The sequence below is a fragment of the Cellvibrio sp. OA-2007 genome (assembly GCF_000953825.1).
Lineage (GTDB): Bacteria > Pseudomonadota > Gammaproteobacteria > Pseudomonadales > Cellvibrionaceae > Cellvibrio.
Genome location: NZ_BBUL01000083.1, coordinates 57,672 through 104,061, shown reverse-complemented (window position 1 = coordinate 104,061; position 46,390 = coordinate 57,672). Strand labels below are relative to the sequence as shown.

The window sequence follows — 46,390 nt, the reverse complement described above, 5'->3', positions numbered from 1 at the left end:
TTTGTTCGTTTGCGTGGATTGTTTCTTGCTCATGGATCACCTCTGGAGTAAGTTTACTCAGTTTCTAAGGTGTCCGATATTCGCGGTAGGGATCATTCTACATTGACTGTAATTACAAATCCCTCCAAGTACAGCAAGCGCATTTTGACTCAATACTGAACATTTTTGAAAATCAAGGTAATAAAGATCATGCGGAGCACTCACGAAATCGGCAGCTATTCTAATTAAGAAGCGGTCACCGGCAAGATCATCACGAATAGCGGGCAATACGATGCTTTTTGCTTCCAAAAAAACTCCTTGAATTGAATTAATATAGATCTCGAAAACCCTCCAAAACATACTTGGAGCGGGTAAATCAAAGCCATATTGACTGTAAAAATTAACAAGATAGATTCTTACAGTGATTGTAGCTTGAGGGATTGACTAGAACCAAGCTGGCTGGACATCTAGAACTATTGAGGAAAAAGAAACCAATACAATATCGAAATACAAATCTGGACTTAATATGGACTTAAATCACAGATACAAAAAAGCCCGCTCGAAAGCAGGCCTTTTAAGTCGTTGATTTACAACGTATTTTTGGTGGAGCTTAGCGGGATCGAACCGCTGACCTCAACACTGCCAGTGTTGCGCTCTCCCAGCTGAGCTAAAGCCCCAGATTCATTGACATCCTGTCTCTGAGTGGCGCGCATTTTATGCAGCTGACTCCGGAGTGTCAAGCAAAAGTTTCCCGCTTGTACTCCGGGTTTTTATCGATAAATCAAGTGGTTAACTATTGGCCGCTGGCTCTTCGGCCACTACGCCCAACTTATCAAACACCTTTTCCAGATCCTTTTGTTTGTTTTTACCAAAGCCGCCCAAGGCATTGATGGCGTGGCGGATGCGGGCGCGGCTCATGTCGGGGCCGATGATTTGCATGGAGTCCACTACCGGGAAGGATGCGGTGGAACCGGCGATGGCAACAAACACGGGCGCTATGGCGTCTTTAATCTTCAAGCCCATTTGGTCGGCGAGCAGTTTGAGTTCCGCAAACAGATTGTCGCGCTCCCAGGTGCGCAGGGCTTCCAAGCGCCAGAGGGCGAACTGCAGATATTCTTTTTGCTTCTCCACATCCAGTTTATTACCGGCAAAACTCGCTTCGGTCACCGGCATCATGCCGCTGACGAGGAAGCCTGCTAGCGGTGCGAAATCGCTCAGGGTGGTCATGCGCGATTGGGCGTGTGGCAGCGCTTGCAGCAGCGTGTCTTTATTGAGCGCCCAACCGTACAGGCGATCGGCTAGCTGTTCGATGCTGAAGTTTTCGCGAATCCACAGGCTGCTGAGCCAGTTGAGTTTTTCTACATCGAAAATCGGACCGCCCAACGACACGCGCAGCAGATCAAAGTGTTCCTGCATTTCGGCGAGAGTGAATTTCTCGCGCTCATCCGGCATAGACCAGCCCATGCGGCCAAGATAGTTGAGCATAGCCTCGGGCAAGTAACCCATACGCTTGTAATACAGAATACTGGTGGGGTTTTTGCGTTTGCTGAGTTTGGATTTATCCGGGTTACGCAGCAGCGGCAAGTGGCAGAGTACGGGCGCTTGCCAGCCGAAGTATTCGTAAAGTTTCAAATGCTTGGGCGCAGAGTTGATCCACTCTTCACCGCGAATCACGTGGGTGATTTGCATCAGGTGATCGTCCACCACGTTAGCGAGGTGATAGGTGGGCATGCCGTCGCCTTTGAGCAGCACTTGCATATCCACCTGCGACCACTCGATTTCGATCTTGCCGCGCAGCATATCGTCGATTTCACACACACCCGTTTCCGGGATTTTCATGCGGATTACGTAGGGCTCGCCCGCATTTAATTTCGCTTGCACTTCTTCTTGCGACAGCAATAAACCGCGACCGTCGTACTTGGGTGTTTCACCGCGCGCTTGCTGTTCGCGGCGCATTTCATCCAACTCTTCTGCGGTGGCAAAACAATAGAACGCATGGCCTTTTTCAACCAGCTCCATGGCGTACTTGCCATAGATATCCATCCGCTCGCTTTGGCGATAAGGGCCGTGGGGGCCGCCTACGTCCGGGCCTTCGTCCCAATCCAAGCCCAACCAGCGCAGGCTGTCCAGAATCGCCTGTTCAGATTCGGGGGTACTGCGGGTTTGGTCCGTATCTTCAATGCGCAACAGGAATTTGCCGCCGTGCTGACGGGCAAAACACATATTGAACAGGGCGATGTAAGCGGTACCTACGTGGGGGTCGCCAGTGGGCGATGGGGCAATACGGGTGCGAACTTCAGACATGAAACGGCCTTTTGTGCGAATCGATAAATTGAAGATAGGAAAAGGCGCGCATTATACGCTTGAAACAGCCAGTGGGAGAAACGGGGATTTAGCGATTAGCTCGCTTGCGCACCCAGCAAGGGCAAATGCTTGAGGCGGTGATACTGCAAGGATAAGGCGATACAGTGTTTTAGTTGTTTAACAGGAACTAGTTCAAGGCGTGCAAAAATGATCGCCCTATTCCCTTCATAACAAAACAGATTGCCGTAAAGCGCCTCAAAGGTTTCGACCAGTGTGGTTTTGCAATTGAAATAAAGCGCATAGTGCTCAGGATCGCGCGGTTTCCAATCCATACGAATGGTACTGCCCTGTTTGACAATATAACTGGGCTCGCCCCACTTCAGCGTTTCCTCTACTTCGCCAACATCCAAATCAGCAGCAGCTTCAAAAATTAATGCGCGCAAGAATAATAACTTTTTGCGCATCTCAGACGGGTAATTGTTAAAGACGTCGGCAACGGCGGGACTGTGGATCGCTTGCATCGCTTAACTCCCCAATTTAACTTGACCAATTTAGCCTACCCCTGTTGGACGCCAAAATTAGTCAGGATGCTGATTACAGCACTAACACTATTTTTTTTATCCCGCGAATCCTTTTTGCTATTTGCCAGCACTAGTCAATGCGACAACCGCACTTATCCACTATCGATTGAGAACATTAGAGATGAGCAAATTGCAGACTGGCGACCAACTTCAACCCCAACAATGGCGCGACGCACACCGCAAGCCGGTGAATGTCCCCCACGCAAACCGTTGGACTCATATTCAGTTCCGCCGCTATTCTGGCTGTGCGGTGTGTAATTTGCACCTGCACAGTTTTATTACACGGCAGCAAGAACTGGAGTCTGCAGGCATTCAGGAAATAGTAGTATTTAACTCTACGCGGGAGCGAATCCTGGCTGACCTACCGACCAGCCCCTTTTATTTAATTGCCGATCCGCACAACGACTTATATCAACAGTTCGGAGTAGCTAAGTCGCTACTGGCGGTGTTTAATCCTGCTGTCTGGCTTTTCGCTCTGCGCGGGGCATTACAATTTGGCGTGCAATTACCACGCGATAACGAAACATCGTTCGGGTTGCCCGCCGATTTTCTCGTGGACGCTCAGGGTAAACTGGCCGCTGTGCATTACGGCACCCATGCCAATGATCAATGGAGCCTTGATGATGTTTTATTTAGGGTTAGGGAATTGAACAGATGACTCATCGACAACAATTGCACCAACTGACACAAGCGGCACAATTGGGTGACCCTATTGCACTCGAAAGTTTATTGAACTTTTGGTATCCGGATTTACGTCGCTATGCGCAGCGGCACTGCCACGCCGATTACGCCGAGGATGCAGTGCAGGAAACCCTGTTGGTCATGACACGTAATTTGCACAGCCTGCGCCAACTAACCTCGCTATCGGCCTGGTTGATTACCATTTTAAAACGTTATTGCTATTCCCTGTTTCGCACCATCAATATTCCTGTGCATGTCGATGATGAACAATGGGCGGCATTTATTGATACTAAACCGCCTGCCGAGTTGCGGCTGGATTTGGTCGCTGCATTGGAATCACTGCCAGAACACTATTTACACATTATTTTACTGCGCGATTTTGAGGAATTAACCATCGCTGAAATTGCGCAACGTTTAAATGAAAATATTCCCGCCGTAAAAAGCCGCTTGCATCGCGCAAGAACTTTGGTGCGGGAATATTTACTCGAAAAATAAATTAAATCGATTAATGCCCTGCCGCAGGTGCTAAGGACTCATCCCAAAACGCCGCTTCAATTTTGTGACCATCCAAATCGCGAACGAAACATCCGTAATAGGCATCGCTGTATTCCGGGCGCGGGCCGGGTGGGCCGTCGCAAGTTGCACCAGCAGCGATGGCGGCATCGTAAAACGCATGTACTTGTTCTTTGTTGTTGGCGATAAACGCAAAGTGAGTACCATTACCTTGGGCTGCAGGTTTTCCATCAATTGGCGTTTGCACCCAAAATTCAGGATACATGCGACCAAAGGCAGTCGCGCCGGGGAAATCCATTAGAATTTGAATATCAAGTGCGGCGAGTACTTGCTGATAAAAAACACGCGCTCTTTCAAAATCATTTGTACCAATCGATACGTGCGAAATAATGCTGGGGTTTTGGGTGCTCATAAACATCTCCTTTTGGTTGATGAAAAATACAGTTCTATTAGCCTAGTCTGATTGCTGACCAAATGCTGTCAGGAGAAATTTGCACAAAAAAAATACAATAAAAAGCCCCGGCAAAAGCCGGGGCAAAGACTACTACTTATTACCGAGGGGAAATTAAAGCGATTCGAGGAAGCGCAACACATCTTGTTTGGATGATGCAGGCAATGCTTGATAAGCATTTTTAGACGCTTGACCTTCACCGCCGTGCCACAGGATTGCTTCTTCAATTGAACGCGCGCGGCCATCGTGCAAATAGCTGTGCACAGGAGTACACACTTGTGCACCTTGGCCAGCATTAGTCACACCACCGGTTACGCAAGCTGACAGACCAAGCCCCCACAAAGGTGCAGTGCGCCATTCAGCACCACTGGCTTGGCCTTCACCTAAATTGTCCGCCATGTCAGGACCCATATCGTGTAACAACAAATCGGTATAGGGTTTGATGGTTTGGCTACGCAATTCACCGAGCGGATGGAATTGGCTTGTCACATGACTCGGGGTATGACAATCAACACAACCAATCGCTGCAAATTGGGTTTCGCCGCGCTGTACCGCTGCATCATTTAGATTGCGTTGTGGGCGCACTCCGAGAGTTGAAATATATTTCACCAAATTATTCAGATGTGTATCCGACAACTCGGAACCACTGTTGCCACAATCGTTTTGGCTGGAACCGCAATCTGGATTAGGCAGCAAACTGGTCATCACCCCCATGTCGGAATTAAATGCCGCAGCGACTTGATGCTTCACGCTGGTAGTACCGGCCTTGTAACCAAAACGACCCAAGCGGGTTTGACCGGTAGCAGGATCAGTGATGCGGTTAGCGCGGCCGGAAATGCCGTCGCCATTCGAATCATTAATATCTTCTTTCGCCAAAATGGTCGCTTCAGGAATCGCTTCCAGCAAGCCCATACCAACTAATTGTGGTGCAACACGCGCAGAAAAACGCGCGGGTGTTACGCCACTGAATTGATAGTTGGGTTTACGCAGGCCATTCGATTCAGTCCAGAAAGCGATAGACACCTGCCCTTCACTCGCTGCACCGCCGGTAGATTTTGGTTGCAATGCACGGCCAAGATTTGGGTGTGGATTGCCGTTAATGTCCGCCACTTTAAATACCCATTTTTCGAGTGGCTGACCGACAGGTGCGGGTGCCGCGCGACCATTGCGCACATGGCATCCGGCGCAGCGATCATTTACATAATGTGGCCCTGCTTTGCCCACCGTATCGGCGAAGGTGCCATTATCAGCTACGTGTTCATCATGGGAGCCGTCAATAAATGACGCATGATGTACGCGGCGACCCAATACAAATGGCTGACCGTTTTGTGATGCCAAGTTGGTCGCCATTTGGATGAAATGATTATCCGGCTCATTTGAATGGTTATACGGCAGCGTTGTTTTTCCGCCGAGCCAGGCTTTCTCTGGAATTTTTACCGAGTCTTTTCTGCCACCGAGGGTGCCAAATGAACCAGTGATATCCCACGGTACTAAACCTTCGCCGACGATGTACAAGTATGTTGTGCCGTAATAAGCCGAGCGGCCATGGGGGACACTGTGATCGAGGAATTGACTCAATTCAAATTCGAGTTTATCGCCAATTCGAATGTTGCGACCTTCGCGCGCGTTGTAGCTACGCTCTTTGTAGTAGTGCAAATCATCGATCACGTTCATGGTGCCGTTATCGTGGTATTCCGCCACTGTGCCTACACCGCGATAGAACCAGCGATTTTCTGCTTCGGTATCGTTCAACTTAAACTGTGAAACCACATTCATCCGTACGGTGTTACCACCCTTGGCGACGTAGTCAACAATTTCAATTGTTGCAGTGCGATGCTCCCAATAAAAACTGAGGAAGTGATCGTAGGCTTGGAACTGATCTTCTTTTGCATGGCGGTCGCGACCACGGTCGGCAATGCGCGTAACTAATGCATCGCCGCGATCAAATTGAATCGCACCTTCAAGTGGGGTCGATGAATTATATAAAGGCACAATATTGCCGAGGCTTGCAGCGGATGAACTCGAGGGTGCAACGGATGCAGGCGTTGAGCTGCGCGATGAGCTGGACAGCGGTGTACTGGATGGCGCTACCGAGCTGCGCGATGAACTTGACAGCGCAACGCTGGAGACAGGCGCGTTAACGGAATAATTCTGCCAAGGCGTATCCTGCCCCGCACCGTTTTTAATAATGGTGAAGTTGATACTCACCACACTGCTCGAATTTAAATTGGGAATGTCATAGGTCCACACGCCACCGGCGACATTCATGCGCACATTTTGTTGCGCGCCGTTATTGATGCGGTAATGAATATCAACGATATCGGCTTGCGTAACAGTCGCGCGCAAGGTAGTGCTATTGAGCGTGGTCACACAGCCGAGATTACAATTACCCGCCGCCACACTCGATGCCGCAACCGATGACGCTGCAGGCACTGCACCGAACACATCCATTTCAAAAATCGAATAACCCCAGTTATTGCCTGCACTGCGTGTTAACGCATTCATGCGCACATAGCGATAAGTACCAGCCAAAGGCACGGTGTCGGTGCGATTGCCAAAGGTGCCGCCAGTGCGCAGGTTTAATTGCGTCCAGCTGGAATTATTGTTGGAGCCCAGAATTTCGTAGCTCGCCGCATTGGCGGCCTCCCACAAAATCACCACTTGATTGAGCGCGTAAGGCTGCCCTAAATCGAGCGTGAGTGAACTGGGTGAAACACCGTGATTGGATTCCCAGCGAGTATTACCAATGTTATCTATAGCAAAACTTGCCGGTTGTAGATTAGTGCTGCCAGTGGCAGAGACGGGATTGATATTGATAATTTGCGCATTAGCGGCGTGAACATAAAAAGCGCTACTGACCAGCGTCAGCAATGCACAAACAACGCGGCGCCCGAGTACACGGCGCCCAATTTGGGGGATTCGCATGTGATTTTGCCTCTTGTTGAATATTATTGTTTTTTTGAAACAGTGAGTTGTGGAAGGTTGAGTTGCCCGACTAACGACTGGGATTTTAGGCAGATGGAAATTCTGTGTCGTCCCACTATGGAACTGGCGTGAAGTGAGCATCACAAATGCGAACTGATGAAACTATTCGTGAATATAAGAAACAGGATTGGCAAATACAGTGCGACTTTCTTCACAATTGATTACAGAATTAAATCGTATCTTTGGGCGTGCCACTAAGCAAAACCTGCAGGTGGGACGCCCCCACAACCTCCACTACAAAAATCAAACATATAAACGCCTAAAAAAACGCCAGCGCATTTACGCTGGCGTTTTGTGCTGCCCGAATACGCAAGAGCGACCTGCCCGCTTTATGCCATCGCCAAATCTGTTTGCTCCTGACTGGATGAAAACCGAATCCGTTGCGCTGCACGAATCAAGTTGCGGCTATTGGTGCCCGACTTGGGATATTCACTAAAACCAAAACTCCATTTACACGGCGTAAGTTTGCCGCTAATCGCCACCGAGTTTTCAAATGCCCGAGTCATCTTCTGTACCAGCGCATTGAGTGCTGTGGGATCGCGGAAAGGAATTATCACCATAAAACTATTGCCCCCATAACGCGCAATCAATTCGGCGCTCGGTAAACTCCCCTCCAACTCGGCGACAAAATATTTAATCAAGGCCTGAGTAAATGCTTCGCCATGGCGCTGGGTCAGATCGCGGTAGTCACTCAACTCAAAATAGGCGAGAGTAAATGCGGCGGGAACACTATTACCTTCACTCACCGTGAGCTTTTCCAATACTCGCGCCTCCAAGAAACTGCGGTTGGCCAATCCGGTGAGCGAATCGTAAAACGCCGCCTGACGCGCAGCGGCGTTTCTATTTTTTTCTTCCTGACGCGCCCGTTCCATCGCTCGAAAATCGGTATAGGCAGAATAGAGGGCGAGCAGTAATAGAATGCTGGCGGCAATTGCTGTAGGGATTCCCATCCAATCGCCACGCAGTAAATTATCAGGATGACTCTGCGCCCCCATCGGATAACTGGCCGCCGCCATTCCGGTGTAGTGCATACCGCAGATGGCCACCCCCATGACCAATGAGGCCAGCACCTTAAAGGCCAAGGTAAACTGCGGCGGAACATCGCGCACTTTGCGGCAAATCACCAGCGCCGCGCCTGACGCTACAACTGCGATCACCCCCGAGAGAATCACCAGCAGCGTGTCGTACTCAATGCCAGGGTGCATTTGCATCGCGTACATTCCACCGTAATGCATCGCAAAAATACCTGCGCCCATGATGAACGCACTGGCGGCGATAGTTTTTACGGAGACTTTTGGCAGAGTGATTACATAAAGCGCCAGCGCTGATGCAAACACGGCGGGCACCCAGGAGAGCAAGGTGAGTGGGGCATTGAAGCTCATGTGCATATGCATCGGCATGGTGTAGGCACTCATGCCCACGAAATGCATGGACCAGATTCCACTACCAAGGCTGAGCGCACCTGCCGCCAGCCAGAAACGGCGTGACGCTCCGTGTAAATTAAAAACTCGCGTACCGAAGTAAATTGCCGTGTAAGAGGCGATTACTGCCACGCAATAGGATGCAAATACCAGTAACCAGTTGTAGGAACCTTCCATTAGAGCCACCTTGTTAATAATCGAAGGTAGCTTTACGCGCCAAGCCATTTCCCGGATCACCACTCTCATGCGGCTTTACAACTCCTTACCCACACCTATTGCGTCAGTAGGTGCAAAGTCATTGCCCGATTAAATTCCTCATATATCCCCGAAATATTAGCATCTATTAAATTAGATATTGCTAAATTATTAAATACTAATATACTTATGAAAACCCAGCAGGAAATCGCCATGACAACATCAATGAACGATATGCAAATACATGCTCAAGCAGCCGCCAGCCTGTTAAAGGCGCTGGCCAATGAAAATCGGCTGATGATCTTGTGCACCCTGATCACTGGCGAGATGTCGGTGGGGGAATTAAATGAGCAGGTGCCACTGAGTCAGTCCGCCCTTTCGCAACATTTAGCCAGTTTGCGTGAAGCAGGATTGGTGAACACACGCAAAGAGGCGCAGACCGTTTACTACTCATTACAGGGCGATGAAGCACAAAAAATTATCGCTGTACTGCAGTCCATCTATTGTCCGACCGAACCACACAACTGAATAGCCGAGGTTATCCATGAGCCACAAACAAATACATCCGCAGGAATTAATCACCAATAAAACAGCCGATATGTGCATTTTGGATGTGCGTACCGCCGCTGAAATAAAAGCCGCCCACCTGCCCGGCTGTCTGCACATTCCGCTACACGAATTAACCGCTGAGCGCCTGCAAGATGAAATTGCCAAGAGCGGCAAAAACGGCAGCTGCGTGTATTTACTCTGCCAAGGCGGCAAGCGCGCACAAATGGCTGCCGATCAGCTGCATGGAAAAATCGATGCCGAGCTGGTGGTGATTGAAGGCGGTATCAATGGGGTTAAAGCCGCGAATATCCCACTGAATGAAGGTAATGGAGTGATGTCGCTAGAGCGACAAGTGCGCATCGCAGCGGGCTTTTTAGCCTTGATTGGCGTAGTGCTTGGCTTTCAGGTCGATACAAATTTCTTTTTATTGTCAGGCTTTGTGGGCGCTGGCCTGATGTTCGCCGGCATTACCGACACCTGCATGATGGGCATGTTGATCGCGCGCATGCCATGGAATCGCTAAATCCTGAGGGCGCTATATGTTGTTGCTCATTGGCATGATTATCGGCTTGGTGCTGGGGTTAACCGGCGCTGGCGGTTCAGTGTTTGCGGTGCCCTTATTAATGTTGATGGCAGGAATGCCGATGACCGATGCAGTCGGAATTTCGCTAGGTGCAGTGGCCGCCAGCACGCTTTACGGCAGCCTGCGCAATCTGCTGCAGAAAAATGCCGCACCGGTGCTCTGGAAGCCGGGAATTATTCTGGCAAGCGCTGGAGCAGTGAGCGCTCCCATCGGAAAATGGCTGGGGTTACAACTTAATGAGCTTTGGCTGCTAACCGGGTTCACACTGCTCGCTGGCGTAATCGCGCTGCGCATGTGGATCAGTGCGAACAAAAATCCTGCGGCGGCAAGTGTGGTTCGCGCCGGTAACTTTGCCGATACCCCATCGCCCGGGCTGATCTGTCGCATGAGTCAAACGGGTCAATTTGAACTGCGCCCGCGCTGCGTCAGCGGCTTATTGATTGGCGGATTGTTTGTGGGTCTGTTGTCAGGGCTATTTGGTGTAGGCGGCGGCTTTTTGATTGTCCCGCTGCTACTGGCATTAAGTGCCGTCAGCATGAGCCAAGCGGTCAGCACCTCACTCATGATGATTGCGCTGATAAGTAGCTCCGGATTTATCAGCCATTTGTTACTCGGTACCAGCCATGAGCTAACCGCCAGCAGTCACTGGGTAACCCTTGGTTTAGTTGCGATCGGTGGCGTTGCAGGCATGGTTATCGGCCAAGCGGTGAGTCACAAAATTGCCAACGCACTGCTGCAAAAAATCTTTGCTGCCAGCTTGATTATCGTTTGTATCATCACTTTAGTGAGGAGCTTTTTATGATTTTCCGTCAACTGTTTGAACGTGAATCGTCTACTTATACCTACCTGATTGGCTGCGAACACAGTCAGCAAGCGGTGCTGATTGATACAGTCAAAAGCGAAGTGCCCAAATACCTGCAACTGCTGCAAGAGCTGGGGCTGAAACTAGCCTATGCGCTGGATACCCACACTCACGCCGACCATATTACCGGCGCTGGCGCCCTGCGCGATGCCACTGGCTGTACCACGCTGCTGGGTGAAGAGGCAGGCTCTAGTTGTGTATCACAAGGGCTCCAAGATGGTGATGTGATTAGCATTGGCCAACTTCAACTCAAAGCAATCTATACCCCTGGCCACACCGATGACTCCTATTCCTACCTGCTGGATGATGCAGGCCAGACTTATCTATTCAGTGGCGATACATTGCTAATTCGCGGCACTGGCCGCACCGATTTCCAAAATGGCAATGCGCGCGACCAATATCACAGCCTGTTTAACAAACTACTCGCCCTGCCCGATCAGACCCTGGTCTACCCAGGTCACGACTATAAAGGCTGGACACTGAGCAGCATCGGCGAAGAAAAAGCCCATAATCCGCGTTTGCAAGCGAAAGACATCAACGCTTATGTAGAACTTATGAGCAATCTCAAATTGCCGAACCCGCAAATGATGGACATTGCAGTACCGGCGAATCGAGCGTGTGGGAAGGACTAATCCATTCGCTAGATGCCCACTGATTTGTTAGAATCGCCGCCACAAAAAAATCCCTGAGAGCCTGACTATGCTGATTGAAGCCCCTATTTCCCTTGGCGAACTGATCGATAAAATCACCATTCTAGAAATCAAAGCCGTCAACATTGGCGATGAGGCCAAACTCAAGAATGTGACTCACGAGCTGAACATACTCAATGCCAAGGTGACACAATTGCTCGACGCCGCAGGCCAAGCCAAACTGGCACCACTTAAACAAGCCTTGAAAGACATCAATCAGGAATTGTGGATTATTGAAGACGATATTCGCGACTGCGAATTGGCTAAAGATTTCAGCGATAAATTTATCCAACTCGCACGCGCGGTCTATTTCACTAACGACAAACGCGCCGCTGTGAAAAAAGATATCAATCTCGCCTTTGGCTCGGAATTGATCGAAGAAAAGTCATACAAGAATTATCAATAATTCCATTTGCCGCCAGACTTAACGAAGATTTCGCCCATGCGCATCCTGCTTGTCAAAATGTCCTCCATGGGCGATATATTCCACACCTTCCCTGCGATCAGCGATATCAAAAAAAAATTCCCTGACGCAGAAATTGATTGGGTAGTGGAAGACAGCTTTAAAGAAATTGTGGCCTGGCATCCGGGCGTGAACAAAGTAATCCCCATCCAATTGCGCCTCTGGGCAAAAGAGCGCAGCAAAAAAAATTGGCAAGAATTTAAACGCTGGCGTCAGGCGTTACGCACGCAAAATTATGACTATATTATCGATGCGCAAGGCTTGCTCAAAAGTGCCACAGTTGCCAGGTGCGCCAAAGGTCACGGCATTGATGGTTATGACAAACATTCCGCGCGCGAACCTATCACCCATTGGTTTTATAAACGCCGCCATAACATCGATAAAGATCAACACGCTGTTCAGCGCACGCGCCAATTAGTTGGCAAAGCACTTGGTTATACGCCATCGAAAAAATTAAATTTTGGCATCAATCAAAACTTTACCCATATTGAAGAAAATCCACGCAAACTAGTGTTTATTATTGGCACCAGCTGGGTCACCAAACTCTGGGCAACCAGCGAGTGGCAGGCGCTGGGGAAAATTGCGCTAGACGCGGGCTACAGCATCGAAATTATTTGGGGCAGCCAAGAAGAGCAAGCTATTGCCGACAATATTATTAGTGCATGCCCACAAGCCACTCGCCCGGAACAGCGTTTATCCATTACTCGCATTGCAGAAAAATTGGTAGAAGCGGTAGGTGTTATAGGCTTGGACACAGGTTTCTCTCACCTTGCTGGCGCGCTTGAAACGCCCACCATTGCCTTGTATGGCGCAACATCGCCAGTCAAGGTGGGCTTAATTGGTGAGCACACACGAAATTTGCAACTACAAGAACCGCTAGATTGTATGCCCTGCCACAAACGCCACTGCAAATGGCTACCAGAAAACAGCCACGAAACACCGCAGTGTATGAGCGGTATTAAAGCCGAAGTGGTTTGGCAAGCTTTACAAGAAAAATTGTCCGCACACGCATTAAACGATTCAAACCAACACTGATCGATTCAAACACAAGCTGAATTAGGATTTTTTATGACACCGCAAAAGATGGGCGTAGTCATCACCACTTACAATCAACCCAAGTGGCTTAAAAATGTATTGTTTGGTTATGAGGCGCAGCGCCATAACAATTTCACCGTCATTATTGCCGACGACGGCTCAGGCCAACCCACACGCGAGGTGATTGAATTTTTTCAGGCGCGCGGAAAATTAACTATCCAACACATTTGGCATGAAGACAAAGGTTTTCAAAAATGCCAGATTCTCAATAAGGCCATCGCACAAACTGATTGCGATTATTTAATTTTCACTGATGGCGACTGCATACCCGAACCGGATTTTATTAGCATTCACCAATCTCTGGCTGAGCCGGGTTATTTTTTATCGGGCGGCTACGTGAAATTAACTACCTCCGTATCTGACGCCATTACCGAAGCAGACATCGCCAGCGGTGTGATTTTTAATATCGACTGGCTCAAAAAAGCCGGCCAGCCAACCAACCATAAACTGTGGAAACTCATTAAAAATAAAACCATTAAAGCCCTGTTGAATGCCATCACACCCACCAAAGCAACTTGGAACGGTATGAACAGTTCCACATGGACATCTGACATCAAAGCCTGCAATGGTTTTAACGAAGATATGCAATACGGAGGGCTGGATCGCGAATTGGGCGAGCGCCTATACAATCACGGACTAAAAGGAAAACAAGTGCGCTACAGCGTTAACTGTTTGCACCTAGATCACCCACGAGCTTACGATAATCCAGAAACTTGGAAAAAGAATTACGCCATTCGCAATGACGTAAAACGCACAGGGAGATTTTGGGCGGAGAATGGGATTATTAAATCAACCCCACAAAGTCACTAATATTAGTGCAGTGCCTTGAGCGCTTTGGCGAGCCGAAAGAAATCACCAAAGCGCATATAGTGTTTCACAAGGCCTCTGCGCCCCATAGCGATACTGGAAAATAAACGCGATCGGTATTTCGATTTTTCCTCCGCACTAAAAACACCAATCCGCTGAGCTTCTTTGACTGCATACAAGTAAATTTTTACACAGTACCGGATATAAATATATCGAGTAGCCATGCGCATCTTCGGCAACCTATCCGCCCAAACTGCAAGAACCCCATCAAGTCCAGAAATCATATCGTCAATTTTTTTAGTATTAAATGTCGCCAGAATACTTCCCTCGCGCTGGCGATACTTTATCCATACTTGAGGGCAGTAATAATAGGTATTAACCTTTAATGCCAAGCGCGGTGTATTGACCATATCCTCGAAATATTTTCCCTCTGGAAATTGAAGCCCATCTTGCCACAGGCTGCGCTTCGATATTTTAGACCACGCGTGTAGTTTGCCTTTTTTATACAGCCCCTGAAAAAGCTGCTCTGGATCACTGATCAAACAATTTTCAGCACCTGCGAAGGTGACCAGATGAAGTTCTTTTTTAAATTGCCCGAAATTATCCAGGAGTTCAGGTCGCCACATTTGGTAATCGCACATCACCAAATCAGGATTGTGCTGATTGACTATGTTACGCAACTGAGCAATTGCCCCCTCAACAAGTGCATCATCTGAATCGAGAAACCACACGTAGTTACCCGTCGCTTCCGCAACCAAGGAGTTGCGAGCCGCACTCAAACCTCTGTTTATGGGATGCCGCATTATTTTTATAGGATGAGAAGAGTCAGACGCTATTTTTGATAAATAGTCATACGAGCCATCGCTGGACTGATCATCCAGCGCAATAACTTCAACACCCGTATCACACTGCGAAAGAATTGACTGAAAACAGTCATCTAAATACCCTTTTACATTGTAGACAGGTACCAAAATACTTAACCAAGGCGAAGCAGTCACCATTTTTAATACTCCTTTAAAAATCCGTTTACAACCCATCAAAAAAACTTCAATTATTTTACCTATTTTTCCTTTTTCAAGAATTGCTCAATTGTACCAATTCGATTACACAACCATTTTATCACTAAACTTTGAGCTTTAATGGTTGCCTGTTCCAGATTTTGAACACAAACAAAAGTTACATTTGAGTCCCTATCAGCATGAAATAACTTCAGCTTTAATCGAATTAAAGATTGATCTCCTGGCTTCAACTGCAATGTCTTAAGCGTATCATCTACCACATAATTTTCATTAGTAATCTCTAAGTGTGCGGACAAAGCCTCGCCGATAAACTGTTCTGGTGAGCGCAACTTAAAACCTATATTGCGCCTCAAGACCTCATGACTTTTTGAAAAATATTTTTCAAAAGTACTTACATGCCACGCATGCGGATTGTGAGGAACTTGGAAATATCGCCCAGAAAAACCGAGTATTTTTGCACTCACTTCTTGTGCCGCTAAATAACCCACTCGCGCTTTATTAACTGGTAGTTCCTTAAAAAAGACACGATTAATACCTTTTAACAATCGCTTAATATAGTGATCTTCCGAAAACTTGCGCCATTGTCCACGCAATACAACCTTACCCGATCTAAAAAAATCATCTGGGCTAACAGGTCGAAGCAATGCAAAGTCATCATTCAAAAACAAAAATTGATCAGCCAAGCCAGGTATGCGCCATAACACACTCAATATCGTACTGCTATTAAATGTGGGCAAACAATCTTCATAATCTGCAAATATGACTGAGTGATCAACTACCTTTACCCGCGACTCGTAAGCACTTCCTTTTAATTTCTCAATAAGTTGCGGTGTCTGACCATCCGTAACAATAAATACAGTGCCAATCCAAGGTGCAAACTTCAACAATGAAACAATACAAAACTCAATTTCATTTGAATTATGAAATCTGGCCGGACTTGCGGCACGCGGACGCTCACCTCCGATGCTTGCCAGATAGTTATCAAGCTTCGCTTTATGTACCGGATCAGCCCCATCCACCCAAGTAATAACCGCATCAATGGGATTTTGTTCAAGTGTCAATTTTTACTCCGAAATTTAATACTAATGCAACCGAAAGAAAAATTTGTAACAAATTGCACCAACCGCTCAAAACCCAAAATGTTCACACAAAGCGAGCCACTGCAAGTAATTTCCGTCTTGACGCACATTGGTTTTTTTTAATGAATCTTTTTGCGATGCAATAATTGGTATGGGTTTTTTACCGGGGTTCGCTGAGCGACGAGTATTAGTTCCCGCCAGATACGACATAGCTTTAAACCACAAATCATCTGCCTTTGGTGTTAAACGCAAAAACAAGTCTCGATTTTGCACATCGGCATATAAACACTGCGGTGGATACAAAACACCACCATAGCCAATCGGCATCAACCATGGCTCGGTAATATCGGTACGCACCTCGGTTTTCCATTCATTATAAGGAGCTGGCTGACCGGGAGCCACAAACCGAATTAATCGACACTCATGCGCAATAATATCTTTGGGGTGTGTTAAATGGCTTTGATACAAGCGATGCAACCAGGTTGCGTCGTACATCAAGTCATCGTCACAAGTAACAATAGTTTTATCAGGGTAAAGTTCTAGCGAATGAATCAGTTTACGATGGGAACAGGTGAGATTCACATAGCGAATTTCAAACACATCACTTTCTAATTCATACAGGGATTGCGGAAGTTGGCCGCGCAAATTGTCATTCAGCCAGAGAATAATTTTTTCTGCTGGATATGACTGAGCCAAGAGACTGCGAATTGTCAGATGGATTATCACCAAGCGACTTGGTATCGAAGTCAAGGACACTATAACCGGTAAACGTGGCGCACTAACGTTGAGCAATTCATCCGCAGTTAACCGCGCTAACTTTCGCGCTGCCCACCAAGAAATGGGCAATTCTTTTAATTTCATCGCAGGTTAATTCCTCACAATCATTACCGCACCACCTTCCGCGCTAACAGAAGGAAATTTGCGCGCATAATAACATCATGACCCGCACAAATATCCAGCGAGCTAACCAAAGACAACCTGCACCTAATGGCTGCAAAACTAATCTACATCCAACCTAGGCTCAGCTAGCCTCAGACTGTATAATTGCCAGCCTAATTTTACGCCTATCGATCAGCCGCGCAGCGGCATCCGCAAGAGTCTGTTATTGCTATGGAAAAAACCTACGAACCCCATGCTATTGAACGCCAGTGGTACCAAACCTGGGAAGAAAAAGGCTATTTCAAGCCTGCCGGAGACGGTACACCCTATTCCATGATGATCCCACCACCCAATGTCACCGGCAGTTTGCACATGGGTCATGGCTTTAATAATGCGGTGATGGACACCGTGATTCGCTATCGCCGCATGAAAGGCGACGATACGCTGTGGCAAGTGGGCACAGACCACGCCGGTATCGCTACACAGATGGTGGTGGAGCGTCAACTCGCCGCGCAGGGCGTAAGCCGCCATGATCTCGGCCGCGAAAAATTCCTCGAAAAAGTCTGGGAATGGAAAGAGCAATCCGGCGGTACAATCACTCGCCAAATTCGTCGTTTAGGCTCGTCAGTAGACTGGAGCCGCGAGCGCTTCACTATGGATGATGGCCTTTCAACTGCGGTGCAAGAGGCGTTTGTGCGCTTGTTTGAAGACGGTTTGATTTATCGCGGCAAGCGTCTGGTGAATTGGGACCCCAAACTGCACACCGCCATTTCTGATTTGGAAGTAGAAAATCACGATGAAAAAGGTTTTTTGTGGAACCTGCGCTATCCATTAGCCGATGGCGCAACCACTGCCGATGGCAAAAACTATTTGGTCGTTGCCACTACTCGCCCTGAAACCATGTTGGGCGATAGCGCCGTTGCCGTTCACCCGGAAGATGAACGCTACAAATCACTCATCGGCAAATTTGTATTGCTGCCACTGGTAAACCGATTGATTCCAATCGTAGCCGACGATTATGTCGATCGCGAATTTGGTACCGGCTGTGTAAAAATCACCCCAGCTCACGACTTCAACGACTACGAAGTCGGTAAGCGTCACAACCTGCCACTGATTAACGTGCTCGACAAAAATGCTGCGTTTTTGTCGCAAGCACAGATTTTTAATTTGGATGGCAGCCTTAATACCCAACTCGATGGCACCCTGCCCGCGCAATACGCTGGTGTGGATCGCTACGAGGCGCGCAAACAAATCGTTGCTGCATTTGAAGCTGCTGGACTGCTGGAAAGCATCGATGACCACGGATTAAAAGTGCCGCGAGGTGATCGCTCAGGTGTGGTGATCGAACCTTGGTTAACTGACCAATGGTATGTGAGCACCAAACCTTTGGCTGAACCTGCAATTGCAGCCGTTGAAGATGGCCGCATCCAATTTGTGCCCAAACAATACGAAAATATGTATTTCTCTTGGATGCGCGACATTCAGGATTGGTGCATCAGCCGTCAGTTGTGGTGGGGGCACCGAATTCCAGCATGGTATGACGCGAGCGGCAAAGTTTATGTTGGTCGCAACGAAGCCGAAGTGCGCAGTAAATATAATCTCGGTGCTGAAGTTACATTGAATCAAGATGAAGATGTTTTGGATACCTGGTTCAGTTCAGGTCTTTGGACATTCTCAACACTCGGCTGGCCAGAACAAACCGAATTTTTGAAAAAATTCCATCCAACCGATTTGTTGGTAACCGGCTTCGACATTATTTTCTTTTGGGTTGCGCGCATGATCATGCTCACCATGCATTTGGTGAAGCATGAAGACGGCACACCGCAAATCCCGTTCAAAACTGTGTATGTGCACGGTTTGGTACGTGATGGCCAAGGCCAAAAGATGTCAAAATCAAAAGGCAATGTGCTCGACCCTCTCGATATTATCGACGGCATCGATTTGGAAACCTTGGTGCAAAAACGCACCACCGGGTTAATGAATCCAAAAGATGCCGCAAAAATTGAAAAGCAAACCCGCAAAGAATTTCCGGAAGGTATTCAAGCTTACGGTACCGATGCATTGCGTTTTACTTTTTGCTCCCTCGCATCCACTGGCCGCGATATTAAATTCGATATGGGTCGTGTAGAGGGCTATCGCAATTTTTGCAATAAAATCTGGAACGCCACTCGCTATGTATTAATGCAATGCGAAGAGCAAGATTGTGCGCAAGATGGCTCCACTGATTATGAATTATCAGTCGCCGACCGCTGGATTATCAGCAAATTGCAATTGGCCGAAAAAACGGTAGCTGAAGCACTGGACAGCTATCGTTTGGATTTAGCAACTCAAGCCATTTACGAATTCATCTGGAATGAATACTGCGATTGGTATTTGGAATTATCCAAACCGATTCTGTTTGATAAAGCTGAAGGCAGTGAAGCGCGCAAAAAAGGTACTCGTCGCACCTTGATTCGTGTCCTTGAAACTATTTTGCGTTTAAGTCATCCGCTAATGCCATTTATCACCGAAGAAATTTGGCAAAAAATCAAACCACTGGCAGGCGTAACGGGCGAGACTATTATGCACGCCCCCTACCCTGTTGCAGACGAAAGCAAAATCGATCAGCAAGCATTAAAAGATGTTGAATGGTTGCAAGCGGTCATCTTAGGCGTGCGTAATATTCGCGGTGAAATGAACATTTCCCCTGCGAAGGATCTGAATGTGCTGTTTAAAAATGGCAGCACCGATGACCAAGAACGCCTGCAAGCAAACCAGCAATTTCTGAAGAAGCTCGCATCGCTGGAAAGCGTTACCTGGCTTAATGCAGGCGACGCGGAACCTATGTCTGCTACTGCGCTGGTGGGCCAAATGGAGATTCTGGTACCTATGGCAGGCATTATCGATAAAGATGCTGAAATCGCCCGCCTGACCAAAGAAAGCAACAAATTGCAACAAGACATAGAGCGCACCGAAACCAAACTCGGCAACGAAGCGTTTGTGGCAAAAGCACCTGCAGAAGTTGTTGCTAATGAACGTAATCGTGTTGCCGAAAATAAAATTGCGGTAGAAAAATTACGCGAGCAGATTCAAAAGATTAGCGCGTTGTAATTGTTAATATTGCAATGAAAATTCAAGGGCCAGTGTTTATGCACTGGCTTTTTTTATTGTTTTGATTTTGCAGAGCCATCTCTATTCTTTTTAAAGAATTGATTGAACACAAGATTTTTATGTTGGGCATCGCTGCGCTCAGCACCAACCTACGCCACCTGGATAATATTTTTTACGGTGATAAAAAACAAAAAGCCCAATCTTGCGATTGGGCTTTTTGTTTGAATTCAATGGCGGAGAAGGGGGGAGTCGAACCCCCGATACCCTTTTGAGGTATGCTCCCTTAGCAGGGGAGTGCCTTCGGCCACTCGGCCACTTCTCCACGTCTACTGAAGCGAAGTAGGCTCCGTCTCAGCAGGTGCGGCATAATACCATAATTCTCTAAAAATCAAAGTCTTGAACACAAAATTACAGAACAAAATCGCGAATATTTTAGATCTGCACAATTTACATTCAATTAACAATTCATTTAAAAAACTCGACAACTAAAAACGCCTACGCGGCGGATGATTTCTCATACCGCCGCGTAGTTGAAAAGCATCGAACAACAAAACAATTAGTTAACTGTCTTGCTCTTCCTGATTTTGCTTTTCGCGCTGGATACGCTGGTAAATTTCTTCGCGATGCACTGCGATATCTTTAGGCGCATTGACACCAATACGTACTTGGTTGCCTTTAACACCTAATACGGTGACAGTAACCTCGTCACCTACCATCAAGGTTTCGCCAATACGGCGAGTTAAAATTAACATCTTTAATCTCCTTCACTCATCCTGTAAGAGTACGACTTAGACACCCCTTGCCACCATCGACCCCCGAATACCCCCTATCGCATCCCGACAATCGAATGTCTTGGGTTAAGTATTGACTACTTTTTACGAAAGGAAAGAAACCCCCAACATTTTTCTGTTTATTTTTTACGTAAACAGCAATGCAACTCAAACACCTTAACTAAACCGCCTTGTAAATTTGAAGGCCTAGCCCCTCACACGGCCTTCTGACGGTTCGGCATCCAAACCAAAAGCGGTGTGCAAACTGCGCACAGCCAACTCCAGGTAACGCTCATCAATGATTACCGAAATTTTAATTTCAGATGTGGTAATCATTTGAATATTGATGCGCTCTTCTGCAAGAGCCGTAAACATGCTGGATGCAACCCCCGCATGAGAGCGCATGCCAACACCTACAATAGATACTTTAGCTACCTTATCATCACTACGCACTTCACGCGCACCAATTTCTTTGGCAACCGCTTCTAACACAGCAACAGCTTTGCTCATGTCATTTTTGTGCACAGTAAATGTCAGGTCGGTAGTGCCATCTGCTGACACGTTTTGAACAATAACATCAACTTCAATATTAGCGGCACCTATAGGTGCAAGAATTTTTGCTGCCACACCGGGAGTATCGGGCACACCAGCAACAGTTACTTTGGCTTCATCGCGGTTAAATGCAATACCGGAAACAATAGGTTGTTCCATAGTTGAGTCTTCCTCATCGAGGGTAATAAGGGTTCCAGGGCCTTCTTTGAAACTGTGCAAAACACGCAGCGGGACCTTATATTTGCCAGCAAATTCAACTGAACGAATTTGCAGCACCTTGGAACCCTGACTGGCCATTTCCAGCATTTCTTCAAAGGTAATCTTTTCTAAACGGCGTGCGCGCTCACAAATCCGTGGATCAGTGGTGTATACGCCATCTACATCGGTATAGATCTGACATTCATCTGCTTTCAAGGCAGCAGCAAGCGCAACGCCTGTAGTATCTGAACCGCCACGACCAAGGGTAGTGATATTGCCCTGCTCATCTACGCCTTGGAAGCCAGCCACAACCACCACGCGACCCGCATTGAGGTCAGCACGCATATTCTCTTCATCAATAGCCTGAATCCGCGCCTTGTTATAGGAGCTGTCAGTGAGAATACGCACTTGGCCACCAGTATAAGAGCGGGCATCTACGCCACGCTTTTTCAGCGCCATACACAAAAGTGCGATCGTCACTTGCTCGCCAGTTGCAACCAGAACATCCAGCTCACGTGGATCAGGAACGTCCTGAATCTGTTGCGCCAACCCGATCAGACGATTGGTTTCGCCGCTCATGGCGGAGAGCACAACAACCATATCGTGACCTTGTGCACGAAAACTGGCTACTTTATCGGCAACTTGCTCAATGCGCTCAATAGAGCCTACTGAAGTACCACCGTATTTCTGAACCAATAAGCTCATTACAGCCTATCCTCTATCAATTGACGATTGCTAATACTTACTAACTAGATCACAAAAAGGCGCCAATTAAACACCAGATTGAGACAAAAGTTAACCCAAATGGACGATTAAAAGCGGATTAATGACACTTCCCTCGTCTTTCTGTACAGCTATTGACCGAGTTGGGTTTTTACCCAAGGCACCACCGACGCCAATGCCGCATCAAGGCCTGCCAGATTTGTCCCGCCGCCCTGTGCCATATCGGGACGACCACCGCCTTTTCCGCCGAGCTGGCCAGCAACATAGGCCATCAAGTCACCCGCCTTTATCTTGCTTGTTGAATCTTGGGTAACACCTGCAATCAGCGCCACCTTATCGTCCTCAACAGCAGCCAATAACACCACCGCTGATCCAAGCTTATTTTTGAACTGATCGGCTGTCTCACGTAAAGACTTGGCGTCAGCACCCTCAAGATTCAAGGCCAACACTTTAATTCCTTGAATATCAACTGCTTGTGCAAGCACATCACCACTGCCCGCTGTCGCCAATTTCGTTTTGAGCACAGCTACATCTTTTTCCAACTTGCGATTCTGAGCGACCAACGCCTCAAGCTTTTCAATTAACGAATCGCGATTAGCCTTGAGACTGCGGCCAGCGGTATCCACTAATGCCTCAACCTGATCAAACAATGCCAGCGCTGCAGCTCCGGTGATCGCCTCAATACGGCGCACACCTGCCGCCACACCAGATTCAGAGGTAATACGGAACAGACCTATATCGCCAGTGCGGTTAACGTGAGTACCGCCGCATAACTCCACAGAGAAACCATCCCCCATGGTCAGCACACGTACAGTATCGCCGTACTTTTCACCAAATAGCGCCATTGCACCTTTGGTTTTAGCCGCGTCCATATCGCATAGCTCGGTCGCAACCGCCGAGTTAGCGCGAATTTGATCATTAACCAACAGTTCAATTGCCTTCAACTGATCCGCTGAAACTGCCTCAAAATGAGAAAAATCAAAACGCAGACGCTCAGAATCTACCAATGAACCTTTTTGCGTTACATGTTCGCCAAGAACTTTACGCAGGGCTGCATGCAGCAGATGTGTTGCGGAGTGATTTAACGCGGTCGCTTGGCGCACATTGGCATCTACTTTAGCCGCTACACTATCGCCGACAGACACAGCGCCTTGCAGCACTCGCACCACATGTACATGAGATGCGCCTTGCTTTTGACAGTCACGCACTTCCAGGCGATTAGCACCCAATTCAAGATAGCCGCAGTCACCTGCCTGGCCACCGGATTCAGCATAGAAGGGGGTACGATCAAGCACTACCGCCCCATCATCGCCTTCCACTAAGCGCTCTACTTTTTTACCGTCTTTAATCAGCGCAACCACTTTGCCCTGCTCCGCTAAAGAGCTGTAACCAAGGAATTCACTGGCAGGTAAGTCTAGGCCGGCAGCGTTGTAGTCCACTTTGAAACTACCGGCAGCGCGAGCGCGAGCGCGCTGTTCAGCCATAGCCGCTTCATAACCTGCCTGATCAATGGTCAAGCCGCGTTCGCGAGCGATATCAGCGGTTAAGTCAACCGGAAAACCATAAGTGTCGTAGAGGGTAAAAATTACTTTACCGGGGACTTCGGTGCCAGAGAGTTTAGCCAGCGCATCTTCAAGAACGGCGATGCCTTTATCGAGTGTTTTTTCAAACTGCTCTTCTTCTTGCAGTAATACACGCTCAATTTGCGCCTGATTTTTGTGCAGCTCGGGATAGGCCTCACCCATCACCTCAGCCAGAGATTTCACCAGATTATGGAAGAAAGGCTGCTTTTGACCTAATTGATTACCGTGACGAATCGCACGGCGAATGATACGGCGCAACACATAGCCGCGCCCTTCATTGGAGGGCACCACACCATCGCTGACTAAAAATGAACAGGAGCGGATATGGTCGGCAATCACCCGTAGGGATTTATTCTCCATATCGCTAGTGCCGGTTGCCTCAGCTGCTGCAGCCAGTAAGTGTTGAAACAAATCAATTTCGTAATTGGAGTGAACATGCTGCATGACCGCAGAAATACGCTCAAGCCCCATTCCTGTATCCACAGAAGGCGCAGGTAACGGATGCAAAACACCGTCAGCCGTGCGATTAAACTGCATAAATACGTTATTCCAGATTTCGATGTAACGGTCGCCATCTTCTTCGGGTGAGCCAGGAGGGCCGCCCCAGATATCCGCGCCGTGATCGTAAAAAATTTCGGTGCAAGGGCCGCAAGGGCCGGTATCACCCATGGCCCAGAAGTTATCGGATGCGTAAGGTGCGCCCTTGTTATCACCGATACGGATAATACGCTCGGTAGGTACACCTACCTCTTTGCTCCAAATATCGTAAGCTTCATCATCTGACGCGTAGACTGTCACCCACAATTTTTCGGCCGGAATACTTAATCTGACTGTTAAAAATTCCCACGCATAGGTAATGGCATCGCGCTTAAAATAATCGCCAAAGCTGAAGTTACCCAACATTTCAAAGAAGGTATGGTGACGCGCGGTATAACCGACATTTTCCAAATCATTGTGTTTACCGCCGGCGCGCACGCAGCGCTGGGAACTGGTGGCGCGATTGTAGGAGCGCTTATCGCCGCCAAGGAAGACATCTTTGAATTGATTCATACCCGCGTTGGTAAACAGCAGGGTCGGGTCATTTTCAGGAACCAGTGAACTACTGGCAACAATGGTGTGACCTTTACTTTCAAAGTATTTCAAAAAGGCGTCGCGAATTTCAGCGCTCTTCATAATGCATCCACTAAATGTTCAAATTAATGCGATCAGGTTGACAAGATCAAAATATGCCTAATTAGGCGCGATGTTTTTCTAGCTCTTCAGCGCTTAATTTGCGCGCCTCGTGCTCGAGCATCACTGGAATACCGTCGCGAATGGGATAAGCCAAACCACTCTCCCAACACACCAACTCTTGCTGTTCGGCACGATACTCAAGCTCACCCTTGCTAACAGGGCACACCAAAATACTGAGTAATTTTTTATCTATCATGGTCTTGGTTCACGCTTAGGCCAACTGGGGGGCGGCTATCTTACACTGCCTTTCGCAGCCCTGTCTCTAGAGCTGCGAATCTATAGCTGGAATTAGGATTTTAAATTACCGAAAAGCAAAGGGTGAGCTCACTCAGGCATTGGCTCAACCAACAATTGTGGATCGACCCGCTCTTCAAACCAGTTCATCCGCCAATCGAGATGAGGACCGGTAGCGCGACCGGTTTTGCCCACTTTAGCGATTATTTGGCCCTGGGTGATTGCATCACCTTTTTTTACCAGCACTTCACTTAAATGAATAAACGTAGATGAGAGGCCGTGACCATGATCGATAATCAAGGTTCCACCGGAAAAAAACATATCGGGATGCACAAGGGTCACCACACCACCAGCGGGTGCTTTTACCAGAGTTCCCACAGGCTTGGCGATATCGACCCCGTAATGGGGCGAGTTAGGCACACCATTGTAAAAACGTTGGCTGCCATAAACACCGGAGATCGGGCCAATTAGTGGCCATATAAATTTTTGCGCAAAAAAAGTCAGCGGCAAATCACCTTTGCGCGCATCAGCCGACATTTGCGCTTCGCGCTTGGCGCGCTCAACTTGTGCGGGATCTGGATCAACCGTCCGCTGTGGTACACCGGTCACTTTTTGAATATTGTACGTGCGCTGTTTCACTGCAAACTCATGTTCTTGACGCAAGCCGTCGCTACTGATTGTAATAATTTTTGCATGTCGCGCGGCGTCGCGCCCCAGACCAATAACAAACTCTCCCGCGGGCGATATCTGCAACTTTTTACCACGATACTCAACGAGCGTACCCTGCGGCACTTTGCCAACAATGACGCCCCCCTGCTGCCAGTCTCCTTTTAGTTCGAGCGCGCTAGCGGCCATACTGGCGAACAAAAACACAACAAATGCAGCAGTCTTTTGTAGCATCGCAATAAACTCCAATAACAAAAATAAATTTTGGGCAAAAAAAACGGCAGACTAGCTGCCGTTTTTTCTCATTATCTTCAATTAGATAATTTTGTCATCAACACGCAAGATCTTCATCGTATTGGTACCACCCAACAGAGTGGTATCGCCACTAGAGACAATCACAAGGTCACCATTAACCAATGTACCCTGTGCCTTCAACATCTCGATAGCTCGCACAAAGTCTTCTGCGCAAGGAACACTGTCAGTATCAAAGGCAATGGGTTGCACGCCGCGATACAACGCTACTTTGCGTTGGGTACCCACATGACGCGAGAACGCAAAAATAGGCAATTGTGAACCTACGCGAGACATCAAACGTGGTGTACTGCCCGATTCGGTAAAACAAATAATGGCTTTCACACCGTCCAGGTGGTTGGCAGTAAACATAGAAGCCAATGCGATTGACTCATCAATACTGCTGAACGCTTGATCCATACGGTAGTTATCAAAACTGGCAGTAGGATGTTTTTCCGCACCGAGAATAATGCGCACCATCGCTTCAACCGTTTCTACCGGGAAACTACCCGCGGCGGTTTCTGCCGAGAGCATCACCGCATCGGTACCGTCGAGCACAGCGTTAGCCACATCAAACACTTCTGCACGTGTTGGCAGCGGGCTATTAATCATCGATTCCATCATTTGCGTTGCGGTGATAACCGTTTTATTCAACGCACGTGAACGCGCAATGATTCGCTTTTGCACACCGATAAGCGCCGCATCGCCAATCTCAACACCCAAGTCACCACGCGCCACCATTACAGCGTCACTCGCCATAATAATGCCGTCCAGGGTTTCGTCGTCGGCAACGGCTTCGGCACGCTCAACCTTGGATACCAGACCGGCACGGCCACCAGCGGCCACCATTAGCTTGCGCGCGAAATTCATATCCTCTGCAGAGCGTGGGAATGAAACCGCAAGATAATCCACATCGATTTCAGCCGCCGTTTTGATATCAGCAATATCTTTTTCAGTCAGCGCCGGCGCAGTTAACCCGCCACCTTGACGGTTGATACCTTTATTGTTCGACAAAGGACCTGCCACTTTAGTAGTGGTGTAAATACGAGTACCTTCGATTTTATCAACCGTTAATACTACGCGGCCATCATCCAACAACAGCACATCGCCAGGCTTACAATCATTGGGCAACTCTTTGTAGTCGATTCCCACTTGTTGTTGATTGCCTTCGTCACGCCCCAAGGCGGCATCCAAAATAAACTTGTCGCCAACTTTAAGGTGGATCTTGCCTTCGGCAAAACGTGCCACACGAATTTTTGGTCCTTGCAGATCGCCCAACACCGCTACAAAGCGATTGTGTTTAGCAGCCAGCTCACGAACCATTTCCGCGCGACGCTTATGATCTTCCGGTGAGCCGTGCGAGAAGTTCAAACGAACCACATTCACGCCCGCCAGAATTAATTTTTCCAACACCTCTGCCGACTCAGACGCTGGACCCAAAGTGCTGACGATTTTTGTACGTCTTAACATGATGGGGCTCTCTTATTTAGCGTTCATCAATGCAATTGTGTTGTCCAACATGCGATTGGAGAAACCCCACTCGTTGTCATACCAAGCCAACACTTTTACCCACTTGCCGTACACTTTGGTTTGCAGTGAATCGTAGTTTGAAGAGTGTGGGTTGTGGTTAAAGTCGATAGACACCAGTGGTTCGTCTACATAAGCCAATACACCTGGCATTTCAGTTTCCGCCGCTTTTTTCATCGCTGCATTTACTGCTTCAACACTTACGTCTTTTTCTACCAGTACGTTCAAGTCAACCAAAGAAACGTTGATGGTAGGCACGCGCACAGAAATACCATCCATCTTGCCTTTCAATTCAGGCAACACCAAACCTACCGCTTTGGCAGCGCCAGTGGTAGTTGGGATCATTGATTGGGTGGCGGAACGTGCGCGGTAAATGTCTTTATGAAACACATCAGACAACACCTGATCATTGGTGTAAGAGTGAATGGTCGTCATAGAACCTTGTACAATACCGAAGGTATCATTTAATACTTTTGCCACTGGCGCCAAGCAGTTAGTGGTGCAAGAAGCATTGGAGATAATGGTATCGGTAGCTTTCAATACCTTGTCATTTACACCGAACACTACGGTTGCATCTACATCAGTACCTGGAGCAGAAATGATGACTTTTTTAGCGCCGGCAGCAAGGTGAGCACTGGCTTTTTCTTTGCTGGTGAAAATACCAGTACATTCGTACACAACATCAACATTCAATTCGCCCCAAGGCAATTTGGCTGGATCGCGCTCAGCGGTAATACGAATCGCATCGCCATTAACGAACATAGTGTCGCCTTCAAATTTCACAGTGCCGCCAAATCCACCGTGAACCGAATCGTATTTAGTGAGGTGCGCATTCAGATGTGCATCACCGAGATCGTTGATTCCAACGATTTGAATTTCGCTGCGCTTGCCTGATTCATACAAAGCACGCAGTACATTGCGACCGATACGACCGTAACCGTTAATTGCCACTCTAATCATTACATTCTCCTAAGTAAAAATTCGCTGATTCTTTTGCTGTAGAGGCGCTGTTAACTGCGCCCTGTTTGTTGTATTTGTAAGGCGCAGCAAGCGGCGCCCTCAGATTAACCGCGCGGCAAGCTGGCTGCTTCGCGAGCCAAGCGCTCAATCTCATCCCAGCGCCCTGCTTTCATCAACTCTTTCGGCGCCATCCAAGTGCCACCTACACAGTGCACATTGGGTAGAGCCAAATAACTGGGCGCCTTAGCCAAATCAATACCACCAGTTGGGCAGAAAGTAATTTGCGGCAATGGACCAGCAATAGATTTCAACATAGGTACGCCGCCCGCTGCTTCAGCCGGGAAGAATTTCTGGTGAGTAAAACCCTGCACATAGAGATTCATCGCTTCTGTCGGCGTAGCAACGCCAGCAAGTAAGGGAACCGGGCAGGCTTTAGCGGCTTCAATTAATGCAGGAGTAGTGCCTGGGCTTACCAAAAATGTAGAACCCGCCTTTACGGCTTTTTCCAAATCTGCCGGGGTGATAATGGTGCCCGCACCGATAACTGCATCATCGGGCAAGTCTTCTACCATGGCGCTGATGGCATCGAGCGCACAAGGTGTACGCAAAGTAATTTCCAATACTTTTAAACCACCGTTATAAAGCGCTCTGGCTAAAGGCACAGCATCTTCAATACGCTCTACCACCATAACGGGTACGACTGGCGCTACTCTGACAATTTGATCGATAGTTAAAGCCACTGTATGTCCCTCGTTGTTCAAAAAAATTTGAAAAACTGATCGAAGATCAGTTCAATATTCAGTAAAAAATCAAGGTGCCCAGTAAATCACAACGGGCACTTTTTGCTGCTGTAATACCGCACGTATAGGCATTTCTTTTACATCTGACCCAGCTTGCGCTGCGCGCAATACGGCCAGTTTCTCATCGCCAGTGATTAACAACACCACTGATTTAGAACGCAGCAAGCCAGCCAAAGACAAGGTCATACGCTCAACAATTGCACCTGTCACTTCACTTTGGTTAGCGGTAATCGCTGCGCACAATTGTGACGAATCGGGATTTAACGCCTCATCCAAACCCTGGGCATGGGGAAACAAAGAGGCCGTGTGGCCATCGGAGCCCATTCCCAGAATTGTTATATCAAAAGGTTGCGCCAGTTGCTGATAAGCCGCTTCGCAATCTTCAAGACCTTCGCTTGCGGTTGCCGCAGAATTTTTCATGCCGACCAAGTTGGCAACAGCCGCTTTATTTTGGATCAGATGTTTTACGGTAAAGGCTTCATTGCTTTTGTCGTGTTCAAACTCAACCCAGCGTTCGTCAACAAGAGCAACGTAGACAGATTCCCAGTTAAGATCCGCATCGCTCAGTGCTTTGTACAGTGGCTCTGGGGTACTGCCACCAGACACCATAAAAGTTGCCTCACCGCGATCCTCAATTGCTTCACGTAAAGCGGACTCACACTCTGCCTGCAGCGCAGCAATCATCTCCGCACGACTTTCAAACAAACGCTCGCTTACCATTCCTGATCTGCTCCAGACAACACTTCATCGATAGAGAACCAACGACGGCGATCACTTGCCATCAATTGTGCGGATGCTTGCGGCCCCCAACTACCGGCCATATAACCGTGCGGTTTGTTTTCCGGGCGCTGCCAAGCTTCGATAATCGGGTCAATCCAAGCCCAAGCCGCGTCAACTTCGGCACGATGAATAAACAAGCTGGCGTCACCGGCAGCGGCATCCAGCATCAAACGTTTGTAGGCATCGGAGTAGAAGTCTTTGTAGGTGTCGGCAAAGTTCAGATTTAATACCACCGGACGCAAGTGAGTCTCATGCTTCTCCAAGTCTTTGGAGACCATGATAATTTTAATGCTCTCTTCCGGTTGCAAGCGAATAATCAAACGATTGGGCGTGGCAATTCCTGCTGATTCGGGATAGACACGATGCGCAACATCTTTGTATTGAATTACGATTTCAGCAAAACGCTGCTTCATGCGCTTACCGGTGCGCAGATAAAACGGTACGTTGGCCCAGCGAGAGCTATCGATATAGGCACGAATAGCCACAAATGTTTCAGTATTACTGGCTTGACCTAACTCATCGAGATAACCTGGAACCGCTTTACCGTCCATTTCACCCGCGACATATTGACCACGCACAGTATTGTACTTAACCGTATTGCCTTGTAATGGACGCAAGCTCTCCAATACTTTTAATTTTTCGGCACGAATACGATCAGCAGTCATCTTATTGGGTGACTCCATCGCCACCAGACAAAGCAATTGCAGAATATGGTTTTGTACCATATCGCGCAGTGCACCAGCACCATCATAGAAACCAGCGCGACCTTCAAGACCAACCGTTTCAGAAATACTGATTTGTACATGGTCGATGGATTTAGCGTCCCACAAATGCTCAAACATGCCATTGGCAAAACGCAGAGCCAGCAAGTTTTGTACGGTTTCTTTACCGAGATAATGATCGATACGGAAGATGGCTTCTTCGCGGAAATATTCAGCGATTTGACTATTAATTTCTTCGGCAGTCTTGGCATCGTAACCGAGCGGCTTTTCTACCACTACACGCGCCTTATCGGTAATCAGCCCCATTTCATGCAAATGCTTACAGCAAATACTGAAGACAGAAGGTGGGGTTGAGAGATAAAAAACGCGCTGGCTATTGCCGCCCGAATTCAGCAATTGCGCCAGAGCATCCCAGTGCTCATCTTTAGTGGCAATATCAACAAATACTGGAACCAAACATTTGGCAAACTCCTCCCAAGCTGCAGCATCAAACTCATCTGCATTGAGGTGTTTTTCTGCTGCATCACGCACTTTGTCTTTATATTCAGCAACCATTTGAAGATTGCGACAAGTGGGAATAATGCGACAACCTGCAGCCAACGAGCCTTCACGATGGGCGCGATAAAGACCTGGGATCAACTTGCGCAAAGCCAAATCGCCAGCGCCGCCAAAGATGACAAAATCAAATGCTTCAAGCATGAGGGGTAATCCTGTTTGTGAATCTTGAAAAGTGGATTTACTTTTTAAAAACGAAGACCCCGAACATGGGTCCGGGGTCCGGGATTTAACGGGTTGTTACCAGTTAAACACTGTAGCTCCTTCTTCAGCCAAGCCAACTGTGGCACGCAGGGGTGCAAATAACTCGCGTCCCATGCCAGAGTGAACAGCTGATAAATCACATTGGGCTGGTTGGCGAGCGCTGAGCTCTTCCTCACTAACCAGCAATTGTAAGGTGCCGGATTCAGCATCCAACTCAATCATATCGCCGTCGCGAATCAGGCCAATAGGGCCGTTATCCAAGGCCTCCGGTGTCATATGAATCGCTGCCGGAATCTTACCAGAGGCGCCCGACATCCGACCATCCGTCAGGAGCGCGACCTTAAAACCACGATCCTGCAATACACCCAAGGGTGGAGTGAGCTTGTGCAGCTCCGGCATACCGCAGGCTTTTGGCCCCTGAAAACGCACAACTGCAATAAAATCTTTCTCTAAATCACCGCGTTTGAACGCTGATTGCAACTCTTCCTGGCTGTGAAACACAACTGCAGGGGCAACCACTTTGCGATGATCCGGCTTAACGGCTGAGATCTTGATTACCGAGCGACCAATATTGCCCTTGAGCAAACGCATGCCACCCTCTGGGGCGAAAGGTTTGGCAACTGGACGCAACACCGCATCATCAAGGCTTTCCTGCACGCAGTCACGCCAAATTATTTCACCGTTCTCCAAGAATGGTTCTTTGGTATAAGCAGACAAACCTGCGCCACCCATGACCGTTTTAACATCGTCATGCAACAGACCGGCGTTGCGCAGCTCGCGCATCAGGAAGCCCATACCGCCTACCGCTTGGAAGCGATTTACATCGGCCAAACCATTCGGATAGATTCGGCACATGAGCGGAATTATATCTGAAATGTCAGACAAATCCTGCCAGTTAATCAATACGCCTGCAGCGCGAGCGATAGCAACTATATGCATAGCATGATTAGTTGACCCACCCGTTGCCATCAAACCCACTATGCCATTCACAATAGATTTTTCGGTGACTATATCGGCAAGAGTGACAGGATCATCGCGGGTAATACGTGCCAACTGGTGCACCGAGGCGCGTGTAAGCGCTTCACGCATGGGCGTATAAGGGTTGATAAAGGTACTGCCGGGCAGATGTATGCCCATGATTTCCATCAACATTTGATTGGTGTTAGCCGTACCGTAAAAGGTACAGGTGCCCGCACTGTGGTACGAGGCACTCTCAGCCGCTAACAGCTCTTTACGGCCCACTTTGCCCTCGGCAAACAATTGGCGCGCCTTGGCTTTTTCCGCATTAGGTAACCCGGGAGTCATGGGACCTGCGGGGATAAAAATAATGGGCAACTGGCCAAACGACAGCGCACCAATCATCAAACCTGGAACGATTTTATCGCACACGCCAAGGCAGATAGCACTGTCAAACATATCGTGGGAGAGCGCAATCGCGGTACTCATTGCGATCACATCGCGACTAAACAGCGATAGCTCCATGCCAGGGAAACCCTGAGTTACGCCATCACACATCGCCGGAACACCACCCGCCATTTGCGCGGTCATGCCCATTTCTTTGGCCGCTGCTTTTATCGGCTCAAGATACTCACCGTATGGCACGTGCGCCGAAAGCATTTCATTATAGGAATTGACTACTCCGATATTAGCTGCCTGACCTTCGGCCAACGCCTCTTTATCGGCGGTATTGCAGGCGGCAAACCCATGGGCAAGGTTGGCACAACCCAGATTATGACGCGCAGGCCCTTTGCGGCGGAATTTATTCACCCGTGCGAGGTAGGCAGCGCGAGAGTCGCGGCTGCGGCTAATAATTCGCTCGGTAATTTCAATAAGTCGTGGATCTGTGTTCAATACATCAGTCATGGGAATACCATTGCTCGTGGGGCTGTATCTATCGCAAACCTTGGGTTTGCGCACAATTGCGCCGGGTACGTTGCCCGGCGCTTTGGTTTTTCTGTCTCTCAGCTAGCTGATTACTTACTCTTGATTACTTTGCGCTTTGGCGCGTTTGTAGAAATCGATCAAATTGCGCGTGGATGCATCGTGCTTGGAATTGGTCTCTTTGGCCAGATCCAGCTCAGGCTGAATACCGGCGGCCAACACTTTGCCCAGCTCTACACCCCATTGATCGAATGAATGAATGCGCCAAATGATACCTTGAACAAAAATTTTGTGCTCATAAAGCGCGATTAAGGCGCCGAGTGAGCGCGCATCGACCTTGTTCAGTAAGAATGTATTGGTGGGGCGATTACCGCGATGCACCTTGTGTTCCACAATCTCTTCGATGCGTGCAGGACTCATGCCTTTGGCACTTAATTCACGACGCACCTGATCCGCATCAATACCCAGCATCAGCGCTTGAGTCTGGGCAAAGAAGTTCGCCATCAACGCATCGTGATGCCCTTCTACCGCCACTGTAGGTGCGATCGAACCAATAAAATCAGCAGGGATAATATCCGTCCCCTGATGCAGCATTTGATAGAACGCATGTTGGCCATTGATCCCCACCTCGCCCCACACCAAGGGCACGCTGCCGTAGCTGATCTGTTCGCCCGCCCAGTTCACCGATTTGCCGTTACTTTCCATCTCCGCTTGCTGCATATAAGCAGGGAAGCGATGCAGGCATTGATCGTAAGGAAGCAGCGCCTGTGCCGGATAACCAAGGAAGTTGCGGTTCCAGATACCCACCAAGGCCAACATTACCGGCGCATTTTCCGCCAGCGGTGCGGTTTGGAAATGCTGATCCATTTCATAAGCGCCTTGCAGCAACTCATCAAACAGCTCGTACCCAAGCGACAACACAATCGGCAAACCAATGGCCGACCAGAGCGAGAAGCGGCCACCGACCCAATCCCACATATCAAAAATATTTTCTTCTGCTATACCAAAGGCAGTAACCAACTTGCGATTCGTCGATACCGCAACAAAATGTTTGGCAATTGCCGCCTTATCACCTGCCGCCGCCATAAACCACTGCTCTGCAGTGCGCGCATTAGTCATGGTTTCTTGGGTGGTGAAGGTTTTGGATGAGATAACAAATAAGGTGGTTTCAGGATTCAAGCCAGCGAGTACTTCAGCAATCTGCACCCCGTCAATATTGGAAACAAAATGCATGGTGAAGCGTTTATCGCTGTAATCCTTGAGCGCTTCACAGACCATCAACGGGCCTAAATTGGAACCGCCAATACCGATACTAACAATGTCAGTAATGGTCTTGCCGGTGAAACCGATCCACTCGCCTGAACGCAGTTTTTCGCTCAGTTTGCGCATACGCTCTAGCTCGGCATTAATCGCCGGACGGGCATCAGCCGCGTCAATCACAATAGGATTGGAGGATTTATCGCGCAGGGCAACATGCATAACAGCGCGATCTTCTGTGGCATTGATGTGCTCTGCAGCAAACATTTTGCCGCGCCAACTCTCAACATTCGACTCCTTCGCCAACGCGAGCAATGCGGCTTTGGTTTCATCGGTTATTAAATTTTTGGAGTAATCGAACAGTAGAGTGGATAATTGCAGGGAGAACTTATCAAAACGGTTATCGTCAGCGGCAAACAAGTCTTTCAGGTGCTGGGACTTCATTTGAGCTGCGTGGGCAGCAAGGGTTTTCCACGAGGGCAAATCGGTAGGACGCACATCAGGGTTAGTCATTTCTACTCCACAAACAAAAATGCCTAGGCGATATACCTAAACAAGTGGTTGATTTCTATTCTGTTGGTTTGAGTCCGACCCGACTCCGACAAGTAGTGAAGGATAACCTTCCTACCAGTTTCAAAGTTATATGCTTACCATCCTAGAATTAAGCGTTTCAGCGCAAACCAAACTGGCAAGTTACGAATGCGCCGAACATTCATCTCAATAAAAGCAGCAGTCGTTGCGTGACAACAACACAAAAACAGCATAATTGCTGCGAGAATTGCGCTGTTTAAAAAGGCCGCTATGATAGGCAGATGGGTTTTGAGTGTCAATTAAAGCGCAGTGTTTACTAAAGCGATAAATATATTGAAATGATGTGAAAATCCCCTTAACCACTAAAAATCCCGCAGCAACTATTAACCGTACAGCCCTTAGGCCCCTTGCATGCAAATAAATAAAAACAGTGTTCCCTTTCTTGGAGTTATCGAAGGTTTTTTTGGCCGCAGCTGGAGCTGGGAAGATCGAAAAAATTACGCGCAATTTCTTGCGCTAAATAAGTACAATTTTTACATCTATGCACCAAAAAGCGACAAAAATTTACGCATGGATTGGCAACAAGATTGGTCTGCGAAAACAAAAGAAGAGTTGATTAACTTACGTCAGTTTTATCGCAGCGCGAATGTGGACTTTGGCATTGGCCTTAGCCCCCATGAAATTTATCTGAGCGACTCACGCGATCAACGCGCACAGCTCAATCAACGCATTGAACAGATCAACCAGTTAGCGCCAGACATACTGTGTATTTTATTTGATGACATGCGCGGTGATATTCCACAACTCGCGCAGATTCAAACGGATATCGCCCATCAAGCAGCAGCGATCAGCAATGCAAAAAAAATTATTTTTTGCCCAACCTATTACAGTTTTGATCCAGTATTAGAAAAGGTGTTCGGCACTATGCCAGAGAATTACTGGCAAACTTTTGCGCAACAATTGGATAAAAGTATCGATATATTTTGGACTGGTGAAAAAGTTTGCTCGGCACAATACTCCGCCGAACACCTGGCGCAAGTAACTGAGCTAATCGGCCGCAAGCCATTTCTGTGGGATAACTACCCTGTTAACGACGGCGCAGTAAAATCCAATCTACTGCAGTTGCGCGCATTTGATCAGAGCCACAGCCAGCTTGCCGACAAAGTTGCCGGGCATGCAGTCAACCCGATGAATCAACCCTGGTTATCACAAATCCCCTTGGCCAGCTTGCCGCTAGCTTATTGCGAGCAAACACACTACTCCGCCAGTAGCGCGTTTACTCAAATTTGCAACAACCTTTGCGGTGCGGAACTGGCAGAGCAATTACAACGGGATATATATCAATTACAAGATCTGGGATTAAAAAAACTTACACAAGAAGAGCGACAAAATCTGCGCGCGACTTATCGACAATTTCATAACAACCCCTACGCACAAGAAATACTTGCCTGGCTCAACGATGAATACCAATTTGACCCAGCTTGTTTGACCGAGTAATTATTTCAGCAACACCGCTTGAATCCATTTTGACATGGAGGCAACTTGTTCCATGCAAACCGTATGCTCCATAGGGTAGGATTCATAATTCACATTACAACCGCGATCTTGCAACAGGCGATATGCGCGCTGACCCAGCGTTTCACTCACAACCGGGTCGCGGCTGCCATGCTGAATTAAGATCGGCGTGTGCTGGTTGGCGGGGTCAATACTGGCACTGGCGTGCGTGGCAAAATAACTCGACAAAATTAACAGCCCCGCCAGCGGTTTTGCATAGGTCAGCCCCGCGTGATAAGCCACTGCACCGCCCTGAGAAAAACCTACCAGAATAATATTTTCACTCGCTACACCGCGCGAAATTTCGCGCTCAATTAAAGACTGAACCGCTTCAGCGCTGGCAACTAATTGTGTCTCATCAACCTTGCGCTCCAAGTTCATTTCTAAAATATCGTACCAAGCCGGCATCACATAACCCGCATTAATCGTTACCGGAATTTGTGGCGCATGGGGGAAAATAAAACGCACCGACAAATCCTTGGGCAAGCGCAACTCGGGCACCAAAGGAGCAAAATCATTTCCATCCGCGCCCAAACCATGGAGCCAAATAACACTGGCGACCACTGGAAGATGGGATTGGCTTAGAACTTCAACACAAGGTAAATACTCCATAACCACTCTCTTTTCACTGAAATATTGTTTAATTTTTACTCAAAAAAATTACTGGCCGGTAATATTGCTGACAATTTCGCGATTGAGCAAGTAGAGCGCTACACACAACCCGCAAAATCCCACTACACTTGACTCAAGGATTAACAAACCACATATCGGAACTATTAATCACCTCGAAATTAATGAATAGCCGATTGAAGGCAAAAACAACTAATGATTGCTACGGCGAGCCGGAATTACTGCATCTTCGATACTAAGGAATACTATGAGCAACCAAAATCACAACCAAGCTATCACTCAAGACGCCAACAAACTTGAAACCGTCAGCGCCTTGATTGCCCCTATCGACCAACTGAATATTTTATCTAAAGTAGAAGTCACCAAATTATTAGATTCCAGCCAAAGCGGCCTGTACAAACTATTTCGCAGCTGCGCACTTGCCGTACTCAATACCGGCAACGATACCGATAACGGTAAAGAGCTGCTGGAGCGTTACAAAGATTTTGATATCAGTATCGTACAAGAAGAGCGCGGCATAAAACTGTCTGTCAAAAATGCACCTGTCAATGCATTTGTCGGCGGCAAAATGATTCGCGGTATTAGCGAGCATTTATTTACCGTACTGCGCGATGTGATTTACAACAATGATGAACTCTACGGCAATCCTAAATTTAATGTGCAAACATCGGAAGGCATTACCGATGCAGTTTTTCACATGCTGCGCAATGCCAATTTGATGAAACCCGGCCTTGATCCCAACTTGGTAGTTTGCTGGGGAGGCCACTCAATTAATCGCGTTGAGTACGACTACACCAAAGTGGTTGGTTATGAATTGGGTTTGCGCGGTTTGGATATTTGCACCGGCTGCGGCCCAGGCGCGATGAAAGGGCCAATGAAAGGCGCGACCATCGGCCATGCCAAACAACGTATTACCAATGGCCGTTACATTGGTATCACCGAGCCGGGCATTATCGCTGCCGAAGCGCCTAACCCGATTGTGAATAAACTCACCATCATGCCGGATATTGAAAAACGCCTCGAAGCGTTTGTACGTCTCGGTCACGGCATTATTGTATTCCCCGGTGGCGCAGGCACCGCCGAAGAAATTTTATATATTCTGGGGTTATTGTTGCATCCCGATAATAAAGATATCCCCTTCCCGCTTATTTTTACCGGCCCAGAAAGCTCAGCGGAATACTTCGCTCGCATCGATAAATTTATTGGCGATACACTTGGCCCAGAGGCGCAAGCGCACTACAAAATTATCGTTAATGATCCCGCTGCTGTCGCCCACGAAATGAAAGAGGGCATAAAAAAAGTACGCGAATTCCGCAAGCACAGCGACGATGCCTATTATTTTAACTGGCAGTTAAAAATCAGCCCCGACCTACAACAGCCCTTTGCCCCAACCCACGAGAATATGCGCAATCTGGAACTGCATAAGAACCAGCCAGTCAACCAGTTGGCCGCCAATCTGCGCCGGGCGTTTTCCGGCATTGTGGCAGGCAATGTCAAAGAAGAAGGTATTCTCGCCATTGAACAACACGGTCACTTTGAATTGCACGGGGATTACGAAATCATGCACCCGGTAGACGAGTTATTGGAGTCCTTTGCTCGCCAAAACCGGATGAAATTGCCAGGGCGTGAGTATATTCCCTGCTATAAAGTTATAAAGTAAGTGCTCGGCTAGGCTCAAGTGATCTAGGGTGTAGTCAATGTCTCACAAAAACTAGCGACTTTAGCGACTATTCTGCCGTTAGCCTTAGGGAGATAATGATCACATCAAGGAAGTAGACAATGATGTGCACTGGCCAGGCAAGGTCAATGGATGCGCCCACCTGTTAGGGACGCGATGTCGGATGACATCAAAGGATTGCACTAGCGCAAGAGGAAAGGCGGTCAGGGATACGAAAGGAAGTCGACGCAAATTGACTACTTCTACTTAGGGATAGTAACTGTACGGGGCCACTTTTGTGGCCCCTACTCATTTCTGAGCCATGCTTTTTAATTAAATAGCACGCATCACAAGTCGACGGAACCCGTCGAATCCAATTCTCGCCGCGCCTGTTTTTCTTTACGTTTCTGCTCCCGCCTCGCCGCAAAAAAATCACTGAGTTGATGCTGGCACTGTTGCGCCATCAAACCGCCTGCATAATCCACCTTGTGATTAAAATAATCGTGATCCAATAATTGCGACTTGCTCACCACTGCGCCCGCTTTAGTTTCGGTTGTACCAAACACCAAACGCGCAATTCGCGCATGCACTAACGCTCCGACACACATTGTGCAAGGCTCGAGGGTGACATAAATGGTTGCGCCGACTAAACGATAATTTTGAACCTGACTTGCCGCTTGGCGCAGTGCGATGACTTCAGCGTGGGCAGTTGGATCATGGCTGGTTATTGGTTGATTAAATCCTTCACCGATGATTTTTTCATCCCGCACAATGACCGCGCCTACCGGCACCTCGCCAATCGCCTCACCTTTTGCGGCGAGCGCGATGGCATATTCCATCCAACGTTTATCTTCTGCTGAAAATTTTTTGCCGCTCTCGGGATAATGTTCTTGATCAACAATACTCACGAATTTTTTACTTCCACTAAAGGCGCCAAATAATTTGCCAGTTCCTGCTCGGTTAATGCGCGCACAAAACGAAAGCGTGGTATGGTTTCGCCCGCCAGCTCAACCGTTTCCATAAACATATCTAATGGGCGCACCCACCAGGAATAGTCGCCGTACAAGCAGCGATAAAAGACCATAGGTTCACGGGTTTCACTGTGCGTCGCCACCTGAAATACAAAATAGTCATTGCCTTTGTAGTGACGATACAAACCGGATTTCAATTTCATTGTGATTACCTTAAATAACACCCGCGGTTTTTAACTCAGCAATTTGCGCTGGCGATAAATTTAATATCGCTTGCAAGGTTTCTTGCGTGTGGCTGCCGATTTCACCACCGGGCCAGTCAGTGCGCCCAGGCGTGTCGGCCAACTTAGGCAGTATTGCCGGAATCTTTAAGGGTTTGCCATTGATTTCGACCTGCTCAAACATACCGCGCGCGTTGAAGTGCGGGTCAGCAAACATATCTTGCGCATTGTAGATTGGCCCACCGGGCACGCGCGCCTGCTCCAACAATTGCAAAATTTCATCGGCATCTTTACTCATGCACCATGCCGCCAATGCATTATCAATCTCCAATTCGTGGGCAACACGCCCTGCATTATTAGCCATGCGCGGATCATTGGCCATTTCCGGATGACCGGCAATTTCCATCAAGCGCTGAAAGATCGAATCACCATTGCCACCAATCACTACGTATTTACCATTTTTGCAGCGATAGGTATTGGTAGGCACAATGCCCGTCACCGTGGTGCCGGAAGGCTCGCGAATCACACCCGCACCGGAAAATTCCGGCACCACGGCTTCCATTAAATTAAACATCGACTCATAGAGCGCAACATCTACCACCTGCCCCCCGCCGTTTTCATTTCGCTCGCGCTCCAATAAAGCCAATGCGATACCGAGCGCTGCGTGAATGCCAGAAATCGTATCGCCAATACTCAGATTAGGTCGCACCGGTGCTTGATCGGGAAAACCATTTACATAGCGAAAACCGCTCATACCTTCGCAGACAGAGGCAAAACCCGGCTTGCTGGCATAGGGGCCTGTTTGACCGTAACCGGAAATGCGCGCATATACCAGCTTGGGATTCGTTTTTTTAATCTCGTCGGGGCCCAGTCCCCAATTTTCCATCACCCCTGGGCGAAAATTTTCGATTACTACGTCAGCAGTATCCATTAACTGTCGCGCAATGTTTTGACCTTCAGGTTTTTTTAAATCCAGCGTAATACTTTTTTTATTGCGCCCGATACTACGCCACCAATGCGATGTGCCATTTTCCAATACCCGCCAACCGCGAATAGGATCCCCCTCCGGCGGTTCGATTTTTATTACTTCTGCACCGAAATAACCAAGCATACAGCCCGCAAAAGGCCCAGCGAGTAACTGGCCGATTTCGATTACGCGAATGCCATCGAGGGGACGACGAGAACTTTTCATATTAGTTTCACTTTAATTTAACAGCTAATTAGAAATTAAGTAGGGAATCGTCATCCTCGCGCAGCGAGGATCCATAGGTTTACTTGCAACCATTGGACTCCCGCAAGTGGGAGTGACGGCGAATGAATACATTCGCCGAAAAAAACGAAAGCCTACTATTCACCTAAAGTTAATATTATTTTCCCAATATGTTGATTCGATTCCATACGCATATGTGCAGCGGCAACCTGCGCAAAAGGAAATACTGAATCAATCACCGGCTCAATAGTTTTATTGTTTAATTGTGGCCAGACTTTCTCTTCCAGCTCGCGGGCAATTGTGGCTTTGGTTGCTGTGGATTGAGAGCGCAGTGTGGAGCCAGTCAAGGTGAGCCGCTTTAACATCAAGGGCATAAAATCCAATTGGGCTTTGCTGCCCTGCAAAAAGGCGATATTCACGATACGCCCCTCTTTTGCAGCGGCCGAAATATTGCGCTGGATATAATCGCCACCGACCATATCCAAAATCACATTCACGCCCTGCCCCTGCGTATGCTCTTTAATGACCGCAACAAAATCCTGTTCATTGTAATGAATGGAAATCGCACCGAGCGCACTAATTGCCGCACATTTTTCAGCTGACCCGGCCGTTGTAAATACTTGCGCACCCGCAGCGCGCGCCAACTGAATTGCCGCCGTGCCTATACCGCTTGCACCGCCGTGAATTAACACACTTTCGCCCGCTGTTAAGTGCGCGCGTTGAAATAGGTTGTGCCACACCGTAAAAAACGTTTCGGGCAGCGCGGCAGCTTGCACATAGGAAAACCCCGCTGGTATTGGCAAACACTGAGCGGCAGGTGCCAGCGAATAATCCGCATAACCACCGCCATTGACCAACGCGCAAACCTTATCGCCAAGCTGCCAGCGTTTCACTTTTTCACCGCAGGCAATAATCTCACCCGCTACTTCCAAGCCCAAAATAGGTGATGCATCGGCAGGCGCTGGATACGCACCTTGCCGCTGTAAAATATCCGGGCGATTGATGCCTGCAGCATACACACGGATTAATACTTCATCGGCGTTTGGCTGCGGAACTGCCATGGTTTGCAATTCCAACTGATCAACGCCGCCAGAATTTTTTAATGCGATAAATTTCATCATAGCCAATGCATCATGGTTCAAGGCGTTGAATTAACCAAGAGCCATCGGATTGCAAGTTGTATTGAAAACTATCATGCAGGCGCGCAGCACCGCCTTGCCAGAATTCAATTTGATGAGGTTTAACCCTAAATCCGCCCCAAAAGTCTGGAACCGGAATTTCACCCTTGGCAAATTTATTTTTCATGGCATCAAATTGCTGCATCAAGAGCGCGCGCGACGAAATCGGGCGGCTCTGCTGTGAAGCCCAAGCTCCCAACTGACTATCGCGCGGGCGCGAGACAAAATATTTCAACACTTCTGCTTTCGACAATTGTTCTACCACACCGCACACTTTTACCTGTCGCTCCAAAAAGTGCCAGGGAAAATGCAAACTGATTTTGGGGTTTTGTTTTAGCTCTTGCGCTTTACGACTATTCAGATTGGTGTAAAACACAAAGCCTTTTTCATCCAGATGTTTTAATAGCACTATGCGCTGCGATGGCTGACCAGCCGCATCTACCGTGGCGATAGTCATCGCATTCGGGTCGGGAATACCTGCTTTGATTGTCTGCTGCATCCAGCGGTCAAATTGCTCAAGGGGATTATCCAACAAGTCAACGCGCTCCAATCCACCTTGGGTGTATTCGCGGCGAAAATTGTCGAGATTTAATTCCATACTACTGCTCCTCATATAGACCAAGCGCAACAAGCACCCGCAAAAAGGCGATAAACAAAAAAGGCACTGATTGCAGTGCCTTTCGATGACGCTAGCAATGTGGGCTATTCTACCCCACGTGCATACCAATGCCGGAGTAATACGTAGGTAAGAGCAAGACAAATCACAAAACTTAATAGGCCCTGCCACATAGCATCTGAATAAATTGCACGCATTACCCCCAATTGATTCAACGCGACAATAGATCCTAGCATTGCCAGCGCGACGCCTGATTGCTGACGACGAATTAACAAGAAACCAAGACCAGCCATCATCAAGCTAAACAGTTGATAGGCAAAGGTAAGCATAAATTCCCTGCTCGCCAGCGATGATGCAATCAACCATAACGCAACCATTGCCCCAACTAACCACCAGCGCCAGGTCTTGGTTAAAAAGCGGGACAATCCGAGCACCAGCATCAAAATCATTAGATTTGGAAAGAGTGCTTTAACACCATTGAGCACTACAGTAAGCCAAGGTACAGCTGTCGCCAAATCAGCTGAGTAAGGTGTAGGCGCCCAAATAGTTGGCAATAGCAACTCTATCAGCGCGCGATAAGCCACCAAGGCCAAAGCCAAGACGACTCCCAGCACAAAATCACCGGTCAAATTTGCACCGATCCGCGGACGCTCGGTGTGCAGCGCTTGTGCGATGAAAAATACCAAAGCCCCTATCACACTGGCACCTATGCCTAAACCAACCAACAACATGCCGATTTGCATCCACCAGCCCATAGTGGTTTGGAAATTAGTCAGCGCTTGATCGATCCAGAGCAGTGACACAGCAGTATTGGCACACACGATCAACAGCACCCAGGGTAATGCAGCGATAAGGCTGAATTTTCGCCCGCTGGATTTGCGGAAAAAGCACACTACCGCGAGCCCCACCAAAACCAATAAGGCCAACTTGGAGACAATGTTATAGGGCTGCTCGCGGGAATAGGCTTCAGTTTCGGCGCGGGTCCACTCCTGTGGGATATCGATAGTACGGACATAGCTGGTCACCTCGTCGCCGGCCAACTTGATAACAATGGCAGCCCGTCCATTGCCCTGATCAAACGCCTGCTTATCGAGATAAGTCACTGCCCAATCACGACGCGCCGGACGCAGGATTTCTTCAACTGATTTTTCTTCCAGCGTGGCTAGATTTCCCCAGCCATTTTCAATTATCCATGCCATTGCCTTGGCTTTCGCTTGGCCGCGCGTCAACTTAGCGCCGGTACGCCCTTCCGGTAATTGATGTACCAGTTCGTGCAAACGCCCGTCGGGATAAATCCACGCCTGCCAATACTCGGAACGATCCTCTACCGGGCCGTCAAATTTACGCCAGGTAACGACCCAGAAGGGGGTATCCAAATATTTACCGATGAGCTCTTGGGTTTTCTCAGCTCCAGCCTGACGCCACACAAAATTGCGCGTCTGGTATTCACCATTGTGCGTCGTAATTGTTCGCCGCCATTCACCTTCCAATAGCACGCCACGCTCCTGTAAATATTGTTCGGCTTGCTGGCCAGCTTGGGCGCGATCAATTTCGTATTGCGGCCACTCCAGGCGCGATGTGCGATTTGCACCCAGGCCGATCAATACCATCGCCGCAAGGGCGATAACGGCCAGCCACAGAGGTTTAATACTGAGTGGCGCACCTATACTGAACGCTTCAGCTGGGGTACTTGGCGATGCGTCTGGCACCAGATCAACCGGTGCACCATTGCGCCATTCGCTACCCAACGCCGCCCACCGACCACCACGCAGACGCGCCCATGCCAATGCCAGCAAAGGCGCAGCGCCAGCGAGAATCACCAGCAGGCGGTCAAACCACAGGCTGGCATCATCAGCGGTAAAAATCGGCAGGCTCATCAACACCAAATCGTATTCAAAATGCGTGATCATGCAGATCATCAAACCAAAACGCAGATACACCAAACCGAATGCAAGCGCTGGAATAAACAATTCAATCAGACGGCTGTAGCCTGGCAGGTTGGGATAATTAGCATGCACGCCTGCAAAAATCAGCGCCTGCAAAATCAGGGTGACAATCACCAATTTATTGCGTATGCCAAAGTGATTGCCAATCAAGACCGCCAGCGCCAAGGGAATCGCACGAAATACGCACTCCTCCCAAGTTCCCGCCTGTAACGCGGTAAAAATCGGTGCCAGTGCCGGACGCCAGCTGGCAAGAATATTAGGATCAGAATTCATTCCAGCAGGCTGCCACCAGCCCAACACCGTTGAGCTAAACCAATAAAACACCATCGCATACAGCAGAAAGCATCCCGTCCATGCATAGGCACCCAGCACTCGCCCAAGTACTTCTGGCGAAAGAGCTGCTGGGCGAAACATATCCCACAGACGCGGATGATCGGCAAATGCCATGCGCGTCAAACCCTCGGCGATTGCATAAATCGTAGCAAATGCGAGGCTGGCAAATACCAATACCCCCCCGGCCTGCGCCAGCTGTTGAAATAAAAATGTCTGCGCCGAACTGGTGGTTTGGTAGTTCATCCAGGCCATAGGCAAATTGGCAAATACAGCGCCGGCCAGACCAGCCCCAACCACCAATGCCGGCCAAAACGCATTTACCCAGCGAAGTTGGTGGCGACGAAACAACCAGATTCCGCCACCTGCCAAACCGCCCAAGCCA

At 48.4% G+C, this 46,390-nt stretch carries 40 protein-coding genes and 2 tRNA genes (1 of these 42 running past the window's edge); 12 read left to right on the top strand and 30 right to left on the bottom strand.

The window, feature by feature from the left end; all coding sequences use genetic code 11:
* Positions 1 to 57: 57 nt before the first annotated feature.
* The 4 genes from AWU77_RS06985 to AWU77_RS06970 all read right to left on the bottom strand — a co-directional run bounded on the left by AWU77_RS06985 (position 58) and on the right by AWU77_RS06970 (position 2,804).
* Entirely contained in the window at positions 58 to 288 is a 231-nt protein-coding gene (locus tag AWU77_RS06985) for a hypothetical protein (protein WP_152625295.1), read from the bottom strand.
* 292 nt (positions 289 to 580) lie between these two features.
* Positions 581 to 656, bottom strand: a tRNA-Ala gene (locus tag AWU77_RS06980).
* Between the two features lie 112 nt (positions 657 to 768).
* Positions 769 to 2,283, bottom strand: a complete 1,515-nt coding sequence (gltX, locus tag AWU77_RS06975; RefSeq protein ID WP_062060766.1) for a glutamate--tRNA ligase — start codon at positions 2,281 to 2,283, stop codon at positions 769 to 771.
* Between the two features lie 95 nt (positions 2,284 to 2,378).
* Positions 2,379 to 2,804 (bottom strand): DUF1801 domain-containing protein, encoded by a 426-nt coding sequence (locus AWU77_RS06970; RefSeq protein WP_062060764.1) that lies wholly within the window; start codon positions 2,802 to 2,804, stop codon positions 2,379 to 2,381.
* A gap of 181 nt (positions 2,805 to 2,985) precedes the next feature.
* Between AWU77_RS06970 and AWU77_RS06965 the strand changes: the two genes are divergently transcribed.
* Positions 2,986 to 3,522 carry a redoxin domain-containing protein gene (locus tag AWU77_RS06965; protein ID WP_062060762.1) on the top strand — a complete coding sequence of 179 codons (537 nt, stop codon included), beginning with the start codon at positions 2,986 to 2,988 and terminating at the stop codon, positions 3,520 to 3,522.
* On the top strand, positions 3,519 to 4,040 hold the full coding sequence (locus AWU77_RS06960; protein ID WP_062060760.1) for an RNA polymerase sigma factor: 522 nt from the start codon (positions 3,519 to 3,521) through the stop codon (positions 4,038 to 4,040). Before AWU77_RS06965 ends, AWU77_RS06960 begins: the two co-directional genes overlap by 4 nt.
* A gap of 10 nt (positions 4,041 to 4,050) precedes the next feature.
* Here the strand turns inward: AWU77_RS06960 and AWU77_RS06955 are convergent, their stop codons facing one another.
* From AWU77_RS06955 to AWU77_RS06945, 3 genes are all read right to left on the bottom strand, one after another.
* A complete protein-coding gene (locus tag AWU77_RS06955; protein ID WP_062060758.1) occupies positions 4,051 to 4,470 on the bottom strand; it encodes a VOC family protein in 420 nt (139 codons plus the stop codon).
* Positions 4,471 to 4,623: 153 nt separating this feature from the next.
* Positions 4,624 to 7,434: a di-heme oxidoredictase family protein gene (locus AWU77_RS06950; protein ID WP_062060754.1), complete on the bottom strand. Its 2,811-nt coding sequence runs from the start codon at positions 7,432 to 7,434 to the stop codon at positions 4,624 to 4,626.
* 389 nt (positions 7,435 to 7,823) lie between these two features.
* On the bottom strand, positions 7,824 to 9,092 hold the full coding sequence (locus AWU77_RS06945) for an MHYT domain-containing protein (RefSeq protein ID WP_062060751.1): 1,269 nt from the start codon (positions 9,090 to 9,092) through the stop codon (positions 7,824 to 7,826).
* A 231-nt stretch (positions 9,093 to 9,323) separates the two neighbouring features.
* Between AWU77_RS06945 and AWU77_RS06940 the strand changes: the two genes are divergently transcribed.
* The 7 genes from AWU77_RS06940 to AWU77_RS06910 all read left to right on the top strand — a co-directional run bounded on the left by AWU77_RS06940 (position 9,324) and on the right by AWU77_RS06910 (position 14,161).
* A complete protein-coding gene (locus AWU77_RS06940; RefSeq protein WP_062060748.1) occupies positions 9,324 to 9,638 on the top strand; it encodes a metalloregulator ArsR/SmtB family transcription factor in 315 nt (104 codons plus the stop codon).
* A 16-nt stretch (positions 9,639 to 9,654) separates the two neighbouring features.
* Entirely contained in the window at positions 9,655 to 10,182 is a 528-nt protein-coding gene (locus AWU77_RS06935) for a rhodanese-like domain-containing protein (protein ID WP_062060746.1), read from the top strand.
* A gap of 16 nt (positions 10,183 to 10,198) precedes the next feature.
* Positions 10,199 to 11,044: a sulfite exporter TauE/SafE family protein gene (locus tag AWU77_RS06930; RefSeq protein ID WP_062060743.1), complete on the top strand. Its 846-nt coding sequence runs from the start codon at positions 10,199 to 10,201 to the stop codon at positions 11,042 to 11,044.
* On the top strand, positions 11,041 to 11,736 hold the full coding sequence (locus tag AWU77_RS06925) for an MBL fold metallo-hydrolase (RefSeq protein WP_062060740.1): 696 nt from the start codon (positions 11,041 to 11,043) through the stop codon (positions 11,734 to 11,736). The genes AWU77_RS06930 and AWU77_RS06925 overlap by 4 nt, the downstream gene beginning before the upstream one ends.
* A gap of 67 nt (positions 11,737 to 11,803) precedes the next feature.
* On the top strand, positions 11,804 to 12,199 hold the full coding sequence (locus tag AWU77_RS06920) for a DUF6165 family protein (RefSeq protein WP_062060737.1): 396 nt from the start codon (positions 11,804 to 11,806) through the stop codon (positions 12,197 to 12,199).
* Positions 12,200 to 12,235: 36 nt separating this feature from the next.
* Positions 12,236 to 13,291, top strand: coding sequence for a lipopolysaccharide heptosyltransferase I (waaC, locus tag AWU77_RS06915; protein ID WP_084618160.1), 1,056 nt, complete (start codon positions 12,236 to 12,238; stop codon positions 13,289 to 13,291).
* Positions 13,292 to 13,324: 33 nt separating this feature from the next.
* A complete protein-coding gene (locus tag AWU77_RS06910) occupies positions 13,325 to 14,161 on the top strand; it encodes a glycosyltransferase family 2 protein (RefSeq protein ID WP_062060733.1) in 837 nt (278 codons plus the stop codon).
* A gap of 2 nt (positions 14,162 to 14,163) precedes the next feature.
* Here AWU77_RS06910 and AWU77_RS06905 read toward each other — a convergent pair whose 3' ends face one another.
* From AWU77_RS06905 to AWU77_RS06895, 3 genes are all read right to left on the bottom strand, one after another.
* Positions 14,164 to 15,159 carry a glycosyltransferase family 2 protein gene (locus AWU77_RS06905; protein WP_062060729.1) on the bottom strand — a complete coding sequence of 332 codons (996 nt, stop codon included), beginning with the start codon at positions 15,157 to 15,159 and terminating at the stop codon, positions 14,164 to 14,166.
* Between the two features lie 59 nt (positions 15,160 to 15,218).
* The gene (locus AWU77_RS06900; RefSeq protein ID WP_062060726.1) at positions 15,219 to 16,238 is read right to left on the bottom strand and encodes a Stealth CR1 domain-containing protein; all 1,020 of its coding nucleotides are present in this window, start codon (positions 16,236 to 16,238) and stop codon (positions 15,219 to 15,221) included.
* Positions 16,239 to 16,304: 66 nt separating this feature from the next.
* Positions 16,305 to 17,117: a hypothetical protein gene (locus AWU77_RS06895; protein WP_062060723.1), complete on the bottom strand. Its 813-nt coding sequence runs from the start codon at positions 17,115 to 17,117 to the stop codon at positions 16,305 to 16,307.
* 249 nt (positions 17,118 to 17,366) lie between these two features.
* On the opposite strand from AWU77_RS06895, the gene AWU77_RS06890 reads away from it, so the two are divergent.
* Complete coding sequence (locus AWU77_RS06890) at positions 17,367 to 20,225, top strand: valine--tRNA ligase (protein WP_062060721.1); 2,859 nt, start codon at positions 17,367 to 17,369, stop codon at positions 20,223 to 20,225.
* Between the two features lie 231 nt (positions 20,226 to 20,456).
* Here the strand turns inward: AWU77_RS06890 and AWU77_RS06885 are convergent.
* From AWU77_RS06885 to pgi, 13 genes are all read right to left on the bottom strand, one after another.
* A tRNA-Ser gene (locus AWU77_RS06885) sits at positions 20,457 to 20,547 on the bottom strand.
* 238 nt (positions 20,548 to 20,785) lie between these two features.
* The gene (gene csrA / locus AWU77_RS06880) at positions 20,786 to 20,977 is read right to left on the bottom strand and encodes a carbon storage regulator CsrA (protein WP_062060719.1); all 192 of its coding nucleotides are present in this window, start codon (positions 20,975 to 20,977) and stop codon (positions 20,786 to 20,788) included.
* A 225-nt stretch (positions 20,978 to 21,202) separates the two neighbouring features.
* Positions 21,203 to 22,450: an aspartate kinase gene (locus tag AWU77_RS06875; protein WP_062060716.1), complete on the bottom strand. Its 1,248-nt coding sequence runs from the start codon at positions 22,448 to 22,450 to the stop codon at positions 21,203 to 21,205.
* A 149-nt stretch (positions 22,451 to 22,599) separates the two neighbouring features.
* Positions 22,600 to 25,224, bottom strand: a complete 2,625-nt coding sequence (gene alaS, locus AWU77_RS06870) for an alanine--tRNA ligase (RefSeq protein WP_062060713.1) — start codon at positions 25,222 to 25,224, stop codon at positions 22,600 to 22,602.
* 61 nt (positions 25,225 to 25,285) lie between these two features.
* A complete protein-coding gene (locus AWU77_RS06865; protein ID WP_062060710.1) occupies positions 25,286 to 25,480 on the bottom strand; it encodes a Trm112 family protein in 195 nt (64 codons plus the stop codon).
* 128 nt (positions 25,481 to 25,608) lie between these two features.
* The gene (locus tag AWU77_RS06860) at positions 25,609 to 26,418 is read right to left on the bottom strand and encodes a M23 family metallopeptidase (RefSeq protein ID WP_062060707.1); all 810 of its coding nucleotides are present in this window, start codon (positions 26,416 to 26,418) and stop codon (positions 25,609 to 25,611) included.
* An 81-nt stretch (positions 26,419 to 26,499) separates the two neighbouring features.
* On the bottom strand, positions 26,500 to 27,945 hold the full coding sequence (pyk, locus tag AWU77_RS06855) for a pyruvate kinase (protein ID WP_062060704.1): 1,446 nt from the start codon (positions 27,943 to 27,945) through the stop codon (positions 26,500 to 26,502).
* Positions 27,946 to 27,957: 12 nt separating this feature from the next.
* On the bottom strand, positions 27,958 to 28,962 hold the full coding sequence (gap, locus tag AWU77_RS06850; RefSeq protein WP_062060701.1) for a type I glyceraldehyde-3-phosphate dehydrogenase: 1,005 nt from the start codon (positions 28,960 to 28,962) through the stop codon (positions 27,958 to 27,960).
* A gap of 104 nt (positions 28,963 to 29,066) precedes the next feature.
* A complete protein-coding gene (gene eda / locus AWU77_RS06845; RefSeq protein WP_007642915.1) occupies positions 29,067 to 29,702 on the bottom strand; it encodes a bifunctional 4-hydroxy-2-oxoglutarate aldolase/2-dehydro-3-deoxy-phosphogluconate aldolase in 636 nt (211 codons plus the stop codon).
* 69 nt (positions 29,703 to 29,771) lie between these two features.
* On the bottom strand, positions 29,772 to 30,482 hold the full coding sequence (gene pgl / locus AWU77_RS06840) for a 6-phosphogluconolactonase (protein WP_062060698.1): 711 nt from the start codon (positions 30,480 to 30,482) through the stop codon (positions 29,772 to 29,774).
* A complete protein-coding gene (gene zwf / locus AWU77_RS06835; protein ID WP_062060695.1) occupies positions 30,476 to 31,963 on the bottom strand; it encodes a glucose-6-phosphate dehydrogenase in 1,488 nt (495 codons plus the stop codon). Before zwf ends, pgl begins: the two co-directional genes overlap by 7 nt.
* A gap of 96 nt (positions 31,964 to 32,059) precedes the next feature.
* A complete protein-coding gene (gene edd, locus AWU77_RS06830; RefSeq protein WP_062060692.1) occupies positions 32,060 to 33,886 on the bottom strand; it encodes a phosphogluconate dehydratase in 1,827 nt (608 codons plus the stop codon).
* 114 nt (positions 33,887 to 34,000) lie between these two features.
* Positions 34,001 to 35,674 (bottom strand): glucose-6-phosphate isomerase, encoded by a 1,674-nt coding sequence (gene pgi, locus AWU77_RS06825; RefSeq protein ID WP_062060689.1) that lies wholly within the window; start codon positions 35,672 to 35,674, stop codon positions 34,001 to 34,003.
* A gap of 429 nt (positions 35,675 to 36,103) precedes the next feature.
* Between pgi and AWU77_RS06820 the strand changes: the two genes are divergently transcribed.
* Positions 36,104 to 37,189: a beta-N-acetylglucosaminidase domain-containing protein gene (locus AWU77_RS06820; protein WP_062060686.1), complete on the top strand. Its 1,086-nt coding sequence runs from the start codon at positions 36,104 to 36,106 to the stop codon at positions 37,187 to 37,189.
* Here AWU77_RS06820 and AWU77_RS06815 read toward each other — a convergent pair whose 3' ends face one another.
* Entirely contained in the window at positions 37,190 to 37,858 is a 669-nt protein-coding gene (locus tag AWU77_RS06815) for an alpha/beta hydrolase (RefSeq protein ID WP_062060683.1), read from the bottom strand. It abuts the gene before it with no gap.
* A gap of 265 nt (positions 37,859 to 38,123) precedes the next feature.
* On the opposite strand from AWU77_RS06815, the gene ppnN reads away from it, so the two are divergent.
* The gene (gene ppnN, locus AWU77_RS06810; protein WP_062060677.1) at positions 38,124 to 39,536 is read left to right on the top strand and encodes a nucleotide 5'-monophosphate nucleosidase PpnN; all 1,413 of its coding nucleotides are present in this window, start codon (positions 38,124 to 38,126) and stop codon (positions 39,534 to 39,536) included.
* A 344-nt stretch (positions 39,537 to 39,880) separates the two neighbouring features.
* Here ppnN and tadA read toward each other — a convergent pair whose 3' ends face one another.
* The 6 genes from tadA to AWU77_RS06780 form a co-directional block, all read right to left on the bottom strand.
* On the bottom strand, positions 39,881 to 40,435 hold the full coding sequence (gene tadA / locus AWU77_RS06805) for a tRNA adenosine(34) deaminase TadA (RefSeq protein WP_255353637.1): 555 nt from the start codon (positions 40,433 to 40,435) through the stop codon (positions 39,881 to 39,883).
* Between the two features lie 2 nt (positions 40,436 to 40,437).
* On the bottom strand, positions 40,438 to 40,707 hold the full coding sequence (locus AWU77_RS06800) for a DUF1653 domain-containing protein (RefSeq protein WP_062060674.1): 270 nt from the start codon (positions 40,705 to 40,707) through the stop codon (positions 40,438 to 40,440).
* 10 nt (positions 40,708 to 40,717) lie between these two features.
* The gene (locus AWU77_RS06795) at positions 40,718 to 41,917 is read right to left on the bottom strand and encodes a CaiB/BaiF CoA-transferase family protein (protein ID WP_062060672.1); all 1,200 of its coding nucleotides are present in this window, start codon (positions 41,915 to 41,917) and stop codon (positions 40,718 to 40,720) included.
* A gap of 155 nt (positions 41,918 to 42,072) precedes the next feature.
* Complete coding sequence (locus AWU77_RS06790; protein ID WP_062060792.1) at positions 42,073 to 43,053, bottom strand: NAD(P)H-quinone oxidoreductase; 981 nt, start codon at positions 43,051 to 43,053, stop codon at positions 42,073 to 42,075.
* 13 nt (positions 43,054 to 43,066) lie between these two features.
* Entirely contained in the window at positions 43,067 to 43,711 is a 645-nt protein-coding gene (pdxH, locus tag AWU77_RS06785) for a pyridoxamine 5'-phosphate oxidase (protein WP_062060669.1), read from the bottom strand.
* Positions 43,712 to 43,815: 104 nt separating this feature from the next.
* Positions 43,816 to 46,390: the 3' portion of a CPBP family intramembrane glutamic endopeptidase gene (locus AWU77_RS06780; protein ID WP_062060666.1), read on the bottom strand. 773 nt of this gene lie beyond the right edge of the window; only the last 2,575 of its 3,348 coding nucleotides appear in the window; its start codon lies off the right edge, out of view; the stop codon is at positions 43,816 to 43,818.

Excerpts from the sequence above, each read along its gene's own strand:
- gltX (WP_062060766.1), bottom strand. The coding sequence starts at position 2,283 with ATGTCTGAAGTTCGCACCCGTATTGCCCCATCGCCCACTGGCGACCCC.
- AWU77_RS06970 (WP_062060764.1), bottom strand. The coding sequence starts at position 2,804 with ATGCAAGCGATCCACAGTCCCGCCGTTGCCGACGTCTTTAACAATTAC.
- AWU77_RS06965 (WP_062060762.1), top strand. The coding sequence starts at position 2,986 with ATGAGCAAATTGCAGACTGGCGACCAACTTCAACCCCAACAATGGCGC.
- AWU77_RS06960 (WP_062060760.1), top strand. The coding sequence starts at position 3,519 with ATGACTCATCGACAACAATTGCACCAACTGACACAAGCGGCACAATTG.
- AWU77_RS06955 (WP_062060758.1), bottom strand. The coding sequence starts at position 4,470 with ATGAGCACCCAAAACCCCAGCATTATTTCGCACGTATCGATTGGTACA.
- AWU77_RS06950 (WP_062060754.1), bottom strand. The coding sequence starts at position 7,434 with ATGCGAATCCCCCAAATTGGGCGCCGTGTACTCGGGCGCCGCGTTGTT.
- AWU77_RS06945 (WP_062060751.1), bottom strand. The coding sequence starts at position 9,092 with ATGGAAGGTTCCTACAACTGGTTACTGGTATTTGCATCCTATTGCGTG.
- AWU77_RS06940 (WP_062060748.1), top strand. The coding sequence starts at position 9,324 with ATGACAACATCAATGAACGATATGCAAATACATGCTCAAGCAGCCGCC.
- AWU77_RS06935 (WP_062060746.1), top strand. The coding sequence starts at position 9,655 with ATGAGCCACAAACAAATACATCCGCAGGAATTAATCACCAATAAAACA.
- AWU77_RS06930 (WP_062060743.1), top strand. The coding sequence starts at position 10,199 with ATGTTGTTGCTCATTGGCATGATTATCGGCTTGGTGCTGGGGTTAACC.
- AWU77_RS06925 (WP_062060740.1), top strand. The coding sequence starts at position 11,041 with ATGATTTTCCGTCAACTGTTTGAACGTGAATCGTCTACTTATACCTAC.
- AWU77_RS06920 (WP_062060737.1), top strand. The coding sequence starts at position 11,804 with ATGCTGATTGAAGCCCCTATTTCCCTTGGCGAACTGATCGATAAAATC.
- waaC (WP_084618160.1), top strand. The coding sequence starts at position 12,236 with ATGCGCATCCTGCTTGTCAAAATGTCCTCCATGGGCGATATATTCCAC.
- AWU77_RS06910 (WP_062060733.1), top strand. The coding sequence starts at position 13,325 with ATGACACCGCAAAAGATGGGCGTAGTCATCACCACTTACAATCAACCC.
- AWU77_RS06905 (WP_062060729.1), bottom strand. The coding sequence starts at position 15,159 with ATGGTGACTGCTTCGCCTTGGTTAAGTATTTTGGTACCTGTCTACAAT.
- AWU77_RS06895 (WP_062060723.1), bottom strand. The coding sequence starts at position 17,117 with ATGAAATTAAAAGAATTGCCCATTTCTTGGTGGGCAGCGCGAAAGTTA.
- AWU77_RS06890 (WP_062060721.1), top strand. The coding sequence starts at position 17,367 with ATGGAAAAAACCTACGAACCCCATGCTATTGAACGCCAGTGGTACCAA.
- csrA (WP_062060719.1), bottom strand. The coding sequence starts at position 20,977 with ATGTTAATTTTAACTCGCCGTATTGGCGAAACCTTGATGGTAGGTGAC.
- AWU77_RS06875 (WP_062060716.1), bottom strand. The coding sequence starts at position 22,450 with ATGAGCTTATTGGTTCAGAAATACGGTGGTACTTCAGTAGGCTCTATT.
- alaS (WP_062060713.1), bottom strand. The coding sequence starts at position 25,224 with ATGAAGAGCGCTGAAATTCGCGACGCCTTTTTGAAATACTTTGAAAGT.
- AWU77_RS06865 (WP_062060710.1), bottom strand. The coding sequence starts at position 25,480 with ATGATAGATAAAAAATTACTCAGTATTTTGGTGTGCCCTGTTAGCAAG.
- AWU77_RS06860 (WP_062060707.1), bottom strand. The coding sequence starts at position 26,418 with ATGCTACAAAAGACTGCTGCATTTGTTGTGTTTTTGTTCGCCAGTATG.
- pyk (WP_062060704.1), bottom strand. The coding sequence starts at position 27,945 with ATGTTAAGACGTACAAAAATCGTCAGCACTTTGGGTCCAGCGTCTGAG.
- gap (WP_062060701.1), bottom strand. The coding sequence starts at position 28,962 with ATGATTAGAGTGGCAATTAACGGTTACGGTCGTATCGGTCGCAATGTA.
- pgl (WP_062060698.1), bottom strand. The coding sequence starts at position 30,482 with ATGGTAAGCGAGCGTTTGTTTGAAAGTCGTGCGGAGATGATTGCTGCG.
- zwf (WP_062060695.1), bottom strand. The coding sequence starts at position 31,963 with ATGCTTGAAGCATTTGATTTTGTCATCTTTGGCGGCGCTGGCGATTTG.
- edd (WP_062060692.1), bottom strand. The coding sequence starts at position 33,886 with ATGACTGATGTATTGAACACAGATCCACGACTTATTGAAATTACCGAG.
- pgi (WP_062060689.1), bottom strand. The coding sequence starts at position 35,674 with ATGACTAACCCTGATGTGCGTCCTACCGATTTGCCCTCGTGGAAAACC.
- AWU77_RS06820 (WP_062060686.1), top strand. The coding sequence starts at position 36,104 with ATGCAAATAAATAAAAACAGTGTTCCCTTTCTTGGAGTTATCGAAGGT.
- AWU77_RS06815 (WP_062060683.1), bottom strand. The coding sequence starts at position 37,858 with ATGGAGTATTTACCTTGTGTTGAAGTTCTAAGCCAATCCCATCTTCCA.
- ppnN (WP_062060677.1), top strand. The coding sequence starts at position 38,124 with ATGAGCAACCAAAATCACAACCAAGCTATCACTCAAGACGCCAACAAA.
- AWU77_RS06800 (WP_062060674.1), bottom strand. The coding sequence starts at position 40,707 with ATGAAATTGAAATCCGGTTTGTATCGTCACTACAAAGGCAATGACTAT.
- AWU77_RS06795 (WP_062060672.1), bottom strand. The coding sequence starts at position 41,917 with ATGAAAAGTTCTCGTCGTCCCCTCGATGGCATTCGCGTAATCGAAATC.
- AWU77_RS06790 (WP_062060792.1), bottom strand. The coding sequence starts at position 43,053 with ATGAAATTTATCGCATTAAAAAATTCTGGCGGCGTTGATCAGTTGGAA.
- pdxH (WP_062060669.1), bottom strand. The coding sequence starts at position 43,711 with ATGGAATTAAATCTCGACAATTTTCGCCGCGAATACACCCAAGGTGGA.